This is a genomic window from Plesiomonas sp. ISS29 (assembly GCF_056522795.1).
Genome location: NZ_JAWRZQ010000001.1, coordinates 1,153,432 through 1,211,102 on the forward strand (window position 1 = coordinate 1,153,432; position 57,671 = coordinate 1,211,102).

Annotated in this window: 52 protein-coding genes and 1 rRNA gene (1 of these 53 running past the window's edge); 41 read left to right on the top strand and 12 right to left on the bottom strand. The window is 47.2% G+C overall.

What is annotated here, in order from left to right; all coding sequences use genetic code 11:
* The 3 genes in view from AC1HDJ_RS05145 to dagF are tightly spaced (at most 3 nt apart) and all read left to right on the top strand, a layout consistent with a single transcriptional unit that may run on beyond the window.
* Positions 1-1,139, top strand: partial view of an amidohydrolase/deacetylase family metallohydrolase gene (locus AC1HDJ_RS05145; RefSeq protein ID WP_479533908.1) — the 3' portion only. It extends 7 nt beyond the left edge of the window; 1,139 of the gene's 1,146 nt are visible here — the last part of the coding sequence; its start codon lies off the left edge, out of view; the stop codon is at positions 1,137-1,139.
* Positions 1,123-2,244, top strand: a complete 1,122-nt coding sequence (locus AC1HDJ_RS05150; protein ID WP_479533910.1) for a DgaE family pyridoxal phosphate-dependent ammonia lyase — start codon at positions 1,123-1,125, stop codon at positions 2,242-2,244. Before AC1HDJ_RS05145 ends, AC1HDJ_RS05150 begins: the two co-directional genes overlap by 17 nt.
* 3 nt (positions 2,245-2,247) lie before the next feature.
* A complete protein-coding gene (gene dagF, locus AC1HDJ_RS05155; protein ID WP_479533912.1) occupies positions 2,248-2,988 on the top strand; it encodes a 2-dehydro-3-deoxy-phosphogluconate aldolase in 741 nt (246 codons plus the stop codon).
* A 137-nt stretch (positions 2,989-3,125) separates the two neighbouring features.
* On the opposite strand, the gene mltC is transcribed toward dagF, so the two are convergent.
* The 3 genes from mltC to mutY all read right to left on the bottom strand — a co-directional run bounded on the left by mltC (position 3,126) and on the right by mutY (position 5,656).
* On the bottom strand, positions 3,126-4,205 hold the full coding sequence (gene mltC / locus AC1HDJ_RS05160; RefSeq protein ID WP_479533914.1) for a membrane-bound lytic murein transglycosylase MltC: 1,080 nt from the start codon (positions 4,203-4,205) through the stop codon (positions 3,126-3,128).
* A gap of 61 nt (positions 4,206-4,266) precedes the next feature.
* The gene (locus AC1HDJ_RS05165; protein ID WP_438623626.1) at positions 4,267-4,539 is read right to left on the bottom strand and encodes an oxidative damage protection protein; all 273 of its coding nucleotides are present in this window, start codon (positions 4,537-4,539) and stop codon (positions 4,267-4,269) included.
* Between the two features lie 4 nt (positions 4,540-4,543).
* Complete coding sequence (mutY, locus tag AC1HDJ_RS05170) at positions 4,544-5,656, bottom strand: A/G-specific adenine glycosylase (protein ID WP_479533917.1); 1,113 nt, start codon at positions 5,654-5,656, stop codon at positions 4,544-4,546.
* Positions 5,657-5,834: 178 nt separating this feature from the next.
* Here mutY and trmB point away from each other — a divergent pair, with 178 nt between their 5' ends.
* The 3 genes from trmB to glsB all read left to right on the top strand — a co-directional run bounded on the left by trmB (position 5,835) and on the right by glsB (position 7,981).
* Positions 5,835-6,551 (top strand): tRNA (guanosine(46)-N7)-methyltransferase TrmB, encoded by a 717-nt coding sequence (trmB, locus tag AC1HDJ_RS05175; protein WP_479533919.1) that lies wholly within the window; start codon positions 5,835-5,837, stop codon positions 6,549-6,551.
* Positions 6,551-6,877 (top strand): YggL family protein, encoded by a 327-nt coding sequence (locus AC1HDJ_RS05180; protein ID WP_479533921.1) that lies wholly within the window; start codon positions 6,551-6,553, stop codon positions 6,875-6,877. The genes trmB and AC1HDJ_RS05180 overlap by 1 nt, the downstream gene beginning before the upstream one ends.
* 177 nt (positions 6,878-7,054) lie before the next feature.
* Complete coding sequence (gene glsB / locus AC1HDJ_RS05185) at positions 7,055-7,981, top strand: glutaminase B (protein ID WP_479537016.1); 927 nt, start codon at positions 7,055-7,057, stop codon at positions 7,979-7,981.
* 106 nt (positions 7,982-8,087) lie between these two features.
* Here glsB and AC1HDJ_RS05190 read toward each other — a convergent pair whose 3' ends face one another.
* Complete coding sequence (locus AC1HDJ_RS05190) at positions 8,088-8,690, bottom strand: peroxiredoxin C (protein ID WP_438623622.1); 603 nt, start codon at positions 8,688-8,690, stop codon at positions 8,088-8,090.
* A gap of 182 nt (positions 8,691-8,872) precedes the next feature.
* Here AC1HDJ_RS05190 and AC1HDJ_RS05195 point away from each other — a divergent pair, with 182 nt between their 5' ends.
* The 12 genes from AC1HDJ_RS05195 to secF all read left to right on the top strand — a co-directional run bounded on the left by AC1HDJ_RS05195 (position 8,873) and on the right by secF (position 24,458).
* Positions 8,873-9,778, top strand: coding sequence for a LysR substrate-binding domain-containing protein (locus tag AC1HDJ_RS05195; protein WP_479533923.1), 906 nt, complete (start codon positions 8,873-8,875; stop codon positions 9,776-9,778).
* Between the two features lie 538 nt (positions 9,779-10,316).
* Positions 10,317-11,924, top strand: coding sequence for a malate synthase A (gene aceB, locus AC1HDJ_RS05200; protein ID WP_479533925.1), 1,608 nt, complete (start codon positions 10,317-10,319; stop codon positions 11,922-11,924).
* A 203-nt stretch (positions 11,925-12,127) separates the two neighbouring features.
* A complete protein-coding gene (aceA, locus tag AC1HDJ_RS05205; protein ID WP_479533927.1) occupies positions 12,128-13,438 on the top strand; it encodes an isocitrate lyase in 1,311 nt (436 codons plus the stop codon).
* Between the two features lie 350 nt (positions 13,439-13,788).
* Positions 13,789-14,307 carry a fimbrial protein gene (locus AC1HDJ_RS05210; protein ID WP_479533929.1) on the top strand — a complete coding sequence of 173 codons (519 nt, stop codon included), beginning with the start codon at positions 13,789-13,791 and terminating at the stop codon, positions 14,305-14,307.
* A 134-nt stretch (positions 14,308-14,441) separates the two neighbouring features.
* A complete protein-coding gene (locus AC1HDJ_RS05215) occupies positions 14,442-15,143 on the top strand; it encodes a fimbrial biogenesis chaperone (protein WP_479533931.1) in 702 nt (233 codons plus the stop codon).
* Between the two features lie 15 nt (positions 15,144-15,158).
* Positions 15,159-17,705, top strand: coding sequence for a fimbria/pilus outer membrane usher protein (locus AC1HDJ_RS05220; RefSeq protein WP_479533933.1), 2,547 nt, complete (start codon positions 15,159-15,161; stop codon positions 17,703-17,705).
* 15 nt (positions 17,706-17,720) lie between these two features.
* Complete coding sequence (locus tag AC1HDJ_RS05225; RefSeq protein WP_479533935.1) at positions 17,721-18,752, top strand: fimbrial protein; 1,032 nt, start codon at positions 17,721-17,723, stop codon at positions 18,750-18,752.
* A 140-nt stretch (positions 18,753-18,892) separates the two neighbouring features.
* The gene (gene queA, locus AC1HDJ_RS05230; protein WP_479533937.1) at positions 18,893-19,939 is read left to right on the top strand and encodes a tRNA preQ1(34) S-adenosylmethionine ribosyltransferase-isomerase QueA; all 1,047 of its coding nucleotides are present in this window, start codon (positions 18,893-18,895) and stop codon (positions 19,937-19,939) included.
* Between the two features lie 148 nt (positions 19,940-20,087).
* Positions 20,088-21,212, top strand: coding sequence for a tRNA guanosine(34) transglycosylase Tgt (gene tgt / locus AC1HDJ_RS05235; RefSeq protein ID WP_479533939.1), 1,125 nt, complete (start codon positions 20,088-20,090; stop codon positions 21,210-21,212).
* A gap of 58 nt (positions 21,213-21,270) precedes the next feature.
* Positions 21,271-21,606, top strand: a complete 336-nt coding sequence (gene yajC / locus AC1HDJ_RS05240; protein ID WP_479533941.1) for a preprotein translocase subunit YajC — start codon at positions 21,271-21,273, stop codon at positions 21,604-21,606.
* A gap of 27 nt (positions 21,607-21,633) precedes the next feature.
* Positions 21,634-23,484 carry a protein translocase subunit SecD gene (secD, locus tag AC1HDJ_RS05245; RefSeq protein WP_479533943.1) on the top strand — a complete coding sequence of 617 codons (1,851 nt, stop codon included), beginning with the start codon at positions 21,634-21,636 and terminating at the stop codon, positions 23,482-23,484.
* 65 nt (positions 23,485-23,549) lie between these two features.
* Positions 23,550-24,458 carry a protein translocase subunit SecF gene (gene secF / locus AC1HDJ_RS05250; RefSeq protein ID WP_438623664.1) on the top strand — a complete coding sequence of 303 codons (909 nt, stop codon included), beginning with the start codon at positions 23,550-23,552 and terminating at the stop codon, positions 24,456-24,458.
* 101 nt (positions 24,459-24,559) lie between these two features.
* On the opposite strand, the gene suhB is transcribed toward secF, so the two are convergent.
* Entirely contained in the window at positions 24,560-25,363 is an 804-nt protein-coding gene (gene suhB, locus AC1HDJ_RS05255; protein WP_479533945.1) for an inositol-1-monophosphatase, read from the bottom strand.
* Positions 25,364-25,615: 252 nt separating this feature from the next.
* Between suhB and trmJ the strand changes: the two genes are divergently transcribed.
* The 19 genes from trmJ (at position 25,616) to der (ending at position 44,010) form a co-directional block, all read left to right on the top strand.
* Positions 25,616-26,365 (top strand): tRNA (cytosine(32)/uridine(32)-2'-O)-methyltransferase TrmJ, encoded by a 750-nt coding sequence (gene trmJ, locus AC1HDJ_RS05260; protein WP_479533948.1) that lies wholly within the window; start codon positions 25,616-25,618, stop codon positions 26,363-26,365.
* 78 nt (positions 26,366-26,443) lie between these two features.
* Positions 26,444-26,944 (top strand): Fe-S cluster assembly transcriptional regulator IscR, encoded by a 501-nt coding sequence (gene iscR / locus AC1HDJ_RS05265; RefSeq protein WP_479533950.1) that lies wholly within the window; start codon positions 26,444-26,446, stop codon positions 26,942-26,944.
* Between the two features lie 54 nt (positions 26,945-26,998).
* A complete protein-coding gene (locus tag AC1HDJ_RS05270) occupies positions 26,999-28,213 on the top strand; it encodes an IscS subfamily cysteine desulfurase (protein WP_479533952.1) in 1,215 nt (404 codons plus the stop codon).
* Positions 28,214-28,240: 27 nt separating this feature from the next.
* Entirely contained in the window at positions 28,241-28,630 is a 390-nt protein-coding gene (iscU, locus tag AC1HDJ_RS05275) for a Fe-S cluster assembly scaffold IscU (RefSeq protein WP_438623610.1), read from the top strand.
* Positions 28,631-28,662: 32 nt separating this feature from the next.
* Positions 28,663-28,986: an iron-sulfur cluster assembly protein IscA gene (gene iscA, locus AC1HDJ_RS05280; RefSeq protein ID WP_438623609.1), complete on the top strand. Its 324-nt coding sequence runs from the start codon at positions 28,663-28,665 to the stop codon at positions 28,984-28,986.
* A 49-nt stretch (positions 28,987-29,035) separates the two neighbouring features.
* Positions 29,036-29,557 (top strand): co-chaperone HscB, encoded by a 522-nt coding sequence (hscB, locus tag AC1HDJ_RS05285; protein ID WP_479533955.1) that lies wholly within the window; start codon positions 29,036-29,038, stop codon positions 29,555-29,557.
* Between the two features lie 14 nt (positions 29,558-29,571).
* A complete protein-coding gene (hscA, locus tag AC1HDJ_RS05290) occupies positions 29,572-31,482 on the top strand; it encodes a Fe-S protein assembly chaperone HscA (protein WP_479533957.1) in 1,911 nt (636 codons plus the stop codon).
* 1 nt (position 31,483) lies between these two features.
* Positions 31,484-31,822 carry an ISC system 2Fe-2S type ferredoxin gene (fdx, locus tag AC1HDJ_RS05295; protein ID WP_438623606.1) on the top strand — a complete coding sequence of 113 codons (339 nt, stop codon included), beginning with the start codon at positions 31,484-31,486 and terminating at the stop codon, positions 31,820-31,822.
* Positions 31,823-31,849: 27 nt separating this feature from the next.
* Positions 31,850-32,050 carry a Fe-S cluster assembly protein IscX gene (gene iscX, locus AC1HDJ_RS05300; protein WP_479533959.1) on the top strand — a complete coding sequence of 67 codons (201 nt, stop codon included), beginning with the start codon at positions 31,850-31,852 and terminating at the stop codon, positions 32,048-32,050.
* 392 nt (positions 32,051-32,442) lie between these two features.
* On the top strand, positions 32,443-33,759 hold the full coding sequence (pepB, locus tag AC1HDJ_RS05305) for an aminopeptidase PepB (protein WP_479533961.1): 1,317 nt from the start codon (positions 32,443-32,445) through the stop codon (positions 33,757-33,759).
* 334 nt (positions 33,760-34,093) lie between these two features.
* Entirely contained in the window at positions 34,094-34,519 is a 426-nt protein-coding gene (gene ndk, locus AC1HDJ_RS05310) for a nucleoside-diphosphate kinase (protein WP_479533963.1), read from the top strand.
* A 242-nt stretch (positions 34,520-34,761) separates the two neighbouring features.
* The gene (gene rlmN, locus AC1HDJ_RS05315; protein ID WP_438623602.1) at positions 34,762-35,883 is read left to right on the top strand and encodes a dual-specificity RNA methyltransferase RlmN; all 1,122 of its coding nucleotides are present in this window, start codon (positions 34,762-34,764) and stop codon (positions 35,881-35,883) included.
* A gap of 54 nt (positions 35,884-35,937) precedes the next feature.
* Entirely contained in the window at positions 35,938-36,693 is a 756-nt protein-coding gene (gene pilW / locus AC1HDJ_RS05320; RefSeq protein WP_479533965.1) for a type IV pilus biogenesis/stability protein PilW, read from the top strand.
* On the top strand, positions 36,683-37,735 hold the full coding sequence (gene rodZ / locus AC1HDJ_RS05325) for a cytoskeleton protein RodZ (RefSeq protein ID WP_479533967.1): 1,053 nt from the start codon (positions 36,683-36,685) through the stop codon (positions 37,733-37,735). The genes pilW and rodZ overlap by 11 nt, the downstream gene beginning before the upstream one ends.
* A gap of 9 nt (positions 37,736-37,744) precedes the next feature.
* The gene (ispG, locus tag AC1HDJ_RS05330; protein ID WP_479533969.1) at positions 37,745-38,863 is read left to right on the top strand and encodes a flavodoxin-dependent (E)-4-hydroxy-3-methylbut-2-enyl-diphosphate synthase; all 1,119 of its coding nucleotides are present in this window, start codon (positions 37,745-37,747) and stop codon (positions 38,861-38,863) included.
* 414 nt (positions 38,864-39,277) lie between these two features.
* Positions 39,278-40,549, top strand: a complete 1,272-nt coding sequence (gene hisS / locus AC1HDJ_RS05335) for a histidine--tRNA ligase (RefSeq protein ID WP_438623598.1) — start codon at positions 39,278-39,280, stop codon at positions 40,547-40,549.
* A 37-nt stretch (positions 40,550-40,586) separates the two neighbouring features.
* Entirely contained in the window at positions 40,587-41,210 is a 624-nt protein-coding gene (locus tag AC1HDJ_RS05340; RefSeq protein WP_479533971.1) for a YfgM family protein, read from the top strand.
* Positions 41,211-41,235: 25 nt separating this feature from the next.
* The gene (gene bamB, locus AC1HDJ_RS05345; RefSeq protein WP_479533973.1) at positions 41,236-42,420 is read left to right on the top strand and encodes an outer membrane protein assembly factor BamB; all 1,185 of its coding nucleotides are present in this window, start codon (positions 41,236-41,238) and stop codon (positions 42,418-42,420) included.
* Positions 42,421-42,504: 84 nt separating this feature from the next.
* Positions 42,505-44,010, top strand: coding sequence for a ribosome biogenesis GTPase Der (gene der / locus AC1HDJ_RS05350; protein WP_479533975.1), 1,506 nt, complete (start codon positions 42,505-42,507; stop codon positions 44,008-44,010).
* 231 nt (positions 44,011-44,241) lie between these two features.
* Here the strand turns inward: der and xseA are convergent, their stop codons facing one another.
* Positions 44,242-45,567 carry an exodeoxyribonuclease VII large subunit gene (gene xseA, locus AC1HDJ_RS05355; RefSeq protein WP_479533977.1) on the bottom strand — a complete coding sequence of 442 codons (1,326 nt, stop codon included), beginning with the start codon at positions 45,565-45,567 and terminating at the stop codon, positions 44,242-44,244.
* Between the two features lie 190 nt (positions 45,568-45,757).
* On the opposite strand from xseA, the gene guaB reads away from it, so the two are divergent.
* Both guaB and guaA read left to right on the top strand, forming a co-directional pair.
* Positions 45,758-47,221, top strand: coding sequence for an IMP dehydrogenase (guaB, locus tag AC1HDJ_RS05360; protein WP_479533979.1), 1,464 nt, complete (start codon positions 45,758-45,760; stop codon positions 47,219-47,221).
* 125 nt (positions 47,222-47,346) lie between these two features.
* Positions 47,347-48,924: a glutamine-hydrolyzing GMP synthase gene (gene guaA, locus AC1HDJ_RS05365; RefSeq protein WP_479533981.1), complete on the top strand. Its 1,578-nt coding sequence runs from the start codon at positions 47,347-47,349 to the stop codon at positions 48,922-48,924.
* A 248-nt stretch (positions 48,925-49,172) separates the two neighbouring features.
* On the opposite strand, the gene proS is transcribed toward guaA, so the two are convergent.
* From proS to metN, 6 genes are all read right to left on the bottom strand, one after another.
* Positions 49,173-50,891 (bottom strand): proline--tRNA ligase, encoded by a 1,719-nt coding sequence (gene proS, locus AC1HDJ_RS05370; RefSeq protein WP_479533983.1) that lies wholly within the window; start codon positions 50,889-50,891, stop codon positions 49,173-49,175.
* 89 nt (positions 50,892-50,980) lie between these two features.
* Positions 50,981-51,676, bottom strand: coding sequence for a tRNA (N6-threonylcarbamoyladenosine(37)-N6)-methyltransferase TrmO (gene tsaA / locus AC1HDJ_RS05375; RefSeq protein ID WP_479537018.1), 696 nt, complete (start codon positions 51,674-51,676; stop codon positions 50,981-50,983).
* A gap of 60 nt (positions 51,677-51,736) precedes the next feature.
* Positions 51,737-52,111 carry an Rcs stress response system protein RcsF gene (gene rcsF / locus AC1HDJ_RS05380; RefSeq protein ID WP_479533985.1) on the bottom strand — a complete coding sequence of 125 codons (375 nt, stop codon included), beginning with the start codon at positions 52,109-52,111 and terminating at the stop codon, positions 51,737-51,739.
* A gap of 189 nt (positions 52,112-52,300) precedes the next feature.
* Positions 52,301-53,107 carry a MetQ/NlpA family lipoprotein gene (locus AC1HDJ_RS05385; RefSeq protein ID WP_479533987.1) on the bottom strand — a complete coding sequence of 269 codons (807 nt, stop codon included), beginning with the start codon at positions 53,105-53,107 and terminating at the stop codon, positions 52,301-52,303.
* Positions 53,108-53,218: 111 nt separating this feature from the next.
* A complete protein-coding gene (locus AC1HDJ_RS05390; RefSeq protein ID WP_438623588.1) occupies positions 53,219-53,872 on the bottom strand; it encodes a methionine ABC transporter permease in 654 nt (217 codons plus the stop codon).
* Positions 53,853-54,896, bottom strand: a complete 1,044-nt coding sequence (gene metN, locus AC1HDJ_RS05395; RefSeq protein WP_479533989.1) for a methionine ABC transporter ATP-binding protein MetN — start codon at positions 54,894-54,896, stop codon at positions 53,853-53,855. The genes AC1HDJ_RS05390 and metN overlap by 20 nt, the downstream gene beginning before the upstream one ends.
* Positions 54,897-55,183: 287 nt before the next feature.
* Between metN and gmhB the strand changes: the two genes are divergently transcribed.
* On the top strand, positions 55,184-55,744 hold the full coding sequence (gene gmhB / locus AC1HDJ_RS05400) for a D-glycero-beta-D-manno-heptose 1,7-bisphosphate 7-phosphatase (protein ID WP_479533991.1): 561 nt from the start codon (positions 55,184-55,186) through the stop codon (positions 55,742-55,744).
* Positions 55,745-56,098: 354 nt separating this feature from the next.
* Positions 56,099-57,641, top strand: a 16S ribosomal RNA gene (locus AC1HDJ_RS05405).
* Positions 57,642-57,671: the final 30 nt, after the last annotated feature.

Here is a 57,671-nt window from a genome sequence, read left to right on the forward strand (position 1 = left end):
GCTATGATTTAATTCTTCGCCGTGGCCGCACAGTTGACGGGCAGTTAATTGATATTGCCGTTCAGGCAGGAAAAATAGCCCTTGTCGGTACAGTGCCGCCAACGGCCAGCGCGCAAGTTGAGCATGATCTACAGGGCCGTGTATACCTGAGTGCCGGCTGGATAGATCTGCATGTTCACTGCTATCCGCACTCCCCAATTTATAATGACGAGCCGGATAATGTGGGCATCGCCTGCGGCGTGACCACCGTTGTTGATGCAGGCAGTGCCGGAGCAGATGATATTGATAACTTCTATCGTCTTACTCGGCAGGTCAAGACCGAGGTTAAAGCTTTACTGAATGTCTCACGCATTGGCTTGCTGCGACAAAATGAGTTGGCACAGCTTGACGACATTAATGAACAGGCTGCGCATTCAGCCATTGCTAAATACCCTGATTTTATTGTGGGATTAAAAGCCCGCATGAGCAGCAGTGTAGTTGAACATAACGGCATTACACCGTTGTTAATGGCAAAAAAAATCCAACGGCAGCACCCGTGTTTACCGCTGATGGTGCATGTAGGCAATAACCCGCCTACGCTAGATGATATTGCTGACTTATTAGATAAAGGCGATATTATTACCCACTGTTATAACGGAAAGCCAAACCGTATTCTGAATGAACAAGGGCAACTGAAGCGCTCTGTACAGCAAGCGCTTGAGCGCGGCGTACACCTTGATGTTGGGCACGGCAGCGCCAGTTTTAGTTTTGCCGTTGCTGAGCAAGCTATCGCGCAGGGCATACTTCCCCACACAATCAGCTCTGATATTTACTGCCGCAACCGTATTCAGGGGCCGGTCTTTGGGCTGGCACATATCCTGTCAAAATTCTTAGCCATTGGGCTTACCCTGCCGCAGGTGATTGCTTGTGTCACCGAGCATGCAGCAGATGTGCTGCATTTTGACCAGAAAGGGGCACTGAAAGCGGGGTTTGATGCCGACCTAACTCTGTTTGAACTGCTCGAACAGCCCTCATTTTTTGTGGATGCAGAACAACAGCAGAAGCTTGGCGCAGTCCGCATTGCCCCTGTAGCCACTGTACGTGCAGGTGAACTCTTTATAACCGAAGAAGGAAAAGCACACGATGTCTTCTGTTTATAGCCAATATAACGTTAAACCGGTGATTAATGCTTCCGGCAGAATGACCGCACTCGGTGTATCAACCCCATCAGCCACGGTAGCCCAACGCGTTGATTTTGGTTTAAACCACTACTTTGAGATTAAAGATCTGGTGGATAAAACCGGTGCCTATATTGCGGATATGCTGAAAGTGGAAGATGCCGTAGTTGTATCGTGCGCCTCTGCCGGATTGGCACAATCTGTTGCTGCGATGATAGTTCGCGGAGATCGCTATCGGTTGGAAAACCTACATGCGCATAGCCATCCAGTGCCGAGTGATATCGTGCTGCCAAAAGGGCATAACGTCAATTTTGGCGCGCCGGTAGGGACGATGATTACTTTGGGGGGCGGGCGAATTGTTGAAGCGGGTTACGCCAACGAGTGCTCGGCAGAGCAGCTTGCTGCCGCTATTACGCCGAATACTGCTGCGATTGTGTACATCAAATCACACCATTGTGTGCAAAAAAGTATTTTGTCGGTCGAGCAGGCCGTCAGTGTTGCTCGTCAGCATAACCTTCCGTTGATTGTTGATGCGGCAGCAGAAGAAGATCTGCAACTGTACTACCAGTTGGGTGCTGATCTGGTCATTTACAGTGGCGCAAAAGCCATTGAAGGCCCAACCAGCGGTTTGGTACTAGGGAAAAAGCAGTATATCAACTGGGTTAAACAGCAGTCAGCCGGTATTGGCAGAGCCATGAAAGTGGGAAAAGAGGGCGTTCTTGGCCTGACTTTAGCGATTGAAGAGTATTTGCAGCACGAGAAAGAGAGCGGACAGCAGATGCTGGAAAAAATGGCAGATTTTATCACTCAGCTTAACACCCTGACGGGCGTGTACGCCAAACCGGTATGGGATAGCGCAGGGCGTGATATTGCCCGTACCGAGATTGGCTTTGATCCTGCCCTGACTGGCATCAGTACCCCTGAAATGGTCAGCCGTATGCAGCAACATACTCCGGCCATTTATTGCCGTGCATATCGGATGAACGAAAACAAAATTGAAATGGATGTGCGCAGCGTACAGCAAGCTGAACTTGCGCAAATTTTTGCTGTTATTCAGCAGATCCTCTTGTCAGTACAAGGAGCATAAATCATGCAACTCACCCCGAATTTTTACCGCAACCGTGTATGCCTGAATGTACTGGCCGGATCAAAGCAAAATGCCCAAGAGGTTTATCAGGCCGCGCAGGGGCACGTGCTGGTTGGTGTGCTTTCGAAAAACTATGCTGACCTTGATAGTGCCGTTGCCGACATGCGTGACTATGCCGGATTGATCAATAATGCGCTTTCAATTGGTTTAGGGGCAGGAGATCCGAAGCAATCGGCAATGGTGTCAGAGTTGGCCGGTATTTTACAGCCGCAGCATGTTAATCAGGTTTTCACCGGTGTGGCAACCAGCCGTGCGTTGTTGCGTCAATCACAAACGGTAGTAAATGGTTTAGTTTCACCCACTGGCAAAGTGGGTTGGGTCAATATCTCAACTGGCCCACGCAGCTGTGAATTTACTCCCGCACTAGTCCCGGTTGATACAGCTATTGCCATGTTGCAGGATATGGGGGGCAGCTCGATTAAATACTTCCCGATGGGCGGTTTAGCGCACCGTGAAGAGTACCAGTGTGTGGCAGAGGCCTGTGCACGCAACCAGTTTGCGCTAGAGCCAACCGGTGGGATTGATCTGGATAATTTTGAAGCGATTGTACAGATTGCACTTGATGCTGGAGTCGAAAAAATCATCCCGCATATTTACAGCTCTATCATTGATAAAGCCAGCGGTCAGACCCGACCGCAAGATGTTGCTACTTTGCTCAACATCACTCAGCGGATTGTCGGTTAATCATAATTAAGCATACGGATTACGCTGATCTTTGATTGCCTAATATACAAGGTATCCTCCCGCAGAATAAAAAGCCCCGCTAAGAAAATAGCAGGGCTTTTTGTTTGCTGGTTATATGCTATGACATACAACAGTAGTTAAACGATACGCCCACGGTAACCTTTTTGTGCCGTATTCACTTTGTACAGATAATTCCGCGCCTGTGCTGATGGGTGTCTGGTCGTCAGAATATTGTAAATTTCATCAGGGCTCAGGCTGTTTATCATATCAACGGCTTTTTGCTTATCTTGCGAGAACACCCGCAGTACCGCACCTGCACCACCGTTATAGGCCGAGATCATCGCATAGCGGCGTGATGCCGGATTACGAATTTGGCCCAAATAATTGGTCTGTAAAATATGCAGATATGCCGTACCGGTATCGATATTCTTTTCCGGATCAAATAGGTAATCGCGGCTCGGAGAGCCATCTTGGTTTTTCACCAGCCGGTAAACATCCCGCCCAGCAGTAGTTTGTACCACCTGCATGAGCCCCAGCGCATTGGCCGAGCTGACTGCATACGGGTTAAAACTTGACTCAATCTGCATGATAGCCAGAATCAGGCTCTCATCCACATTATAATTCTTCGATGCTTTTCGTACGATATGGATATATTTTTTTGCCCGATAATTCAGATGATTAGCAATCATCGGCACTTCCAAATACCACACCGTTTGGTTACCGATTGCGCGGCTTTTTAGCTGCGTGCGCAACAACACATCGGCAAAACGCTCGGCGCGCCAAGGCGTTGAAATCGGCTTTTTCTCATCATCGAGCACCTGTCCGGTTAAAAACGGGTGTTTGCTGATCGGTACATCACTGTCAGAGAACAGATCAATACCGGTCGGATCATCACCCATCAATAATGTGTGAACCAGTGCATTTTTTAGCTTATCTTGCGGATTACGGGTAGAGATAGTTTCAACAATCACCGAGCCTTTTTCAAAATCGATATGGCTGCGGGTTTGGTAATGGTCAGTGTATTTTACGTAATCTTTACGGGTTGCAACCAGCATCTCATTGAGTCCCCAAAGGTCTTCAATATTGGCTGCAAACTGCCCCATAAAAATATCAAAACCATTGGTATCTTTTACGTAAAGATCAGGGTTCTCTTTTGGTTTACTGGCACAAGACGCCAGCAACGGAATAATCAGACAAAGTGCGAGTTTTTTCTTCATAGTTCAGGCAGTTCCAAGAGAACCAACACCGCAAGCTGCTGGTTCATCTGTGGTTTTATTATTATTCACTCGGCGGAGTGTAACCATCAATCTGAACATCCTGCCCTTCAAACAGGAATTTTACCATCTCCTGCTCAAGGAACTGGCGGTGTTCAACATTCATCATGCTCAGTTTTTTTTCATTGATCAGCATGGTTTGTTTACTTTGCCATTCAGCCCATGCCGCTTTAGAAATAGAGTCATAAATGCGCTTACCCAATTCACCCGGATAGAGCTGAAACGCCAACCCTTCGGCATCTTGCTGTAAACGAGCACAAAAAATAGTCCGGCTCATGGTGTTACTCCTCGTCAGATAGTGCGTCAGGTAACTGGCGCAGTAAACGTTCGACCGGTGCGGCTAACCCGACCGTCTGTGGTTGCGCTAATTTATACCAGAGACCCGGCCCTGCATCCATGCACACCTGTGCTTGGTCAGCAAAAACCAGCAATGGAATGATATCCAGATGAAAATGGCTGAACGTATGGCGAAACGCCCCTAACTGGCGTTGTACCCGTAATCCACGCTGCGCTAGCCACTGCAGGGCTTCATCACGCGTAGAAAATTGCGGAAAACAGAACAATCCGCCCCATAATCCACTGGGCGGGCGCTGCTCAAGCCAGACCTGAGCCTGTTCGGTGCTAACCGTGGCCTCACCTGTCTGTGCCGTGCTCATACGATCGACCAGCAACAGCAAATAGCCCTCTTTTTCCGGTAATGTTTGTTTAGGCTTTTTCCCCGGATATGCCGCCCAGCTCTCTTGCGCATACGCGATACAACCTTTGGCCAGTGGGCAGAGGCTGCATTTAGGTTTTGAACGGGTGCACACCAGCGCGCCTAAATCCATCATCGCCTGATTAAATGATGCCACATCCTGTTGTGGTGTTACCTGTTCACTCAGTGCCCACAATTGATTCTCAACCGCCTTTTGCCCCGGCCAGCCATCAACTGCATAGCAACGCGCCAGTACCCGTTTAACGTTACCGTCTAAAATCGGGTAGTGCTGATTGAGTGCCAGCGATAACACCGCACCTGCGGTTGAGCGGCCAACACCGGGCAGCCCGACAACCTGCTCATACGCGGTAGGAAATATTCCCTGATACTCAGCGGCCACCTTTTGTGCTGCCTTGTGCAGGTTGCGCGCACGGGCGTAATAGCCTAAACCTGTCCATAAATGCAGCACATGATCAATCGGCGCTGCCGCTAAATCAGTCACGGTTGGAAATTGCTGCATAAAACGTTCAAAATAGGGGATAACCGTGGCAACCTGAGTCTGCTGTAGCATGACCTCAGACAGCCACACTTTATAAGGTGTTTTATGTTGCTGCCAGGGTAAAGTTTTGCGCCCAAAAGCGTGATACCACGCCAAAACGGCCTCAGAAAATGCAGTAGCATCAAGAAAATGGGTCGGCATAACAGACTCTGTTTAACGGCAAAGGCGGCGATTGCAGCATACCTGCAGCGTGCTGTAAACCCGATCATGATGCAGGGAATCAACATTCTACTGCGGCTTTACTTGCTAAGTTGAGCCATCTTTGCATAATGCGCCTTTCATAAATATTGATTAAAACTCTATTCAGCAGGATACAGCCATGGGTGAGGTCACCATTCCAGAATTTGATGACGAAGGTCGTTATCTGCGTAAAATTCGCAGTTTTGTACGTCGTCAGGGTCGTTTAACAAAAGGGCAAGAGCTGGCATTAGAAAGCTATTGGTCTGAGATGGGTGTTGATTTCCAAGAACAACCCCTTGATTTTACAGCTCTCTTTGGCCGCGATGCACCAGTGGTGTTAGAGATCGGCTTTGGAATGGGCGCTTCACTGGTTGAAATGGCAAAAAACGCACCAGAGAAGAACTTTTTTGGGATAGAAGTGCACACCCCTGGTGTCGGCGCATGCCTGTCACTGGCCCACGAAATGGGCGTGACCAATCTGCGGGTCATGTGCCACGATGCGATTGAAGTGCTGGAAAAAATGATCCCTGATGCCAGCCTCAGTGGCATGCAACTGTTTTTCCCTGATCCGTGGCACAAAGCGCGTCACCATAAGCGCCGTATCGTTCAACTGCCGTTTGCCGAGCAACTGCGGGTAAAATTGGCCATGGGTGGCGTGTTCCATATGGCCACCGATTGGGAAAATTACGCAGAACATATGCTGGAAATCATGCAAGCTGCGCCAGGATATCGTAATCTATCCACTACTGGGGATTTTATGCCACGACCAGAGCAGCGTCCGCTGACCAAATTTGAGCGGCGCGGCCACCGTTTGGGGCATGGAGTCTGGGATCTAATGTTCGAGAGGACAGAGTAATGTCTAAACATCGTAGCGCACGTCTGCGCAAAAAACTGCACGTTGATGAGTTCCAAGAGTTGGGCTTCACCGCCAGCTGGCAGTTTCCGGAAGGCACTAGCGCAGAACAGATTGATGCCGTACTAGACTCTTTCATTGCAGAAGTGATTGAGCCGCAAGGCTTATCTTATGACGGTAGCGGCTACCTGAACTGGGAAGGCCTGATCGTACTGCAAAAAATCGGTAAATGTACCGAAGAGCATCGTCAGCTGGTAAAAAGCTGGGCAGAAAAGCAAGGCCTGAACGATATCGACATCAGTGATCTGCTGGATGTCTGGTGGGATTAATCCCCCTGAGTTTGCTATAACAGCTCACAGCAACAACGGATACCGCAGGGTATCCGTTTTTTTTATCTTTTTTTCGCACAAAAATTGAATATACGGGATGTGGTAGGGCGGTTGCCGCGCCTTTCCCTGCAATATGCTATTCTTGCGCTCTGCAACAACGGCCATTAAGACAGGGGAATTCGAGTGATACTGAGTAATGCACTGCTGGATGATATTTTAACGCAGGTACGCCCGCTGATCGGGCAGGGAAAAGTGGCTGACTACATTCCGGCCTTGGCCAGCGTTCCGGCAGAGAGACTGGGTATTGCGGTGTGCCTGTCTGACGGTACTGTTTATCAGGCCGGTGACGCACAAGAGCGTTTCTCGATTCAGTCAATCTCAAAAGTGCTGGCGTTAACATTGGCGCTGACCCGTTATCCCGAAGCTGAAATCTGGTCGCGCGTGGGCAAAGAGCCTTCCGGTCAGCCGTTTAACTCGCTGGTACAAATTGAGTTGGAAAAAGGCAAACCGCGTAACCCGTTTATCAATGCGGGTGCATTAATTGTCTGTGACCTGCTGCAAAGCCGTTTAAGCGCCCCAAAACAGCGCATGTTAGATTTGGTACGCCAACTGGCCTGCCAGCCGGATATCGGTTACGACAGCGTCGTGGCCAAATCTGAATTTGAGCACTCAGCCCGTAATGCAGCGATTGCCTACCTGATGAAATCTTTCGGCAACTTTAATAATGATGTGCTTGAAGTGCTGCAAACCTATTTTCACTACTGTGCACTACAGATGAGCTGTGTTGAACTGGCAAAAACCTTCTCCTATCTTGCCAATCAGGGGCAATCACTGTGTACGCTTGAGCCGGTAATCTCAGGAAAACAGACCCGCCAGATTAACGCACTGTTGGCAACCTGTGGCCTGTATGATGGCGCGGGTGAATTTGCCTACCGTGTCGGCATGCCGGGAAAATCGGGTGTCGGCGGGGGTATTGTTGCCATTATTCCGGGTGAAATGAGTATTACTGTCTGGTCACCGGAACTTGATCTTAGTGGCAACTCTCTGGCTGGTATTGCGGCACTTGAACTGCTATCTCAACGCTTGGGGCGTTCGATCTTTTAACTGGTTTTGCGTTACTGATGGTGAGCTAGATAAAATAACAGGCAAAAAAAGGGCAGACAAAAAATTTGTCTGCCCCGATAAAAGCAATTTTGTACTCAGCTGTCAATTATAGATCAGCAGAGTTCTCAGACAGGAAGCGTGCTACGCCATCCGGAGAAGCTTGCATTGCTTTTTTGCCTTTTTCCCACTGTGCAGGGCAAACATCGCCGTGCTCTTCGTGGAATTGCAGCGCATCAACCATACGCAGCATTTCATCAATATTACGGCCTAGTGGCAGATCGTTCACCACTTGGTGACGAACAACACCGTGGGTATCGATCAGGAAAGAACCGCGCAGCGCAACGCCTGCAGCTTCCAGCTCAACACCGTATGCGCGGCAGATTTCGTGCTTAACATCAGCAACCAGAGGATAACGAACTTCGCCGATACCGCCCTTGTCTACTGGTGTCTTACGCCATGCGTTGTGGGTAAACTCAGAGTCGATAGAAATACCGATCACCTCAGTACCACGCTTCTGGAACTCTTCGATACGGTGATCGAAAGCAATCAGTTCAGAAGGACAAACGAAAGTAAAGTCCAGTGGATAGAAGAAGATCACCGCAGTTTTGCCTGCAATGTGCTGCTTCAGGTTGAAATTATCAACGATTTCACCGTTACCCATTACTGCTGCAGCAGTAAAGTCTGGGGCTTGATGTGCTACCAGAACCATTAGCAACTCCCGTGTATTTGATTGAAGAGGTGATGAGAAAATTCTCAGACAACGCGATTTAGTTTATGGAAGGTGTTACATTGAGGAAAGCGAAAAAAAACGATTGTTGTAATCGGTTTTTCCGATTAACAAAAATGAATACTTAATGAATATCTTAAATAAGGCATAACCCGTAAACCGCGATGACAAACAATTGGCCCTCGTTAAAACAACTACATTATCTGGTGACCTTGCATGATGTCCGGCATTTTAACCGCGCAGCCCGTGCCTGTTATGTCAGCCAGTCTACCTTAAGCAGCGGCATTCAAAACCTCGAAGAGCGTTTGGGGTGCACATTAATCGAGCGCGATCACAAAGCTTTTATTTTTACCCCCAGTGGTGAAGAAGTGGTGATCCGCGCGCGCGAACTGCTGGCTCGCAGCCTTGATTTAACCGATTTTGCCGCTAGCCAAACTGCTGAAATGGAAGGGCAGTTACGCGTGGGCTGTATTCCCACCATCGCCCCTTTTTTATTGTGTAATTTGGTCAGACAGGTGCAAGAGCGCTATCCGCGTCTTGAGTTAGTACTGCGTGAAGATACCACCCGTGTTCTGATTGATGCCCTAAAAGGCGGGCAGCTTGATGTGCTGCTACTGGCACTGCCGGTAGATATTCATGGGCTGCACAGTAAAATCATCGGGCGCGATCACTTCAAAATGGTGTTGCCCGCAGCACTGGCTGGGCGGTTGGTGATGCCATTAGATTTTAACCAACTGCCCGACAGTTCCGTTTACCTGTTAGAGCGCGAGCACTGCCTGACAGAGCATGCATTGAGCGCCTGTAATCTGGCTTACAGCAGTAAAATTAACCCCTTTACCGCCACCAGTTTGCATACTCTGGTACAAATGGTGGCCAATGGGCTGGGTACTACTTTTGTGCCGCAGATGGCATTAAAGCAGGGGCTGATACAGGGGTTAGATTTAGTGGTTATTGATCCGCCGCAAACACCCGCCTACCGCGATATTGGTCTGGTCTGGCGACCAAGCTCCAGCCGAATAAAAACTTTTGCCAAACTGGGTGAAATTGTTGCAGAACTGATAAACGAATGAATATTCTGCAATTCTAGCTGTTGACCTCTTTATTCTGCTGTATTACTAGGTTCAGGTTTTGTTGATCTAGGTACTACCACAGGTGCTGAATTTCAGTTAAGTGATAAACCCCTTTTTTATACCCTGAACCTATTAGCGTTTACCTTGTTGCTATTGTTTCTCTATAACCCCTCGTTTTATTGGCTTTTTCCTTTCATATCGCTAACTCTTTTTGTATGACTCTTGGCCCTGTGCATCTTGTTTGTAGGTACTGAGGCACTGTTTTTGTAATTAATTTACTGAAAGCCTTTCATTTTTTCAGGGATGAGAAGCCTGAATAGCACTGTTTACTTGTTCAGTTATCGGCAGGGTTTTCATGAGTTATTTAGCATTTTCAGTTATTTCAGGAACTTATGCTGAAACCTTTTTTCAGTACTTTTCAAACAACAGCTTAAAACGCCATGTTGATTTTTTGTTATCAATTAGTCATGTTGAAGGCAGAGAATGACACTCATCAGATCTTAAAAAATAGAGCGTTACTATGATTAAGGAGCAGGGAATGAACGGATATTCAGATACCTTAACGCACCCGATACTCACGTGCAGTGAACACCTGACGCGTGAGTATGCGTCGATTTTAACCCCTGATGCCGTTGAATTTTTGGCGCAGTTAGTGACCCGATTTACACCACAAGTTACCCAGTTACTGGCTGAGCGCGAAGTTCGGCAGGCCGATATTGATGCAGGTGGTTTGCCTGATTTCCTGCCAAATACGCAAAACATTCGAGAAAGCGAATGGCAAATTCGCGGTGTACCGGCCGACCTGCAAGATAGACGCGTTGAGATTACCGGCCCAGTAGAGCGCAAAATGATCATTAATGCCTTAAATGCCAACGTAAAGGTGTTCATGGCTGATTTTGAGGATTCGTTAGCACCGTCATGGGAAAAGGTGATGCAGGGGCAACTTAACCTGCGTGATGCCGTTGACGGTACTATTGAACACCGCGGTGAGAACGGTAAAAATTATCGTCTGAATGCCAAACATGCAGTATTGATTTGCCGTGTGCGTGGTTTTCATCTGCAAGAGAAACATATCCAGTATCAGCGCGCACCTATCCCCGGCAACTTGTTTGATTTTGCTCTGTATTTTCACCACAACTATCAGCGGTTGCTGGCAAAAGGCAGCGGCCCTTATTTCTATCTTCCTAAAATGCAGTCTTATAAAGAAGCGGCATGGTGGAGTGAGGTTTTTAGCTTTACTGAAGCGCGTTACGGGCTACCGCTCGGCACGATTAAAGCCACGGTATTAATAGAGACACTGCCTGCCGTGTTCCAGATGGATGAGATCTTATATCACCTTAAAGATCATATTGTCGGGCTAAATTGTGGCCGCTGGGATTACATTTTCAGCTATATCAAAACACTGAAAAATCATCCAGAAAGAGTGCTGCCAGATCGTCAAGTTGTCACCATGAATCAGCCTTTTTTAAGCGCATACTCACGCCTGCTGGTACGGACATGTCACCGCCGTGGCGCGTTTGCCATGGGGGGAATGGCGGCATTTATTCCCAGCAAAGATCCGGCGCGTAATGAGTGGGTGCTCAATAAAGTGCGTGCGGATAAAGAGCTGGAGGCGAGTAACGGCCACGACGGTACATGGGTTGCCCACCCAGGTCTGGCGGATGTTGCCATGGCAGTATTTGATCGCGTACTCGATGGCAAGCCTAATCAACTCGATGTGCGCCGTGAGCACGATGAACCGATTACTGCCGAAACACTGCTGACGCCATGTGAAGGCGAGCGTACCGAAGAGGGCATGCGCGCTAACATTCGCGTGGCCGTGCAGTACATTGAAGCGTGGATCTCGGGCAACGGTTGTGTGCCGATTTATGGCCTGATGGAAGATGCGGCTACCGCCGAAATTTCCCGTACGTCTATCTGGCAGTGGATCCGCCACCAAAAACGGCTGAATAACGGCAAGTTGGTCACTAATGCATTGTTTAGTGAAATGCTACGTGAAGAGTTGGCTACATTGCGCGATGAGCTGGGTGCGAACGTGTATGACGATGGACGTTTTAGCGAAGCTGCCGGATTAATGGAGCAGATTACGGTCTCTGATGATCTGGTCAATTTTCTGACCCTGTCGGGCTACCGTTACCTTGATTAAACCTGGGTTTGTGGCAAAGCGCAGACCGGAGAGTCGCCGTTTTGCACATGATCCGTATATGTGTTTTATATCTATGTGATCCATACATACGTGATCCATACATATATGACGCACCTAAATTGAAATCGGCATAGCAGAAGGTTGTGCCGGCAACACTCAATGATGACTGTTCCGATAAAGACGAAAGAAGAGGGAGTTTTACGATGACCATGACACGTGAACAACAAATTGCAGCGTTAGAAAAAGAGTGGAAAGAGAATCCTCGCTGGCAGGGAGTGCGTCGTCCTTATACTGCGGCTGAAGTTGTGCGTCTGCGTGGATCTTTTGTACCTGAGCACTCACTGGCACAGCGCGGTGCAGAAAAACTGTGGCGTCTGATTAACGGTGAAGCTAAAAAAGGCTATGTAAACAGCCTTGGCGCACTGACCGGCGGCCAAGCGGTACAGCAGGCAAAAGCAGGTATCGAAGCGGTCTATCTGTCGGGTTGGCAGGTGGCGGCCGATGCTAACTTGGCATCGTCTATGTATCCTGATCAATCACTCTATCCGGCCAACTCAGTACCAGCCGTGGTGGAAAAAATTAACAACGCTTTTTTGCGAGCGGATCAAATTCAGTGGGCCAACGGTATCGGTCCACAAGATGAAGGCTTTATTGATTATTTTCTGCCAGTCGTTGCCGATGCAGAGGCCGGATTTGGTGGGGTGCTTAACGCTTTTGAACTGATGAAATCGATGATTGAAGCCGGTGCAGGTGCAGTGCATTTTGAAGACCAGTTAGCGTCGGTCAAAAAATGCGGGCACATGGGTGGAAAAGTGCTGGTGCCAACGCAAGAAGCAATACAAAAGCTGGTAGCTGCTCGTTTAGCGGCAGATACGTGTGGTGTGCCTACCGTATTGGTTGCACGTACTGACGCTGATGCCGCCGATTTACTGACATCAGATTGTGATCCGTACGATGCTGATTTTGTGACAGGCGAGCGCACCAGTGAAGGCTTTTATCGCACGCGTGCAGGTATTGATCAGGCTATCAGCCGTGCACTGGCTTACTGCCCGTATGCTGATATGGTGTGGTGTGAAACATCCAAACCGGATCTTGATCAAGCGCGCCAATTTGCAGAAGCGGTTCATGCCAAATTCCCAGGAAAATTGCTCGCTTATAACTGTTCTCCTTCCTTTAACTGGAAGAAAAATCTTGATGACGCGACAATTGCCCGTTTTCAGCAGGCGTTATCAGACATGGGCTATAAATACCAATTTATTACCTTAGCCGGTATTCATAGCATGTGGTTCAACATGTTTGAATTGGCTCACTCTTATGCACAGGGTGAGGGAATGAAACATTACGTTGAAAAAGTGCAGCAACCTGAATTTGCTGCCGCAGAGAAAGGTTATACCTTTGTTGCGCATCAGCAAGAGGTCGGCACCGGTTATTTTGATAAAGTCACCAATGTAATTCAGGGCGGAGTATCATCGGTAACGGCATTAACAGGGTCAACAGAAGAAGAACAGTTTTAATATAACAGTGAGTTGTTTAATCTGAGATGTAATTAATACTGATATATTAATTATAATAAACAAAGAGATGAGTATTGGTAACGATACTCATCTCTTTTTTTTTTACTAAAATAATGACAATAAACATGTGAATTTTTATTACTAAATGTAAGTATATGTATCTTACTTTTCATTTGTATATATAATCCGCTAAACCTCATAGGCATTTATGTTAGATTTTCATTTTTTAGATGACGATGAGTTAAGTTTAATAAAATAACATTTTTATTGGTTATTTTAATTTTACAGTTAAGGGTTTTTCCTTTGCATGACTATTGATTTCATTAAAAATATTAAGTGATGGGTTTAAGATGAAACGTAAAGTTATTTTTTCTACACTGCTTTTTAGTGCTTTATTCTCTAATGTGGTTAATGCCTCCGGTACAATTAATTTCACAGGAAACATCATTGAGCAAACATGCGAGGTTACTCCAGGAGATGAAAATCAAATAGTTAACTTAGGAGATGTAGCTAGATCAGATCTAGATGGCTCTGTCGGTAAAGTTTCTGCAGCGAAGCGATTTAGCATTGGTTTAGTCAATTGTCCTGAATCTATGAGTATGGTAGCGGTACGTTTTGCGGGTACTCCCCACTCTGAAGATGCGAATATTCTAGCTCTAAGTACAGGAAGTACACCTGCTACTGGTGTGGGTGTTGCTCTTTATGAAGTAAATGATACCTTCATCCCATTAAACTCAGACTCTGTAAAACAAAACATTGTGAATAATGCGGCACAATTAGACTTTGTGGCAAAGTATCGCTCTACATCAGCAGATGTTACTGCAGGAAGTGCAAATGCAGTAACTAATTTTACGTTGGTTTATAACTGATCGTTTCTTTTTATTTGGTGGTGAGTGTTAATTATTACTCATCACTGACTATTCATTCTGTACTACAATTACGTAATGGATATTGGCCTTCTTACTCTTATTTTTATTTTGCCTAGAGCGCGTAGGAAGTAAACATGCATCTTACATGGCGGCTGTATAATACGTTGATATATATTTGTTTGTTACTTATGGCGACGCCGGTAGTTAATGCTGGGATTGTTATTGGTAATACACGTCTTGTTTATCATGCTCAAAGTAAGGAATCATCACTGTCTGTTGTTAATAAAGATAAATCAAAACCCTATCTTATTCAGTCTTGGATTGATTATGATATTGGAAATGTTACACATAAAGCTCCTTTTGTTATCACTCCACCTCTGTTCAGATTAGAAGGCGAAAAAGAGAATATTTTACGGATTATGCATGTTAAATCTGCTTCAGATTTACCTAAAGATAGGGAGTCTTTGTTTTGGATTAATATAAAGTCGATTGCAGCAAGTGAGAAAAAAAATTCAAATCAATTGCATATATCTGTCAAGTCACGATTGAAACTATTTTATCGTCCAGACAAATTGTTGGGTGATCCATTAACGGCTTATCAAAAGTTAAAATTAAATAAAAATGGTAAGGCGTTAGGGTTATATAACCCAACACCATATTACATTTCTATTTTTAGTTTAAAGGTAGGCAGTTATGAAGTAAAAGACTCAGTCATGATTGCGCCTTTTGATAGTGAAAGTATCGAGCTTCCATATAATATAGGCACTGTATTAGTACGCTGGTCGGCGATTAATGATTTTGGCACAGTAACAAAAGAGTCCAGCATTAAACTTTGAAGCATATAATTGAGTATGAATAAAGCAATTAAAGATAAATTATCAACTGTGTTTCTGTGGGCAGTAGTTTTTATCTCGATGACTCATCTTTTTCTTTTGAATATTGTACATTCAGATGAGTACTTTAATCTTGATGCACTTGAAGTTCATCACTCTTCGAAAAATAGTGCTGATCTCGTAAAGATTTTAAACTCTGGCGGGCAACCACCTGGGAAATATATGGTTGAGCTTTTCCTTAATGGATCATTGGTTGATAAAAGAGAAGTTACATTCTCTGATATAGATGGCCAGTTATCACCTGTTTTAACATTGACGCAACTTCGCAATCTAGGAGTCAAAACTGATGAAATAGCGCAGTTTAATGGCATGGATGATGATACGGAAATTCAATCTATTGCCCGCTATATTCCTAATGCAAAGGCTCAATTTGACTTTAATCGACAGCAACTTCTATTGAGTATACCACAAGCATTGTTGCGTTCTAATCCACGAGACTATGTAAATCCGGAACAGTGGGATGATGGTATACCTGCTATTTTGGTTAATTATAATCTTACTGGAGATAGAAGTGAATTCAGTGATGATTTTGGTGGGAGCGAAAAAACAAACAGTCAATTTTTAAATCTAAATATAGGCGCTAATTTGGGGCCGTGGCGATTACGCAATCATGTTATTTATAGTTCTGAGTCAACTGAAAATAATTGGGATGTCATCAGTACCTATCTTCAGCGAGATATTCACTCTTTGCATTCTCAACTTACATTTGGTGATAGCTATACTGATAGTGCTATTTTTGACAGTATCTCATTTCGAGGTATACAGTTAGCAACAGATGATTCTATGCTACCTGATAGTTTACGCGGGTTTGCTCCTATAGTTCGTGGTATTGCCCGCACGAATGCACAAGTAACAATTAGTCAGCAAGGTAATATTATTTATCAAAGTTACGTGTCTCCTGGTGCATTTGAAATTACCGATTTGTATCCTCTATCGAGTGCTGGTGAACTTGATATCACAGTGAAAGAAGCAGATGGTAGTTCACAAAACTTCATTCAACCTTTTTCCTCTTTGCCGATAATGCAAAGAGAAGGGCAAATGAAATATAGTATAACTACTGGACGCTATAGCCATACCTCAAATATTGCCAATTCTCCTGTTTTTACTCAAGCGACCTTGCGTTATGGTTTACCGTATGATTCTACCATTTACGGTGGTGTACAATTATCAAAAACCTATACAGCATTAAGTTTTGGGCTAGGCCATGGATTTGGACATTGGGGGACTGTATCTGTTGATGCAACAGCGGCCAAAAATCAGCGCACAGAAAAAGAACCTACATCCGTGGGAATGTCTTATCGTATTCAATATGGCAAAACATTTACCGGAACGGGCACATATTTCTCTCTGGCAAGCTATAGGTATACTACCGAAGAGTTTTATGACTTTCGCGAAGCGCATGATGTAAAATCTTCCGATGAAATTAAATGGAATACACAAAACAGAAAGCAAAATCGGTTTCAGGCAGTGATCAATCAGTCACTTAATGGCTATGGTAGTTTGTCTTTTTCAATGTATGAGCAGAATTATTGGAAAACAGATGATGTCGATCGTACATTAAATCTAAGTTATAATGGTAATTTTGGCAATGTAAATTACAATATTGCCTATAATTTTAACCGTTCTGCGTACGATAACTATCGTCGAGATAATGCATTATCATTTAATGTTTCTATGCCTTTTTCTATTTTAACATCAAATTCAAGAGCTAATGCTATATATAACACCGGAAGTAATGGTGAAACCTTGTACCAAGTTGGTATTAGTGGTTCAGCGCTTGAAGATAATAGCCTTAATTATAGTTTAAGAAAAAACCATACAACAAATAATATACGTAGTGAGGATGGTGGAGGAGTATCTGTAAGTTATAATGCATCAAGTGCTAATGCAAATATATCTTATAGTTATACTGATATGTATAAGCAAGTTAACTATGGCGTACAAGGCGGGATCATCGCTCATTCATATGGGATTACACTTTCACAACCACTAAATGAAACTGTTGTATTACTTCATGCGCCAGGTGCGGAAAATATAAAAATAAAAAGTAGTTCTGGTATTGCAACAGATAAATATGGTAGTGCAATTATTCCTTATGGTAGTGCATACCGAAAAAATAGGGTTGCTCTTGATACAACAACATTGTCTCACCATGTTGATATTGAACAATCAGTGCAAACTGTAGTTCCTACACGCGGCGCTGTTGTATTAGCAAGGTTTAATACTAATATCGGTGCTCGTGTGTTGATGAGATTAAAACACGGTAATCACTATGTTCCTTTTGGTGCAATGGTTTCGCTAAGAAATAAAGAGAGTGAATCAATCTTAACTACTGGCATTGTGGGTGATGAAGGTGCGGTATATTTAAGTGGCGTAGCTGAACAAGGCCATCTTCATATTATATGGGGCGATAGGGGTGATCAGCAATGTCATACTGATTTTACATTGCCGAAAAATACTCTGAAAAATGCTGAGGTGTTTGATTTTCACGCGCAGTGTCATTGATTTTTAAGGTGTATTATGTACGAAAATAACGCAGAACTCTCTAGGGAAATATTCTTGAGCAGGAAATGGCATAAATATTTCCTTTATGGATTAACTGTATTGTTTTTTTTCCCTACGTCTGTATATGCGGGATGCACTGCTGTATGGGGAGAATCATTATGGCCTAAAAATCCGTTAGTTATTCAAACGGGAACACCTAATGGCACTGTAATAGAAACATTGACGATTACTAGAACCATCAATTGTGACTCATCTGGTGCAGATCCTGATGGATCTCCTTGGTTGATATCCACTGATGCTAGAGAGAATCGCCCCAGTGAGCCCACTTCAATACCTGATGTGCGAAAACTCTCTCTTGAGGGATTGGGCGTACGTATTACCAGTACCAGTAGTGGAATTTATGGTAAAACAATAGTGTGGTCAGAGCAGCCGTTTAATTCCCACTACTTTTGGCATGCGGTTGACTCAACACAACCTACCCGTATCACTATCAAAGATACCTATGAATACGTTAAAGTCGGTGATGTTAAATCAGGTGCAGTAGATAATTTTGTTTTCTATTATGATTACGCAAAAAATGACACATCAAATGCAATGTCTTTTTTTAATAATTATATCCAAGGGACACGAGTAGAAACAGCACCAGGGTGTAATGTGATTCAACCTGATATAAATGTTTTTTTGGGCGATTTTAATAAAAGTGATTTTACCGGTGTTGGCTCAAAAAGCCCACGAGTACCTGTACCAATTCAGCTAGATTGTGATCCTGGTGTAAGAGCAAGCATTACGGTTTCCGGCGTGATTGCTGAAGGTGGCAGAAACCATGTGCTAGCGCTTACTGATTTAGAAGGGAGTGCTAAAAATATTGGCGTAGAACTTATCTATTGGGATACTCCATTACAGTTAAATATAGCCCGAGCTTTAGGGCTTAGTACTGATGGTGGGTTATATACGTTACCGATTGAAGCAAACTATCGGCAAATAGGCTCACCGGTTACGGCAGGAAGTGCCAATGCAATGGCTACCTTTGTCATCACTTACCAGTAAACAGCTTTACTTGTCACCGCTCAAACCGAAAAATATTCCACAGATATCACGGCTGATAACACAAGAAAACCCTGAGAACAACTTGAAGGCAGCTGCAGGCGGCTCTAGACTACCCGCCTGTTTATTTACCGGTATTGGTTATGCGTGTAGCTGATTTTTCGTTTTCCCTGCCTGAAGAGCTGATTGCGCGTTATCCGCAACCTGAACGCACGGCAAGCCGCCTGTTGTCGCTTAATGGCTCAACCGGGGCGCTCACTCACGGCTCATTTTCTGATGTGCTTGATAACATTCAGGCCGGTGATCTGGTGGTGTTCAATAACACCCGCGTGATCCCCGCGCGCATGTTTGGTCGTAAAACCTCTGGCGGCAAAATAGAAGTTTTGGTTGAGCGTGTGCTCGATGATCAGCGCATTCTGGCCCATGTTCGCTCATCTAAATCCCCCAAACCCAACACAGAGCTACTGTTGGGGGATGACGAAAGCGTTCGTGCGACTATGTTGGCTCGGCACGATGCCCTGTTTGAAATCCGCTTTGATGATCCGCGCAGCGTATTTGATATCTTAGAGGCAATCGGCCACATGCCACTGCCACCTTATATTGATCGCCCAGATGAAGAGAGTGATAAAGAGCGTTATCAAACCGTTTACAACACCACCCCGGGCGCTGTTGCCGCACCCACTGCGGGGCTGCATTTTGATGATGCCATGCTCGAAAAACTCAAAGCCAAAGGCGTTGAGCTGGCATTTGTTACTCTGCATGTAGGCGCAGGCACTTTCCAGCCAGTTCGGGTAGATACTCTCGAAGAGCATCATATGCACTCAGAGTATGCTGACGTATCACAAGAGGTTGTTGATGCCGTACTGGCTTGTAAAGCGCGTGGAAATCGCGTCATCGCCGTAGGCACAACCTCAGTACGTTCACTGGAAAGTGCGGCGAAAGCGGCAGGTGATGAGGCTCTTATCGCACCATTCCAACGTGATACCGATATTTTTATCTATCCGGGTATTCAATTTAAAGTGGTAGATGCGCTGATTACCAACTTCCATCTGCCAGAATCAACCTTAATCATGCTGGTCTCCGCCTTCGCAGGATACGAGCATACCATGCACGCTTATCAGCAGGCGGTTGAGCATAAATACCGTTTTTTCAGCTACGGTGATGCGATGTTCATCACGCGCCAAGCGTAAAAAGCAAACTCAAACCTTAACAAAGAGTCGGTTAGTACAATAACTGACGTGTTAAGTGCAGATTATCGGTATAATTACCGCTCCACACTGTGGTGGAGTAGCGTTAGCAATAAAACATCAGACTGTTTCTCTGATGTTGGGAGGATAAGTGAAGTACGAACTGATTGGCACCGAAGGAAACGCGCGTCGTGGACGCCTTATTTTTGACCGTGGCGTAGTCGAGACCCCCGCATTTATGCCGGTCGGTACTTACGGCACCGTAAAAGGGATGACCCCAGAAGAAGTGCAGCAAACTGGCGCACAAATTCTGCTCGGTAATACCTTTCACCTGTGGTTACGTCCGGGGCAAGACATCATGCGTAAACATGGTGATCTGCACGACTTTATGAAATGGCCAGGCCCGATTCTGACCGATTCCGGTGGTTTTCAGGTTTTCAGTTTAGGCGATATCCGTAAGATCACCGAAGAGGGCGTACATTTTCGTAGCCCGGTTAATGGTGACAAAATCTTTCTAAGCCCTGAAAAATCCATGGAAATTCAGTACGATCTGGGTTCTGACATCGTCATGATCTTTGACGAATGCACTCCTTATCCGGCAGACTGGGATTATGCAAAGCGCTCAATGGAGATGTCACTGCGTTGGGCTGATCGTTGCCGTGTGCATTTTGACCAATTAGGGAACAAAAATGCCCTGTTTGGTATCGTACAGGGTAGCGTATATGAAGATCTGCGCGATATCTCGGTAAAAGGCCTCACTGATATCGGTTTTGACGGCTATGCTGTTGGCGGATTAGCCGTCGGCGAGCCGAAAGAAGACATGCACCGTATTTTGGAGCACACCTGTCCGCAACTGCCACAAGACAAACCACGTTACCTGATGGGCGTGGGTAAGCCAGAAGACCTAGTCGAAGGCGTGCGTCGTGGTATCGATATGTTCGACTGTGTGATGCCGACCCGAAATGCGCGTAATGGCCACTTGTTTGTTACCGATGGCGTGGTAAAAATTCGTAATGCCAAGTATCGTGATGACTTAGCGCCGCTAGATGCTGAGTGTGATTGCTACACATGCCGCAATTATACACGCGCCTACTTGTACCATTTAGACCGTTGTAACGAAATTCTGGGTGCCCGTTTGAACACCATTCATAACCTGCGTTACTACCAGCGTTTGATGGCCGGTATCCGCCAATCGATTGAAGAGGGTAAGTTTGCCGAATTTGTGACAGCGTTCTACACCCGTATTGGAAAACCGGTACCACCACTGAATCAGTAATAACGTTGAGATTTGTGTAATTTAAATCGCCAATAATATAGATGAGGAATATTCACCGATGGATTTGTTAATTTCTAAGGCTCATGCGGCCGCCGGAGCTCCGGCACAAGGAAGTAGCCTGCAACTGATTTTCATGCTGGTTATTTTTGGTCTGATTTTCTATTTCATGATTTACCGCCCGCAAGCTAAGCGTACTAAAGAGCATAAAAACCTGATGGACTCCATCAGCAAAGGCGATGAAGTATTGACCAACGGTGGTCTGATTGGTCGTGTTGCTAAGGTGAATGCTGAAACCGGTTATCTGGCGATTGCGCTGAATGACACAACAGAAGTTACCATTAAGAAAGATTTTGTGACTGCCGTTCTGCCAAAAGGCACGATGAAGTCTCTGTAATTTAAATACTTCCCTAAGGGGATCGTCGTGTTAAACCGTTATCCTTTATGGAAGTATCTGATGGTGGCCTTCGTGGTCACCATTGGTGCGTTGTACGCACTTCCAAACATCTATGGCGAAGACCCGGCAATTCAGATTTCGGGTGTTCGAGGTGCATCTACCGATGTACAAACGCTGGATAAAGTCAAAGAACTTCTGGCGAGTAAAAATCTTCCGGTAAAAGCGATTGCACTGGAAGATGGCACTATTTTAGTGCGCTTTAAAGATACCGATGAGCAGTTGACTGCGCGTGATATTGTTGCCGAAACACTGGGTGATAAATATACCGTAGCACTTAACCTTGCTGCCGCAACCCCGCGTTGGTTGGAAAGCATCGGGGCTAACCCGATGAAACTCGGTCTTGATCTGCGTGGTGGCGTACACTTCCTGATGGAAGTGGATATGGATGCCGCGTTGGGCAAACTGCAAGAGCAAACGGCAGACAGCTTCCGTTCAGAACTGCGTGAGCAGCGTATTCGTTACAGCGCTGTCCGTAAAGTGGACTCGGGTGCCGTTGAAGTACGTTTTCGTGATGCAGCAGACTTAAAAGCCGCCTTAGCTTACCTTGAACCACTGCACCGTGATCTGGTATTTACCAGCCTTGATGGTCAACACGCCTTTACCGCGAAACTCAGCGAAGCTCGCCTTAAAGAGGCCCGTGAATACGCAGTACAGCAAAATATTACTATTTTGCGTAACCGCGTAAACGAGCTTGGCGTAGCCGAACCGATTGTACAGCGTCAGGGTGCTAACCGTATCGTTGTTGAATTGCCGGGGATCCAAGATACCGCGCGTGCCAAAGAGATTTTAGGCGCAACAGCCACACTTGAGTTCCGTTTGGTGAATAACCAAGCTGATCTGCAGGCAGCTGTAAATGGCCGTGTACCGGGTGACTCTGAAATTCAACTGATGCGCGATGGCAGCCCAGTAATGCTGTATAAAAAAGTGGTGCTGACCGGTGATCACATCACCGATTCAAGTGCCAGCGCTGATGAGTATAACCGTGCACAAGTGAACATCTCTCTTGATGGGGAAGGTGGCACTAAGATGGCTAACTTTACCAAAGATAACATCGGCAAACCGATGGCTACCCTGTTTAGTGAATACAAAGACAGCGGCAAGCGCGATGCTAACGGTAAAGTCATTTTGCAAAAGCACGATGAAGTTATCAACGTTGCGACTATCCAGTCACGTTTAGGCCGTAGCTTCCGGATCACCGGAATCGACAGTCAGGCTGAAGCTCACAACCTCTCTTTGCTGCTGCGTGCCGGTGCTCTGATTGCACCTATTCAGATAGTGGAAGAGCGTACTATCGGTCCATCACTGGGTGCACAAAACATTCAGCAAGGTCTTGATGCCTGTATGTGGGGCTTGGCTGCCGTTGTTATCTTCATGGCGATTTACTACCGTAAATTTGGCCTGATTGCGATCAGCGCACTGCTGGCGAATCTGGTGATGATTATCGGGATCATGTCGATGTTGCCGGGGGCAACCCTGACCATGCCGGGTATTGCCGGTATTGTCTTGACGGTGGGGATGGCCGTTGATGCCAACGTACTGATCTTTGAGCGGATACGTGAAGAGATGCGCAATGGCCGTTCTATTCAGCAAGCCATTCACGAAGGTTACAGCAATGCGTTCTCAAGTATTGCCGATGCCAACGTCACTACGCTAATCACCGCGTTGATCCTGTATGCAGTGGGTACTGGCCCGGTTAAAGGCTTTGCCATCACCCTCAGCATCGGTATTGCGACATCAATGTTTACCGCCATTATCGGTACCCGCGCTATCGTAAACTTCCTTTACGGTGGCAAGCGCATTGATAAGCTATCAATCTAAGGAGTGCCGACGTGGTAGCTGAAAAAAGTAACATTCCCGAAAATAAGCCAAAGATCATTGATTTTATGCGTCTTGGCCCAGCAGCGTTTGTATTCTCGCTGGCGCTGATGGTGATTTCATTCGGGATTATCTTTACCAAGGGCTTTAACTGGGGTCTTGATTTCACCGGCGGTACGCTGATTGAAGTCAACTTCTCACGGCCTGCGGATTTAAGTTTAGTTCGTGATGAACTGCAAAAGGCTGGCTTTGATAATGCCATCGTACAAAACTTTGGTACTTCACGTGATGTTATGGTGCGTATGCCACCAAAAGATAACATCAAAGGTGAAGAGCTGGGGCAGCGTGTATTGGCAGCGGTACAGAGCGGTGTCGATACACAAGCACAGGTTCACCGTATCGAGTTCGTTGGCCCGAATGTGGGCGGTGAGCTCGCTCAAGCCGGTGGCATGGCCATTCTGGTATCACTGCTGAGTATCTTGCTGTATGTCGGTGTGCGTTTTGAATGGCGTCTGGCAATGGGTGCTGTGCTCTCATTGGCACATGACATCATCATCACACTCGGTGTATTGTCTTTGTTCCAGATAGAGCTGGATCTGACTATTGTAGCATCACTGCTATCCGTGGTTGGTTATTCACTGAACGATACCATCGTTGTATTTGACCGGATCCGTGAAAACTTCCGTAAAGTACGCCGTGGTACACCGGCAGAGATCCTGAATCTATCACTGACACAAACCCTTAGCCGTACGCTGATGACATCCGGCACTACGCTGGTGGTTGTGCTATCACTGTTTGTTTTTGGTGGTGCATTGATCCACGGTTTTGCGACCGTAATGCTCATTGGTGTGGGTATCGGTACTTACTCATCCATCTATGTAGCATCTGCGCTGGCACTGAAACTGGGTGTGAAGCGTGAGCATATGCTGCCGCCAGTGGTAGAAAAAGAGGGCGCTGATCTCGAGCGTTTGCCGTAATTAATGGTCAGTGTCTGATCGCACCTAATAAAAAACCGCATCAGCATTGGCCGATGCGGTTTTTTTTATCTATTTACCGACCGATTTTGGTCGGTTATCGCTTAACGCTTCAGCGCTTCGCTTAGATCATCACGCATAGTGGCCAGCATAGCTCGAACTACACGTGGATTACCGGCTACGGTATTACCGCTGTGCAGGTGGTTATGTCCACCCACGAAATCACACACAATACCGCCCGCTTCACGAACCATTAGCTCACCGGCTGCGGTATCCCACGGCTTTAGGCCTAGCTCAAAGAAACCGTCTACACGGCCAGCAGCCACATAGGCCAAATCCAGCGCAGCAGAACCGGTACGGCGGAAATCAGCACACTGTGTGAACAGTGTTGATAAAATCGCCATGTACGGGGTTGCGTGTTGCTTGGCTTTGAATGGGAAGCCTGTTGCCAGAATAGTGCCGTTAAGATCTTTAGCATCGCCACAACGCAAACGGTAGCCGTTCAGTTGTGCGCCGCTGCCGCGTGTTGCGGTAAACAGCTCGTTACGGATAGGATCGTATACCACAGCCACTTCGGTGCGGCCTTTGATGCGCACAGCGATAGAGACTGAGAAATGAGGAATACGTTTGATGAAGTTGGTTGTACCATCCAGCGGATCGATAACCCATTGTACGTCAGCATCTTCACCAATCTGTTCGCCACACTCTTCACTGATGATAGAGTGATTTGGGTATGATTTTTGGATGGTGTTGATGATTGATTTTTCAGCGGCTTTGTCGATATTGGTGACAAAGTCGTTTACACCCTTCTGGGTTGCCTCAACAGAATCTGGTTGTTCATAAGCTTTGGCAATAACGTTACCAGCCTTGCGCGCAGCACGCACGGCAATGTTCAGCATCGGATGCATAGGTCTCTTCCGGTGGATGTTGTTAAAGAACAGGAAAACGGTGGCGGAGTATAGCAAGTTAACCGGTAAAAAAGCAAAGAGTGTTTTTTTATTGGTCTAAACAGGTGATCATCGCTTCGGTTCTGAATCACTGCGCAACCTGTCGGAAATATGCTAATATAATCCCCTTTTTTGAGCGTGTTGATCTTGGGTGGTAGTCACTATCACATCCGTCAACTCACCCATTGTCTGATTAACCACGTTAGAGCGATCATGTTAGAGAATGTGCGAATTGTCTTGGTAGAAACCTCCCACACCGGCAACATGGGGTCTACTGCGCGAGCAATGAAAACCATGGGGTTGACCAACCTGTATCTGGTTAACCCAAAAGTTGAACCCGACTCACAGGCGATTGCTCTGGCAGCAGGGGCGAGCGATGTTATCGGCCAAGCTAAAATTGTGTCATCACTCGATGAAGCTATCGGTGATTGCGGTTTGGTTATCGGCACCAGTGCGCGTTCACGCACTTTACAGTGGCCGCTGATTGAACCCCGTGAGTGCGGCCAGCGTATTGCTAGTGAATCACGTCACCATCCGGTCGCGCTGGTATTTGGCCGTGAGCGGGTTGGGCTGACCAATGAAGAGCTGCAAAAGTGCAACTACCATGTCACCATTCCTGCTAACCCTGAGTATAGCTCACTGAATCTGGCCATGGCGGTGCAACTGCTGGCCTATGAAATTCGCATGAACTTTCTTGAGCAGACACGCGCTTCGGAAACTGATTACACCGAACAGGCAAGCTCCTATCCGCTGAGTGATGATCTTGAGCGCTTTTATCAGCATCTTGAACAGGTGCTGACAGATGTGAACTTTATTCGTACCGAAACGCCGAGTGCGGTGATGAGTAAATTGCGCCGCATGTATACCCGTGCGCGTCCGGAAGCGGCAGAGTTAAACATCTTGCGTGGCATGCTAACAGCAGTACAAAAAACCAAGTGTAAATCAGAGAGTAATCCTGAGTAAAATGGTCGGGCTTATACTTGACTGTTTTAGTCGGGAATGGCACAATATCCCTACATTTATTAGAGGATGAAGTGCCGCATGAGACTGACATCAAAAGGACGTTACGCAGTGACCGCTATGTTAGATGTGGCACTGCATTCAGAGCAAGGGCCTGTAACACTTGCTGAGATCTCCGAGCGTCAAGGGATCTCTCTTTCATACCTCGAACAGCTTTTTGCTCGGCTGCGGAAACATGGTTTAGTCAACAGTGTACGTGGGCCTGGCGGAGGTTATTTACTGGGTAAATCGTCTGATAGTATCGCCGTAGGCATGGTGATCTCAGCGGTAGATGAATCGGTTGATGCCACTAAGTGTTTAGGTAAGGGTGACTGTCAGGGCGGTGTTCGCTGCCTGACGCATACATTATGGCGTGATCTTAGCGATAGGATCAGTGGGTTTTTAAACAACATTACGTTAGCGGAATTAATGGCGAATCAAGATGTTTTGCATGTGGCCGATCGCCAAGAGAATGCGCTTCGCCATACCGTGCAGAAAGCATCATTGAACACAGATGTGCAAAATATAAAGCTAAGCATCTGATTTTAAAATTGATTTAAAATAATAAAACCTAACGAAATGTTTTGGAGCAATGACATGAAATTGCCTATTTATCTTGATTATTCTGCAACCTGTCCAATGGACCCGCGTGTTGCCGAAAAAATGATGCAGTTTATGACGATGGATGGCACGTTTGGTAATCCAGCGTCGCGTTCGCATCGTTTCGGTTGGCAGGCAGAAGAGGCCGTTGATATTGCGCGTAATCAGATTGCCGAGCTGGTCAACGCTGATCCGCGTGAGATAGTCTTCACCTCGGGTGCAACTGAAGCAGATAACCTGGCAATTAAAGGCGTTGCTAATTTTTACGGTAAAAAAGGTAAACATATCATTACCTGTAAAACCGAGCATAAAGCCGTGCTAGATACCTGCCGCCAGATGGAGCGTGAAGGTTTTGAAGTCACCTATCTTGATCCTGAACCAAGCGGTTTGGTTGATCTTGATAAACTGGCTGCTGCTATGCGCGATGACACCATTTTAGTCTCTATCATGCATGTGAATAATGAGATTGGTGTGATTCAAGATATCGCCACTATCGGTGAGATGTGCCGTAGCCGCGGAATTTTATTCCATGTTGATGCAACCCAAAGTGTGGGTAAAATCCCCGTTGATCTCTCAACACTGAAAGTTGACCTTATGGCCTTCTCGGCGCACAAAGTGTATGGCCCGAAAGGTATTGGTGCACTGTATGTTCGCCGTAAGCCACGTGTTCGTTTGGAAGCCCAAATGCACGGCGGTGGGCATGAGCGCGGTATGCGTTCCGGTACATTACCAGTACATCAAATTGTTGGCATGGGTGAAGCTTACCGTATCGCCAAAGAAGAGATGGACGTTGAAATGGCACGTATCCGCACACTGCGTGATCGCCTGCTTAACGGTCTCAAAGATATGGAAGCTGTCTATGTGAACGGCGATCTTGAGCAGCGTATGGCCGGAAACCTCAACATCAGCTTTGCCTATGTTGAAGGTGAATCACTGATCATGGCGTTAAAAGATCTGGCTGTCTCTTCAGGCTCAGCTTGTACCTCAGCCAGCCTTGAGCCGTCTTATGTTTTGCGCGCGCTCGGCCTGAATGATGAGCTTGCACACAGCTCTATTCGTTTCTCAATTGGCCGCTATACCACGGAAGAACAGGTCGATTATGCCATTGAACTGTGCCGTACAGCCGTAACTCGGCTGCGTGAACTTTCACCTCTGTGGGATATGTACCAAGAGGGCGTAGATTTAAGCACCGTTGAATGGGCGCACCATTAATTTCTTACAGGATTGAGGATAGAGATCATGGCATACAGCGAAAAGGTCATCGACCACTACGAAAACCCACGTAACGTCGGTGCGTTTGATAAAAATGATGCGCAAGTTGGCAGCGGTATGGTCGGTGCTCCGGCGTGCGGCGATGTAATGAAACTGCAAATTAAAGTCAGTGAAAACGGCATCATTGAAGATGCACGCTTTAAAACTTACGGGTGCGGTTCAGCCATTGCATCAAGCTCACTGGTGACTGAGTGGGTAAAAGGCAAAAGCCTTGATGAAGCAGCGGCCATTAAAAATACCGATATCGCAGAAGAGCTGGCTCTGCCACCGGTAAAAATTCACTGCTCTATTTTGGCAGAAGATGCAATTAAAGCCGCTATTGCTGATTATAAAAGCAAACATAACAGCGCAGAATAACCACAAAAACGAGTCAAAGAGGTTGTAGAGTAATGGCGATCACCATGAGCGAAAGCGCAGAAAACCGAGTTCGCACGTTTTTAACTAATCGTGGAAAAGGGCTGGGATTACGTTTAGGTGTGAAAACATCTGGCTGTTCCGGTATGGCGTATGTGCTTGAGTTTGTTGATGTATTGAACGACGACGATGTCGTGTTTGAGACCAACGGCGTGAAGGTGATTGTCGATCAAAAAAGCCTGCAATTCCTTGATGGCACTGAGTTGGATTTTGCGCGTGAAGGGTTAAATGAAGGCTTCAAATTCAATAACCCGAATGTGACGGGTGAGTGTGGTTGCGGTGAAAGCTTCAATGTGTAAGCCGCCGCTTACCCGTATCATTTTGTAGTCAACGCTGGGTTGTATCCGCATGAACTACTTTGAATTATTTGGGCTGCCAGTCTGCTTTAAGGTCGACGGCAGCCTTTTAACATCTCACTATCGTGAGCTGCAAAAACAGAATCATCCTGATAAATTTGCCACAGCATCAGAGCGTGATCGTCTTTTGGCAGTACAAAATGCCGCCAATATCAATGAAGGTTACCAAACACTGCGTGATCCTCTGCTGCGAGCAGAATATTTGCTGGCCCAAAACGGGGTATCACTGCATGCAGAGCAGCAGACATTGCGTGATCCTGAGTTTCTGATGCAGCAAATGATGCTGCGTGAAGAGCTTGAAGATATTGAGCAGGCGAACTCCGCAGACATTGAAGCACTGCTCGGCGAATTTGAGCAGCGGCTGACGGCGATGAACCGCATACGTATGCAGCAGTTACAAGATGATCTGGAAAATGCGCAGTGGGATCAGGCCGCTGATCATGTGCGTAAACTTAAATTTTTAGCCAAACTCCGGCAGGAAATTGAGCGGTTAGAAGATAACCTGTTGGGGTAATAACGGAAAATAATATGGCGTTATTACAAATTGCTGAACCCGGGCAAATGGCTGCGCCGCACCAGCATCGTCTGGCGGTGGGTATTGATTTAGGCACCACAAACTCACTGGTTGCATCGGTACGCAGTGGTCAGGCACAAACACTACCTGATGATCAAGAGCGTCATTTGCTGCCTTCTGCCGTGTATTACGGCACATCGATGGTGTCTGATGTTGCAGTCGGCCAAGAGGCTAATTCCTCTGTTGCCGTATCATCAATGAGCAGCCCCCAGGTGGGGTGGCATGCCCGTGCGCAAGCAGCACAAGATCCTGCAAATACCTTAATCTCGGTTAAACGTTTTATGGGGCGTTCATTGGCTGATATCCAGCAGCGTTACCCGCGTTTACCGTACCGTTTTACCGCCAGTGAAAATGGTTTACCGCAAATAGAAACTGCGCAGGGTTTGGTTAATCCGGTACAAGTTTCTGCTGAGATATTAAAAGCACTGGCAGCCCGCGCTGAACAAACCCTTGGCGGTGAATTGAGCGGTGTTGTGATTACCGTTCCGGCTTACTTTGATGATGCACAGCGTCAGGGCACTAAAGATGCGGCGCGCCTTGCTGGTTTGCATGTGCTGCGTTTACTCAACGAACCGACTGCGGCAGCTATTGCTTACGGGCTAGACTCGGGTCAAGAGGGTGTTATTGCCGTCTACGATCTGGGTGGTGGTACGTTTGATATCTCTATTTTACGTTTATCGCGCGGGGTGTTTGAAGTTCTGGCAACCGGTGGTGACTCTGCCCTTGGCGGTGATGACTTTGATCATCTGTTGGCCGACTGGCTGCGTGAACAAGCTGGATTAACCAGTGCAGATGCCAGCTTGCAGCGGCAACTGCTCGATGAGGCTATTCGCGCGAAAATCGCCCTGAGCGATGCCGATAACGTTAAGGTTGCGATTGCAGACTGGCAAGGTGAGCTAACGCGCGAGCAGTTGGACATCTTAATCCTGCCACTGGTCAAAAAAACCCTGTTAGCCTGCCGCAGAGCGCTGAAAGATGCCGATGTCAGCAGCGATGATGTTCAGGCCGTGGTGATGGTCGGTGGTTCAACCCGTGTGCCACTGGTACGTGAGCAGGTGGGCTACTTTTTCGGTCAAACCCCATTAACCGCGATTGACCCAGATAAAGTGGTGGCCATTGGTGCCGGTATTCAGGCCGATATTTTGGCCGGTAATAAACCTGATGCTGAAATGCTGCTGCTGGATGTGATCCCGCTTTCACTGGGCATTGAGACTATGGGCGGGCTGGTGGAAAAAATCATCCCACGCAATACCACCATTCCAGTAGCCAGAGCACAAGAGTTTACTACCTTCAAAGATGGCCAAACGGCCATGATGGTGCATGTGGTGCAGGGCGAGCGTGAGTTAGTGGCAGATTGCCGCTCACTGGCACGCTTTACCTTGCGCGGCATTCCAGCTATGCCGGCCGGTGGTGCGCATATTCGCGTGACATATCAGGTTGATGCCGACGGGCTGCTCAGTGTCACGGCGATGGAAAAGTCGTCGGCAGTACAAGCCTCCATTCAGGTGAAGCCATCGTACGGGCTGAGTGATGATGAGATCGTAGCGATGCTGCGAGATTCGATGACACATGCCGAGAATGATGTGCAGGCCCGTATGCTGGCCGAGCAGCAGGTGGATGCCGATCGTGTGATTGAGAGCGTGGTTGCGGCTCTGGAAAAAGATGCCAACCTGCTCTCTGCCGATGAGCTTGCTACTATCACTCAAGCACTCACCGAATTACGTGCTGTACGGTATGGCTTGCAGAGTAGTGCGATTGAGCAGGCAATTAAAAACGTTGATGCGGCAACCCAAGATTTTGCCGCCCGCCGTATGGATGAATCTATCCGTCATGCATTGATGGGTCACTCTGTGGACGACATGTAGTATGCCAAAAATTGTATTTTTACCTAACCAGTCACTCTGCCCAGATGGCATGGTGGTTGATGCCGCAGCCGGCGAAACCATTCTTGACGTTGCACTGCGCAACGGCATTGAGATTGAACATGCCTGTGAAAAATCCTGCGCCTGTACTACTTGTCATTGTGTGGTGCGCGAAGGGTTTGATTCACTGGCTGAAAGTGATGAGTTAGAAGATGACATGCTGGATAAAGCATGGGGTCTTGAACCAGAAAGCCGCTTAAGCTGTCAGGCTCGGGTGGCCGATGAAGATTTGGTGGTAGATATTCCACGCTATACCGTTAACCATGCGCGCGAGCATAACTGAGTCACCGTACAGAACAGGGAGTGTTAAATGCAACTAACATGGAGTGACAGCAGAGAGATCGCACTGGCATTGCTTGATATCTATCCAGATACCGATCCAAAAACGGTGCGTTTTACTGACTTACACCGCTGGATCTGCGAGATCGATAGTTTCAATGATGATCCGCAGCGATCAAACGAGGCTATCCTCGAAGCCATCTTGCTATGTTGGATGGATGAAGCCGATTGAGCCTTCGTTTTGCTTTATCAGCCGCTCGGTTTTCCGAGCGGTTTTTTTTATCCCTCAAATCTATTTTTTGCTTGTATATGGCCGAGTATGCGGTGTTTTTGAGAGTGAAAAATAACGTCATGTTGTAAATGTACTGCTGTGTATCCTAACAATAGCGTTTTTTTGGTTATGTCAGGTTGCAAAAGAGTGCCGCATTGATTAGCGAATTATGCTAACAATAAACAGTATGTCATAGGCTCTGTGTTGTGAATAACTGCCGTATCATACCGCACGTATTATCACTTAAGATCGGGTAATACGGTTTCTACACAGAGGCTGATAACCAATTATGCTGTGCTGATTTCTTAACGTATCAGTATGAATGTAAACATGTATCTAGCTAAGGATGACCCATGTCTGATGTAATGTCTGTCTTTTTATCGTATGAGCCGGCTGCCCGTTGCTGGGGTGATAAAGCCCTGATCAGCATGAGTGATCATGGGGTAAACATTCACTTAAACGGTGATCAGCAACATGATACGGTACAGCGCGCCGCCCGTAAATTAGACGCTCAGGGTATTCGCAACGTTGCCTTGCAGGGGGATAACTGGTCGAGTGAGTATTGCTGGGCGTTTCATCAGGGTTTTCGTGCCAGTAAAGGCGAGCGCAAGGTCACATTTCCCGATTTACCGGCCGAACAACTGCATGAGCTGAGCGCACGAATTACCTGTGCAGATTGGGTACGCGATACCATTAATTTGTCAGCCGAAGAGTTAGGCCCTCAGCAACTGGCATCACGTGCGGGCAGTTTTTTGAAAAGCTTGGGTGGTGAGCATGTCACTTTTAAAGTGATTACCGGCTCAGATTTGCGTGAGCAAGGCTACAGTGGGATCTACACGGTTGGCCGCGGCTCTGATCGCATTCCTGCCATGCTACAGCTTGATTTTAACCCAACAGGGCTGGCTGATGCGCCGGTGATGGCCTGTTTGGTGGGCAAGGGGATCACCTTTGACTCTGGTGGTTACAGCTTAAAACAAAGCAGTTTTATGGATTCAATGAAATCTGACATGGGCGGTGCGGCATTGGCTGCCGGCGCATTAGGTCTGGCGATTACCCGTGGCCTGAAGCAGCGGGTGAAACTGTATTTGTGTTGTGCCGAGAATATGGTCAGCGGCAATGCTTACAAGCTGGGCGATATTATTCGCTACCGTAATGGAAAAACTGTTGAGATTTTAAATACTGATGCAGAAGGACGCTTGGTGCTGGCCGACGGCCTGCTTGATGCGGATAAGCAAAACGCCGGGCTGATTATTGACTGTGCAACATTAACCGGTGCGGCAAAAGCGGCATTGGGTAATGAGTACCATGCGCTATTCAGCTTTGATGATGCCCTTAGCCAGCAGATGTTGGTTTCTGCCGAAGAAGAGAATGAGGCATTCTGGCGATTGCCATTGGCTGAGTTTCACCGCCAGCAATTGCCATCTAACTTTGCTGATTTGTGCAATATTTCAACGGCTGCTTATACCGCTGGCGCAAGTACCGCAGCAGGCTTTTTATCGCATTTTCTGACCGACTATAAGCATAACTGGCTGCACCTTGACTGTTCGGCAACCTACCGCAAATCAGCCAATGATCTTTGGTCGGTTGGTGCAACCGGTATTGGTGTGCGATCTCTGGCAAATTTGCTGTTAAAACGAGCTGCACAGACAAGCGCGGCAGCAACAGAGTAAGCAATATAAACAGCAATTGTAGAAGGTAAAAGCATACCATAGCGCGAAGCCTCTCTTCTTTGCTGAGCTGACTTCTTTAGCAATGACAAATAGCGTCTGCGGTAAATACGTAGACTCTATTTATTTGATTGTTTGTCATGAAATTGATTGTTTGAGTTAAATTAATGTTTGTATAATGTAGCGCGCTAGGGGTTAATGCTGGCAAGAGCAGTGCTGCCTGAAATTGAGATAAACCTAATTATCAGATTACTCTGCTTGTTTCAGTACATTATGCTGCGTATTGTATATATTCCGATAATAACGATGATCGATTTTAAGATAGGACATCACACTCATGGCACGCGAACAGACTTTCTCTATTATTAAACCCGATGCTGTAGCTAAGAACCTGATTGGCGCTATTTATGCCCGTTTTGAAGCTGCGGGCTTAAAAATTGTGGCAGCAAAAATGGTGCATTTAACATCACAACAAGCGGCCGGTTTTTATGCAGAGCATGAAGGAAAGCCGTTTTACGATGATCTGGTTGCCTTTATGACTTCAGGCCCTATCATGGTGCAGGTGCTAGAAGGCGAAGATGCTGTGCGCCGTCACCGTGAAATTATGGGGGCAACCAACCCAGAACAGGCACAAGCTGGTACATTGCGTGCAAATTATGCCGAAAGCATGAGCCGTAATGCCGTACACGGTTCTGATGCCACAGCATCAGCGGCCCGTGAAATTGCTTATTTCTTTGCGGAAAGTGAAGTTTTCACCCGTTAAGATTATTACCAGTGATTATTGGAAAACCAGTAATTATTAGAAAATAAGAGCAGATCAGCACAATTCGCTGATATTAGAAACAAAACTGAGGGAGCGTGATAACGTTCCCTTTTTTGTTTTAACACTTTTTAGCATCTCAGTGGAAAGCCTACCCTAAACTTTGTACAATGCCGCGCCTTTGCTGCTTGCAAAGCGTCGTTGTTTTTCCTTTCAACGCCATAACGTGTAATAACGAGGCTACCATGTCCAACACCAAAATTAACCTTCTTGATCTGAACCGCGAAGCCATGCGTGCTTTTTTTGCTGAAATGGGCGAAAAACCGTTCCGTGCTGATCAGGTCATGAAATGGATCTACCACTTTGGCTGCGATGATTTCGACGCCATGACCAATATCAATAAGGTGTTGCGCGGTAAGCTGAAAGAGAAAGCAGAGATTCGTGCGCCAGAAATTGTTGAAGAGCAGCGCTCTTCTGATGGTACGATCAAATGGGCACTGTTAGTCGGTGATCAGCGTGTTGAAACGGTCTATATTCCTGAAAATGATCGTGCAACCTTGTGTGTTTCATCACAGGTAGGTTGTGCACTTGAGTGTACATTCTGTTCAACGGCTCAGCAGGGGTTTAACCGTAACCTGAAAGTGTCCGAGATTATCGGTCAAGTATGGCGTGCGGCAAAAACAGTGGGGCCTGTGGCTCATCACAGTGGTCAGCGCCCAATCACCAACGTGGTGATGATGGGAATGGGTGAGCCTTTATTGAACTTTAATAACGTGATTCCTGCGATGGAGATCATGTTAGATGATTTCGGATTTGGTCTGTCAAAGCGTCGTGTTACCCTGTCAACATCGGGTGTGGTTCCGGCATTAGACAAGTTGGGTGATGTGATTGATGTGGCACTGGCCATTTCACTGCACGCCCCGACTGATGATGTGCGTGATGAAATTGTACCTATCAACCGTAAGTACAATATTGAAACATTCTTAGCCTCTGTGCGCGGTTACTTGGCAAAATCCAATGCTAATCAAGGTCGAGTCACCGTTGAATATGTGATGCTTGATCATGTCAACGACAGCACCGATCAGGCGCATCAACTTGCAGAGTGCTTGAAAGACACACCGTGTAAGATTAACCTCATCCCATGGAATCCGTTCCCGGGTGCGCCATATGGCCGAAGCTCTAATAGCCGTATCGACCGTTTTTCTAAGGTCCTGATGGAGTATGGTTTGACGGTTATTGTACGTAAAACGCGGGGCGATGATATTGATGCCGCGTGTGGTCAGTTAGCGGGTGAGGTCATTGACCGTACTAAACGAGTGTTGAAAAAACAATCGCTTGGTGAACCTATTGCAGTGAAATCTGTCTGATTGTCAGACGCTGTATTTTCTGTTTGTATAGTAGCAAGGTAGCGATAATAAAGCATGAAGCTGAAGCCTATATTACATGCAGCGCTTTTTTCTGTTTTTCTGTCGGGGTGTGTTAGCTCAGTTGCTGATAAAGATCCCATTAATGCCACTGATGCGGCGCAAGCGCGCATCAATTTAGGTTTAGGGTATTTGAATCAGGGTGAGATGGTACTGGCCCGACAGAATTTAGAGCGTGCGCTGAGTTTTTCGCCCGATGATTATCGGGTACATATGGCAATGGCTTACTATCACCAGCGCGTGGGTGAAGTCAAAAATGCCGAACTTGATTACGTCAAAGCTCTGCGCCTATCCCCAAAAAATGGCGATATACTGAATAATTACGGTGCTTTTTTGTGTACGCAAGGGAAGTATTCGCAAGCGGAAGAGCAGTTTAATGCAGCACTGAGCGTACCGAATTACTACCGAACGGCAGACAGCCTAGAGAATTTAGGCTTGTGTGCCATGCGTGCCGGTAATCAGCAAAAAGCCGAAGATTATCTTGTTCGTGCACTCAAACATGAGCCAGTAAAAGGCACTCGCCTGATGTTATTAGCAGAAAATGAGCTAAAATCAGGTAGACGTGCACAAGCTGAGTTTATGCTTGCTACCTATGATCGCGTATTGCCAGTTACCGCTGATAGCTTATGGATGCATATCCGTGTAGCGAAAGCACAAGGTTCGTTTAATCTTGTGAATCAGTACGGTCAGCAATTGGCTCGCGAGTTCCCTCAATCTCAACGCTACCAGCAGTTTTTAGCCAATGAATACTGAAGTCCAACATGATGAAACTGCGCTGACACCCGGTCAGCGTTTACGCCAGGCGCGTGAACAACTCGGTTATTCTCAGGCACAAGTGGCAGAGCGTTTATGTTTGAAACACTCGGTTGTGCGTGCACTGGAAGAGGATAATTTAACCTCTGATTTAGCCCCGACATTTATTCGTGGCTATGTGCGCTCGTATGCGCGCTTGGTCAACTTGCCCGAAAAAGAGATGGTTGCAGCGATTAATGCTGTCTTACCGGCAGAGCCAACGCCACATGTTTCGATGCAGAGTTTTTCCAGTAAGAAAGAGCGTCGTAGCCATGATAATCGGTTAATGCTGTTTACATGGGTTCTGTTGTTTGTGGTGATCAGCCTGACCGGTTTGTGGTGGTGGCAAAATTATCAGGTACAACAAGCCGATGTTGATAAAATGACCAGCACCTTACCGATTGAAACGCAGCTTTCCGGTAATACAGAGAGCAGTGCGGATAATAGCAGTACGGGCAGTGACAGCACGGCTAACTCTGCGGTAACCACCGAACCCGCCGTCTCTGCAGACTCGGCAACAACAGCAGCGGGAACAACTGTAGGTTCATCTGCCGTTGGTACAGTCGTTGAGACAACTGGTACAACTGCATCGGTCACGAATACGGCAGGTGTCGCCACAAATACCACTATCGCAGTTGCAGCGGCACAACCGGTGCGTTTAGATATTAATGGCCAGCCGGTTTCACTGCCAGCAGCCACTGATGGCACAGCCTCCGCGCTGACTGAAACAGCGCCTACTGCAACAGAAACGGCAGTAACGGGGTTACAACTTCGTTTTACCGGTGATTGCTGGTTAGAGATTAAAGATGCAACCGGTAAGAAACTGACCAGTGGTCTACAAAAGCAGGGTGCAACGCTAACCTTGTCAGGAACAGAGCCTTATCGTCTCACGATTGGTGCTCCAGCATCGGTTAGCCTTGATTATAACGGCAAGCCTGTTGATCTGCGCCGTTATGCCGTCAGTGGTCGTGTTGCTCGTTTTAGCTTGCCCTTAACGGAGTGATAGCGCGTTATGCATAAGGAATCACCAATTAAGCGTCGCCACTCCCGACAAATTTTCGTCGGGAATGTGCCTGTAGGCGGTAATGCACCTATCACTGTGCAGTCGATGACCAATACTCGTACTACTGATGTTGATGCAACAGTGGCACAGATTCAGGCGCTCGAGCGGGTGGGGGCTGATATTGTTCGCGTCTCAGTGCCTACGATGGATGCAGCCGAAGCCTTTAAGCTTATCAAGCAGCAAGTCAGCGTTCCGCTGGTGGCAGATATTCACTTTGATTACCGTATCGCCCTGAAAGTGGCCGAGTACGGTGTTGATTGTTTGCGTATTAATCCGGGCAATATCGGGCGCGAAGATCGTATTCGTGCCGTTGTTGACTGCGCTCGGGATAAAAACATCCCCATTCGTATCGGTGTGAATGCGGGCTCTTTAGAAAAAGATATACAGGAAAAATACGGTGAGCCGACACCGGCAGCACTGGTTGAGTCAGCGTTGCGTCATGTTGAAATTCTTGACCGCCTCAATTTTGATGCTTTCAAAGTCAGTGTAAAAGCCTCTGATGTTTTCCTCGCCGTACAGGCTTATCGCTTGCTGGCTGCGCAAATTGAACAGCCGCTACATTTGGGGATCACCGAAGCCGGTGGTGCTCGCAGTGGCTCAGTAAAATCGGCTATCGGGTTAGGCATGTTACTGGCTGAAGGTATTGGTGATACCCTGCGCGTATCATTGGCTGCCGATCCGATTGAAGAGATCAAGGTGGGCTTTGATATCCTCAAATCGTTGCGGATACGTTCCCGTGGCATCAATTTTATTGCCTGTCCAACCTGTTCGCGCCAAGAGTTTGATGTTATCAGTACCGTTAATGCGTTGGAACAACGCCTAGAAGATCTGATTACACCTATAGATGTTTCAATTATTGGCTGTGTGGTCAATGGCCCCGGCGAAGCCTTGGTGTCTGATATTGGCGTTACTGGTGGCAGCAATAAAAGTGGGTTTTATGAAGGCGGTATCCGCCAGAAGTTCCGGTTTGATAATGATAACTTAGTCGATGAACTGGAAGCGAAAATTCGCGCCAAAGCCGCAATGATTGATGAGCGTAACCGTATTGATATTAATCAGATTGATTAATCTGCCCAGCGCTTGATAACACACCGTACATACTGCCTTATCATCAAGATTTAGCGGTATGTGCTTTCAGCGATAAAGAGAATAAGCGGCACAAAAAATCAGTAAGATAGATAACCCCTGATTTTATAAGGTTAAAGAGCTGCATAGCTCAGTTGCCGTGTGATATTGAGTTCACTTGTAACACTTGTGAAGGTCATGATGATTGAATCAATTCAGGTAAACTTACTATAATTCTTGCGACGTATAATTTTAACAATTTCACGCGCTTGGTCGCAGGCAACCGTGGTGGAAAATTTTCACCAGTAAAGAACACCAGTAGCACACTTAGCAACGTAAAATTGCTGATAGCCAAAGCCTTACACTGGTGGGATACGATCGCAAGCCAAGCGCGGGAACACGAAGAAGAGAACTAACGTGGCCAAGCAAATTCAAGCCATCCGTGGGATGAACGACTGTTTACCAACTGACACTCCGGTATGGCAAAAAATTGAAACAACCGTCAAAAGTGTGCTGTCGAGTTATGGCTATAGCGAAATTCGCATGCCGATTGTCGAGATGACCCCACTTTTTTGCCGCGCAATTGGTGAAGTTACCGATGTGGTTGAAAAAGAGATGTACACATTTGAAGATCGCAATGGTGATAGCCTAACTCTGCGCCCTGAGGGCACCGCAAGCTGTGTTCGTGCCGGTATTGAGCATGGCCTGCTGTACAATCAGGAACAGCGCTTGTGGTATATCGGGCCTATGTTCCGCCATGAGCGTCCGCAAAAAGGGCGTTACCGTCAGTTCCATCAGGTAGGTGTGGAAGTGTTTGGTCTGCAAGGGCCTGATATTGATGCCGAGCTGATCATGCTCACCGCCCGCTTGTGGCGTGAGCTGGGTATTGCCGATCACGTGCGTTTAGAGCTGAACTCTATCGGCTCACTGGAGTCGCGTGCCGAATATCGTACAGCACTGATAGCTTTCCTTGAACAGCACACCGAAGTGCTTGATGAAGACTGTAAGCGCCGCATGTATACCAACCCACTGCGGGTGCTTGATACCAAAAATCCGGATATTCAGGCATTACTGGAAGATGCTCCTAAGCTTGCTGATTACCTTGATAGCGAATCCCGTGCGCATTTTGATGGTTTATGTGCGCTGCTTGATGCCGCTGGTATTGCTTATACCTTAAATAACCGTTTGGTACGTGGTCTTGACTACTACAACCGCACCGTATTTGAGTGGATTACCGAAAGCTTAGGTTCACAAGGTACAGTTTGCGGTGGTGGCCGTTACGATGGTCTTGTTGAGCAACTGGGCGGCCATGCAACACCTTCTGTCGGCTTTGCGATGGGATTAGAGCGCTTAGTATTACTGGTTCAGACCGTAAATCAGAATATTGAGGTGCAAAATCCGGTTGATGTCTATGTTGTTTGTGCCGGAGAGGGTACACTCACCGCAGGTATGTGTTTGGCCGAAAATCTGCGTGATTTGCTGCCTGAGCTGCGCATCATGACTCATTGCGGCGGTGGTAACTTCAAAAAGCAATTTAAGCGTGCAGATAAAGTCGGTGCCAAATTTGCCCTCGTACTGGGCGAGAGCGAAGTCGCAAATCAACAGGTTGTGTTAAAGAATTTACACACCTCTGATCAGGAAACTCTGACACAAGATGCTGCGGTAGCGCGTTTAGCGACGCTGTTCTAAGTAACGGCGCTGTTTTAATCAATAAAGGATGGAATCCGTGGACATCTATACCACAGAAGAACAACAACTTGACACATTTCGTCAGTGGTGGAAAGACAATGGCCGAGCTGTGATTATCGGTGCGGTGCTGGGGTTAGGTGGCTTGTATGGCTGGCGTTACTGGCAAAGCCATCAACATGGCAATTTTACCACTATGTCAGCCGAGTATGAGCAGGTTCAGAATGAATTAAACACGGATAACGCTAAAGCGCTGCAAGAAGCACAGACGTTTATCAGTGCTAATCCAGAGACTTCATACGGTGTTTTTGCTGCACTTGATTTGAGTAAAACGCTGATTGAAAAAGGGGATTTTGCCGCGGCTGAAAAGCAACTGTTGTGGGCACAAGCCAATACAAAAGATCAAACCTTGTTGCCAATGGTGACATTGCGTTTAGCCCGTGTACAGTTGCAACTGGGCCAAGCCGATCAGGCATTACAAAGCGTAGATAAAGTCACCGAAGCGGCATGGAAAGGTAAAGCACTTGAGATCCGTGGTGATATTTTACTGAGCAAAGGGGATGTCGCTGGTGCAAAAACAGCGTATACCCAAGCACTGACAGCAGATGCAAACCCGACACTGCAAACCATGTTGCAGATGAAACTTAATGATTTATCCAACTAGTTTGGCAGCTAAAAGAGAGGTTGGCATGGCGAAGCGTTGTCGTCTGCTTGCAGTGAGTCTATTGACTGCAACACTGTTGAGCGGCTGCTCATTATTCAGCGGTGAAGAGGATGTGGTAAAAGTATCACCACTTCCGGTAGTAGAAAATCAGTTTACCGTTCAGAAAGTGTGGGATGCCTCAGTAGGCAGTGGTGTTGGTGATTTCTTCTCGCGCCTGCGCCCGGCCTACCTTGATGGTAAAGTCTACGCAGCATCACGCAGCGGTATTATTGAGGCATTAAATGCCGAAACCGGTAAGCGTGAATGGCGTACCAATGTGGCTGAGAAATCGGGCTTTTTCTCTAGCAGCCCATCAGCAATGTTAGCTGGTGGTGTTACTGCTGCCGATGGCGTTGTGTATGTTGCCAGCGAAAAAGCAGAAGTGTACGCACTCAATGCCGATGACGGTGCTATCAAGTGGGTAGCGAAAGTTGCCGGTGAAGTTCTGTCTAGCCCGGCAGTGGATAACAATGCTGTATTGGTGCACACCACCAACGGTATGTTACAGGCGCTGGATGCTGCAGATGGACACATCCGCTGGACAGCGAATCTGGATATTCCAACGCTCTCTATCCGCGGTGAGTCTAGCCCAGTCACCGCATACGGTGCTGTGCTCGTCGGTGGTGACAGTGGCCGCGTGACCGCTATCATGCTTGAGCAGGGTCAATTGATTTGGCAGCAGCGGATAGCGAAAGCGGGTGGCGCAACGGAAATTGATCGTCTTTCAGACGTTGATGCTACGCCGATTGTCGTAGACAATGTGGTCTATGCATTAGCGTATAATGGTGATCTTTCCGCACTCGATTTACGCTCAGGACAGCAGATCTGGCGTCGTAATTTTGGCTCAGTGAATGATTTCGTGATTGATGGAAACACCTTGTATCTTGTTGATAATACAGGCCGTATTGTCTCTGTAGATATTCGTGGTGGAACCGAGTTGTGGAGTCAAACTGGGTTGCTGCATCGTGGTGTTACTGCGCCGGTTATCTATGAAGGGTATCTGGTTGTCGGTGATAGCGAAGGTTATTTGCACTGGTTAGATTTAGGTGATGGCCGTTTTGTCGCGCAAAATAAAGTAAACAGCAGCGGTCTGTATGCACAGCCTGTTGTTGCTGATAATACTTTGTTAATTCAGACGCGTAATGGCGATGTCGTCGCACTGAAAAAATAAGTGCAGTATTGATATTTGGTTGCTTTACGGCTCCTGATCATCTGGTCAGGAGCCGTTTTATCTGTAAGAAATAAAGAGGTCTCTATGGTTCCTGTCGTCGCTCTAGTAGGACGTCCGAATGTGGGTAAGTCCACTCTGTTCAATCGTCTTACCCGCACGCGGGATGCGTTGGTTGCTGATTTTCCAGGCCTGACCCGAGATCGCAAATATGGACGTGCGGTTTTATCCGGCCATGAGTTTATCGTGATTGATACCGGTGGTATTGATGGAACAGAAGATGGTGTAGAAACCAAAATGGCCGAACAATCGCTGTTGGCGATTGAAGAGGCGGATGTTGTTCTGTTTTTGGTTGATGCCCGTGCAGGGATGACCAGTGCTGATCAAGGGATCGCCCAGCACTTGCGTATGCGTGAAAAACCCACATTCGTGGTGGCGAACAAAGTTGATGGCCTTGATGGTGATGCCCACAGTGCGGAGTTTTATGCACTGGGTTTAGGCAATGTTTACCAAATTGCCGCGGCACATGGCCGTGGAGTGTCAGCTTTGATTGATCAGGCGCTTGCCCCGTTAGCCGATGAGCTAGAAGAGGAGCAAGATACCGATCTGCGTGATGAAGAGAACGAGGGTTGGGCTGAACCAGAAGGTTTAGAGTTTGATGAAAACGGCGATCTGATTGAAACCGATGAGCCGGAAGAAGAGATCAAGCCTGATGATCGCCCAATCAAAATTGCGCTGGTTGGCCGCCCGAATGTCGGTAAATCAACGCTGACTAACCGCATTTTAGGTGAAGACCGTGTGGTGGTGTATGACATGCCGGGGACTACCCGTGACAGTATCTACATCCCGATGGAGCGTGATGGCCGTGAATATGTGGTTATTGATACTGCCGGTGTTCGTCGCCGCGGTAAAGTGACTGAAACGGTTGAAAAATTCTCGGTTATCAAAACACTGCAAGCGATTGAAGATGCGAACGTTGTGCTGTTAGTGCTTGATGCGCGCATGGGTATTTCCGATCAGGATTTGTCTCTGCTCGGTTTTGTGCTGAATGCTGGCCGTTCACTGGTTGTCGTGGTGAATAAGTGGGATGGTCTTGATCAGTCGGTTAAAGATCGTGTCAAAGAAGAGCTTGATCGCCGGATGGATTTCGTTGATTTCGCCCGTATTCACTTTATCTCTGCGTTGCATGGCAGTGGTGTGGGTAATCTGTTTGACTCTATCCAAGAGGCGTATACGTCAGCAACTAAGCGTGTTACAACCTCTTTGCTGACCCGTATCATGCAGATGGCGGTACAAGATCATCAGCCACCAATGGTTAATGGCCGCCGTATTAAGCTGAAATATGCGCATACCGGTGGGCATAATCCGCCAATTATCGTTATCCACGGTAATCAGCTTAAAGATTTGTCTGATTCCTACAAACGTTATTTGATGAACTACTACCGCCGTTCACTGAAGATCATGGGTACGCCAATTCGTATTCAGTTCCAAGAGAGTGAGAACCCGTTTAGTCAGAAACGTAACTTGCTGAGTGTGACTCAGATGCAAAAACGCAAGCGTCTGATGAAATTCATCAAGCAAGGTAAAAAGTAAGATAAATCAAAACGATGCATAGCAGGGTTTGAGCAGATAAGTACAGCGGTACGGCTTGTCATTATCCAGCGTAACTTAAACTCTGTGTGATAACAAAAAAGGCCTTACATTTATGTAATGGCCTTTTTTTATGGGTACTCGATGAGTAAAAATAGGTTTAGTAACAGGTAAGATAAAAATTAAATCTAAATTAGCTTAATCGAACAATACATGAATACATTGATAGAGGGTTTATTCGACCCGACTGTAAATTGTACCGTCAGCCACCTGAATACGCAGTTGTTCACCGGATTTGACCTGTGAGGGCGAGGTGATCATCTGTTGCTGATCATTTTGTACTACCGCATAGCCGCGCGAGAGTGTTGCCAGCGGGCTAATTGCATGCAAACGTGCACCCAATGAGCCAAGTTTTTGTTGCCGATTTTGCAACGCAACCTGCACTTGCTGTTGCAGGCGCTGTAACAGGTAATCAGTTTGCTGCTGATAACGGGCAACACGGTGCAACGGAGTATGTTGCTGCAAACGGTGCTGTAAATTATCCAACACACTGGTATGCTTTTGCTGTTGTGCTGTGATCAGCTGTTGTAAACGGTGCTCTGCATCATCTAGCCGATTTTGCTGGCGTTGCAGGCGGATTTGCGGATGCTGTTGTTGTAAGCGGTGTTGTAGGCGCTCTAAGCGCTGTAATTGCCGATTGTGCTGATGCAGTAATGCACGCTGAAGTCGTTGCTGTTGATCATCAAGTCGGCGGCATTGTATTTGCCGATCAGCACTGATTAACTCTGCGGCCGCCGATGGCGTAGGGGCTCGAATATCGGCCACAAAATCAGCAATGGTGACATCAGTTTCATGGCCTACCGCGCTGACCAGTGGCAGGGCGCTTTCAAAAATCGCACGGGCTACCGCTTCGCTGTTAAATGCCTGCAAATCTTCCAGTGAACCGCCGCCGCGCGCAAGAATTAACAGATCGCACTCCGCCCGTTGATTGGCCCGTACAATGGCGTGTGTAATTTGGTCTACGGCATCTTGCCCCTGTACAGCCACCGGATAGATTACCACCGATAGCAGCGGATCACGGCGGCGTAAGATCTGCAAAATATCGTGCAGAACCGCACCGCTCGATGAGGTAATTATCCCGATTTGTTTGGGGTGTGCAGGTAGCGCTTGTTTACTTTGCTGGGAAAACAGCCCTTCAGCGGCGAGCTGCATTTTAAGTTGTTCAAACTGCTGTTGCAGTATCCCATCACCGGCAGCTTGCATCCCTTCAATGACTATCTGGAAGTCGCCACGCGGTTCATACAGAGTGATATTTGCGCGAACTAAGATTTGCTGGCCATTCTGCGGGCGGAAGGTGACTTTACGGTTGCTGTTGCGGAACATCGCGCACCGCACCTGTGACTGAGAATCTTTGAGTGTAAAGTACCAGTGGCCAGAAACAGGGATCGATAAATTAGAGATTTCACCGCTAATCCAGACTTGACCCAATTGGGTTTCTAGCAGTTGTCGTACGGTTTGATTTAAACGCGTAACCGTAAAAATAGCGCGGTTTTCCAGCAAAATAGCACCCTTATCTCTGGCAAGAAGGGCCTGATAAAGGCACGGTAGTTATCAGGCAATAATACGTAAATCAGCTCAAACTACAAGCAAGAATACTGAAAAAACGTTTGGCTAATCGTTTTCGTTCTGTATAATGCCACGGCAATATTTTATCTAATTTTAAACCTCCTTGCCTTGGTGAGATATTGCGATGTTAAGAATAGCGAAAGAAGCTCTGACTTTTGATGATGTACTACTAGTACCTGCCCATTCTACTGTCTTACCGAATACAGCCAACCTTGGAACTCAGTTAACAAAAACCATCCACCTGAATATTCCTATGCTCTCTGCTGCGATGGATACCGTAACTGAAGCGGATCTTGCCATTGCCTTAGCACAAGAAGGCGGGCTAGGTTTTATCCACAAAAATATGTCTATCGAGCGTCAAGCCGATGAAGTTCGTAAGGTTAAAAAATACGAAAGTGGTGTGGTCAGTGATCCGGTTACGGTTCGCCCTGATACTACGATTCGTCAGGTTCTTGCGCTGACTGAAAAGAACGGTTTTGCCGGTTACCCGGTAGTGACTGACGAAAAAGAGCTGGTCGGTATTATCACTGGCCGTGATGTCCGCTTTGTGACTGACTTAGATCAGCCCGTTACCAAGGTGATGACACCAAAACCACGTATGGTGACGGTTCTCGAAGGTGCGCCGCGTACTGATGTGCTGGCACTGATGCATGAGCGTCGAGTTGAGAAAGTGCTGGTTGTTGACCGCAGTTTTCGCTTGAAAGGCATGATCACCGTTAAAGACTTCCAAAAAGCAGAACGTAAGCCGAATGCCTGTAAAGATGAGCTAGGCCGCTTGCGCGTAGGCGCAGCAGTTGGTGCCGGTGCGGGCAATGAAGAGCGTGTTGATGCATTGGTTGAGGCCGGTGTGGATGTGCTGCTGATTGACTCTTCCCATGGCCACTCTGAAGGCGTATTGCAACGTATTCGTGAAACTCGCGCGAAATACCCTGAACTGCAAATCATTGGCGGCAACGTAGCGACAGCAGCCGGTGCGCTGGCACTGGCAGAAGCGGGTTGCAGCGCGGTGAAAGTGGGTATCGGCCCAGGTTCAATTTGTACAACGCGGATTGTAACGGGTGTGGGTGTACCACAAATTACAGCAGTATCTGATGCAGCAACGGCGCTGATGCCACTGGGCATTCCGGTCATTGCTGATGGCGGTATTCGTTTCTCTGGTGATATTGCCAAGGCGATTGCGGCGGGAGCATCGTGCGTAATGGTCGGTTCAATGCTGGCCGGTACAGAAGAGTCGCCGGGTGAAATAGAGCTATATCAGGGCCGTTCATTTAAATCTTACCGCGGTATGGGCTCACTGGGCGCGATGTCAAAAGGCTCATCAGACCGCTATTTCCAAAGCGATAATGCAGCCGATAAGCTGGTGCCAGAAGGTATTGAAGGGCGTATTGCCTATAAAGGTAAGCTCAAAGAGATTGTTCATCAGCAGATGGGTGGATTGCGCTCTTGTATGGGGCTAACCGGCTGCGGCACGATTGAAGAGCTGCGCACTAAAGCTGAGTTTGTTCGTATTACTGGTGCGGGGATCCAAGAGAGCCACGTGCATGATGTGACCATCACCAAAGAGTCACCGAACTATCGTATGGGTTGATATTTCACCCTGCTTTGCATCCCCAGAAAGCGTTTGCTCTCTGTGCGCCTAGTGAAGCTAGGCGCGATGCAGTATCACCCGATTTTATTTTGACTGCCCGTTAAACTACGTAGATAGAGTAACCGATGAGCAAAGACATTCACGACCACCGTATTCTTATCCTTGATTTTGGTTCCCAGTACACGCAGCTGATTGCACGCCGTATCCGAGAGATTGGTGTGTATTGCGAATTATGGGCATGGGATGTGACCGAAGAGCAGATTCGTGAATTTAACCCACAGGGTATTATTCTGTCTGGCGGCCCGGAAAGCACCACAGAGCAAGGCAGCCCGCGCGCGCCTGAGTATGTATTTACCGCCGGCGTTCCAGTATTGGGTGTGTGCTATGGCATGCAAACCATGGCGATGCAGCTGGGCGGTATGGTGCAGTCATCTACCGAGCGTGAGTTTGGGTATGCCAGTGTTGATGTGCTGACTGACAGCCGTTTATTTGCGGGAATTCAAGATACGCTCTCTGCCACTGGTCAGCCACAGCTCGATGTCTGGATGAGTCACGGCGATAAAGTTACCGCGATTCCGGCTGATTTTACCACTGTAGCAATGACCGAAACTTGCCCATTTGCGGCAATGGCACAAGAAGAGAAGCGCTTTTACGGCGTACAGTTCCACCCAGAGGTTACGCACACCCGCCAAGGGCAGCGTATGCTGGAAAACTTTGTCCGTGATATTTGCGGTTGTGATGCACTGTGGACTCCGGCAACCATCATTGAAGATGCCGTGGTTCGTATGCGTGAGCAGGTGGGTAATGATCATGTGATCTTGGGCCTGTCTGGTGGTGTTGATTCTTCGGTAACAGCGCTGTTGCTGCATCGCGCGATTGGTGAACGCCTAACGTGTGTATTTGTTGATAATGGCCTGCTGCGTTTGAATGAAGCTGATCAGGTAATGGAGATGTTCGGTGATCAGTTTGGTCTGAACATTATTCGTGTTGATGCCGAACAACGTTTTCTTGATGCCTTGAGCGGCATTGCTGATCCGGAGCTGAAGCGTAAAGCGATTGGCCATGAGTTTATCAAGGTGTTCGATGAAGAGTCGGGCAAGCTTAAAAATGTAAAATGGCTGGCACAAGGCACTATCTATCCGGATGTGATTGAGTCTGCGGCCTCGAAAACTGGCAAGGCACATGTGATTAAATCGCACCACAATGTGGGTGGCCTGCCGGATGATATGGAGCTAGGTCTGGTTGAGCCGCTCAAAGAGCTGTTTAAAGATGAAGTACGCCGTATCGGTTTAGAACTGGGTTTACCATATAACATGTTGTATCGCCATCCGTTCCCGGGGCCGGGTTTGGGGGTTCGTGTTCTTGGTGAAGTGAAAAAAGAGTATTGCGATATTCTGCGCCGTGCTGATGCTATCTTCATTGAAGAGCTGCATAAAGCTGACTGGTACAATAAAGTGAGTCAGGCTTTTGTGGTCTTCCTGCCAGTGCGCTCTGTGGGTGTGATGGGAGATGGCCGTAAATATGATTGGGTTGTTTCACTACGTGCAGTAGAAACGATCGATTTTATGACGGCACACTGGGCACATCTGCCTTATGATTTGCTGGGTAAAGTTTCTAACCGGATCATCAATGAAATCAGCGGCATTTCACGCGTAGTCTACGATGTTTCAGGCAAACCGCCAGCAACCATTGAGTGGGAATAATCGCTTAATCTCAATATGCTGAATAAACAAAACGCATTGATATTTCTTTAAAGCATTTTCTTTTTTAAAGCCCTGTGTATACAGGGCTTTTTTGTATTTGGTCGAACGCGTTATAAACAGTGTAAAATAACAGTATAAAATATAGGAAATATCTATAAAAACGCGTAAAAAAACCCGCTAAAAAAGCGGGTTTAATCAGGATGAAATCCGGTAATTGAAAACCGTAGGATACGATTAACCGTGTGCGATTAACGTTTCACGTTTTCCAGCAAATAGCTGAGGATGCCATCAATTTTAATCAGCTGCTTTTCACCGCCACGACGGTGTTTGTACTCGATTTCACCAGCATCAAGGTTGCGATCACCAATCACCACCATGTGCGGAACACCCATCAGCTCCATATCTGCAAACATCACACCCGGACGCTCTTTGCGGTCATCCATAATGACATCAATGCCAGCAGCTTGAAGTTCGCTGTACAGTTTTTCAGCCGCTTCCTGAACACGATAAGATTTATGCATGTTCATTGGCAAAATTGCCACATGGAATGGGGCAATTGCATCTGGCCAGATAATCCCGCGATCATCATGATTTTGCTCAATAGCGGCGGCAACCACACGGGAAACACCAATACCGTAACAGCCCATGATCATGGTTTGATTGCGGCCATCTTCACCCTGCACAGCCGCTTTCATTGCTTCTGAGTATTTGCTGCCCAGTTGGAAGATATGGCCAACTTCAATACCGCGTTTGATTTGGATAGAGCCCAAACCATCAGGTGATGGGTCACCTTCAACCACATTACGAATATCAGCAACAGCCGCTAAAGGCAGATCGCGCTCCCAGTTGATGCCGAAATAGTGCTTACCGTCTTGGTTAGCGCCTGCACCAAAATCACTCAGCATGATCACACTGCGATCGGCAATGATTGGAATGCTCAAACCGACCGGGCCAAGTGAACCTGGGCCTGCACCGATAGCCGCACGGATCTCAGCTTCTTCAGCCATGATCAGCGGGTCTGCAACCAAGGGTAGTTTTTGCGCTTTGATTTCGTTCAGCTCATGATCGCCGCGAACCAATAGAGCAACCAGCGCATGGCCAGACTCTTCGGCAGCTTTAACGATCAGTGTTTTAACTGTTTTCTCAATTGGCAACTGATGCTGCTCTACCAGTTCAGCGATAGTTTTTGCATGTGGCGTGTCGACAAGACGCATCTCTTCGCTTGGTGCTGCACGCTCACCGGCAGGCATCAAGGCTTCAGCCATTTCAACGTTAGCGGCATAATCTGAGGTGTTAGAGAAGGCAATATCATCTTCACCGCTTTTTGCCAGCACGTGGAATTCGTGTGATGAGCTACCGCCGATAGAGCCGGTGTCGGCCAATACTGGGCGGAAGTCGAGATCCATACGACTAAAAATGGCGCTATAAGCGGCATACATTTTTTCGTACGTGATCTGTAAAGACTCTTGTGAGGTATGGAAAGAGTAGGCATCTTTCATCAGGAACTCACGGGCGCGCATAACACCAAAACGCGGGCGAATTTCATCACGGAATTTTGTTTGAATTTGGAATAAATTCAGCGGAAGCTGTTTGTAAGAGAACACTTCATTACGAATGAGATCAGTGATGACCTCTTCATGTGTCGGGCCTAAAACAAACGGGCGATCATTACGATCAGCAATGCGCAATAACTCTGGGCCATACTGCTCCCAGCGACCAGTCTCTACCCACAAATCCGCAGGTTGTACTACCGGCATCGAAACTTCAATTGCACCCGCTTTGTTCATTTCATCACGAACAATGTTTTCAACTTTTTTCAGTACGCGCAAACCGGTCGGCAGCCATGTGTACAAGCCTGATGCCAATTTACGGATCATACCGGCGCGTAGCATCAGCTGGTGGCTGATCACTTCCGCGTCAGACGGAGTTTCCTTTAAAGTAGAGAGCAGATAATTACTGGTACGCATGGATAAAATTCCGTGAATAATTCAAACAAAATCACAAGGGTATTAGTGTAGCAGCGTGATAGGTCGCTCAAAAGCTTCTTTGGTTAAATTCAGCTGCGCTTTTCAATCGCAATGACTTCGGCTTCTGACTCATGCACCACCCAGCGCACATTGAAATCAAGCAAATGTACCGCATAGTGGCGATCATCAGCTTGCTGTTTTCGATAGGCTGGGCGTGGGTCTTGTGCAAGCACGTCACTAATAAAGCGGCGCAGTGTGGGTAACTTTTTCTGCTCAGCGTGTAAAACTGACTCTGCCGCCGCACTAAAACGGATCGGCATTTGCGGTTCAGGGGCTTGTTGTGCAAATCCGGCGCTGGCATCAGGTTGGCTGTCAACATACGGCAGATAGGGTTTGATATCGAGAATCGGGGTGCCATCAACCAGATCAAGGCTGCCCAGCTTCAAAAAAATCTCACCATTGCGGCATACCGTGCCGTGGTAAGCCACTTTTGATAAACCAATCGGGTTTGGCCGAAAAGTAGAGCGGGTTGCAAAGACCCCAATCCGCTCATTACCGCCTAAGCGTGGCGGGCGAACGGTAGGTCGCCAGCCCTGACCTTGGGTTTGATGAAAGACAAAAATCAACCATAAGTGGCTAAATTGTTCTAAACCGCGTACGGCATCGAGTTGATTAAAAGGTGGCAACAGTTGTAGCTCACCAATACCATCCTCAACCAAACCGGGCTGGCGTGGAACGGCAAACTTCTCTTTATAAGGTGAATGAATCACACCAACGGGCGTCATCGCCACAGTTTCTCGCGGGGTATCCAACGGCATCACCTTCTTTTATTTAGCGAGTGGGTATTAAGGGGCAACAATGATAGCTGACCCTTGGCAAAGTGCCACCTGCTTACAACCGGGTACATCATCCAAAATCAGACATTGATTCAGTAACAGTGCATTACCGCCCATCTCCTGCACATGGCGCTGTGCTGCATTACGAGCCTCCTGAATACTGGCCGGTTTCTCATTACTGTTGGCCTGACAAACCTCACCCTGAACACGGCCAATATTCTGATAATCAACATTATTCAATTGATCAGTTTTCTCATACACCGTAACGGTGCTTGGCGCGAAGTAAGTTTTTACATTTTGGGGATTAAGATTACTGTCCACACTGTAGTGGGTTGCACATCCGCCCAATAATAACGCGGCTGAAACCAGAATGATCTTTTGCATTGCACTGTATCCATACATTAAAAATAAATGGCTGATATCCAGACACACACACCGGCTGAGTTTAGGTATTGCCAGAGGCACTGCCAGAAGCGTTTTATCTCTCGCTGATAGTAAAACAAAAGAGCACCCCTAGGGTGCTCTTGAAGAAAAAATAATCATCTAAGGGAAGAGGAGAGAAAAGGGGGAGTATTACCAGCCTTTCACTACACCGCCTTTAAATACCTGATTGGCAGCCTGATACACCTCTTCGGTCTGGAAGGCTTTGACGAAGTTCTTCACTTTCTCTTCATCTTTATTATTGTCGCGTGCCACAATCAGGTTTACATACGGAGACGCTTTATCCTCAACAAACAAACCATCTTTCGGCGGTGTCAGCCCAATCTGGCTGGCATAAGTGGTGTTGATAATCGCCAAATCAACATCATCAAGCGAGCGCGGTAACTGCGGGGCTTCCAGTTCGATTAATTTTAATTTTTTCGGGTTAGCAACAATATCCAGTACCGTTGCATTCAGGCCGCTACCCTCTTTGAGCGTCAGCAAACCCTGCGCTTGTAACAGCAATAAAGAGCGGCCAAGGTTGGTTGGATCATTGGGTAGTGATACCGCAGCACCCTCTTTCAATTCAGACAATGCCTTGATTTTTTTTGAATAACCGGCAATTGGGTAGACAAATGAATTGCCAACAATGGTCAGCTTATACCCACGATCAGCAATTTGCTGATCAAGATACGGCTTGTGCTGGAACGCATTCAGATCTAATGAGCCATCTGCCAGCGCTGCATTTGGCGTGATATAATCACTAAAACTTACCAACTCCACATCCAAACCGTACTGCTCTTTGGCAACTTTTTTCGCCACCTCAGCCACTTGCTCTTCCGCACCGGAAATCACGCCCACTTTAATCTTATTTTGCGCGTCATCCTGACCACAACCGGTCAGCAATAAAGAGCTCGCCAATGCACTTACCAGAGCCAGTGTTTTAAATTGTAATGCCATCGTATTTACCATCCTTGTTTATTGCGGTGCCTGAACACCAATCACAAATCATATTGTTGTAAAACAGCGGCTCCATGAAACCGCTTAAACTTGTACATGAGTGGAAACCTGTTACTTATGGTCGGTTGCCTTTACCCAGCGCTCACCCACACTTTGAATCAACTGTACTAATACCACTAAAATAGCAATAACAACCAGCATTACCGTACCGTCAAAACGTTGATAACCATAGCGAATACCCACATCACCCAAACCACCGCCGCCAACTGCACCGGCCATCGCCGAATAGCTGACCAAGGTCACTAAGGTAATAGTAATACTGTTGATGATCCCCGGTAGCGCCTCGGGCAGCATCACTTTGGTGATAATCTGCATCGGGGTTGCGCCCATTGCTCTTGCTGCCTCAATCAAACCAGCAGGCACTTCCATTAATGCCCCTTCAATTAAACGGGCAATAAACGGTGTTGCGCCAATGGCCAATGGCACTACCGCCGCCGCCGTACCAATAGACGTTCCAACCAGCAAACGGGTTAACGGAATAATAGACACAATCAAAATAATAAAAGGGATAGAGCGCCCGATATTAATCACCGCACCTAACACTTTATTTAGCGGCGCATTCGCCTTAATTTGTCCAGGTTTGGTAATAAATAGGATCACTCCCAGTGGGATGCCCAGTGCAAAACCAATCACCCCTGAAGCCAGCACCATCATCAGTGTTTCGCCCAATGCCTTAAACAGCAGCTCAATCATTGCTTGCGACATAGCCTAATACCTCCACCTTGACATGCTGCTCATGCAGATAATCCATTGCCTGCGCACAGCGCGCTTCATCACCAAATAACTCCGCCAGCATCACCCCAAATTTAATTCCGCCGGCATAATCCATCTGCGCGCTTAAAATATTGCAATCAATATCAAACTCACGTGCCACTTTTGATAGCAGCGGTGCATCCACTGATTGCCCAGTAAACTCCAAACGGATCAGTGGGAAATGCAACGGCTGCGGTGTCGCCACCAACCTTGCGGCATAATCTTCAGGAATACTTAAATCAAGCGTTGAACGAATAAACTGCTGTGCTAGCGGTGTTTTCGGGTGCGCAAACACCTCACCCACAGAGCCTTGCTCAATCAGCTGACCAGCACTGATAACCGCAACCTGATCACAAATCCGCTTCACCACATCCATCTCATGGGTGATCAGTAAAATTGTCAGCCCTAAACGGCGGTTAATATCCTTCAGCAGTGTCAAAATAGACCGCGTTGTGGCCGGATCAAGCGCGCTGGTGGCCTCATCACACAACAATACCTTCGGATTACACGCCAGAGCACGGGCAATCGCCACCCGCTGTTTTTGCCCGCCGGAAAGATTTGCCGGAAACACCGTCTTCTTATCCGTTAGACCAACTAGCGCCAGCAACTCATCCACCCGCGTGGCAATCGCTTCTTTATTTAAGCCTTGTAACTCCAGAGCAAAAGCCACATTACCAAATACAGTACGTGAAGATAGCAGATTAAAGTGTTGGAAAATCATGCCAATATTACGTCTAGCACGCTCAAGTGCTGACTCATCCAGCACCATCATATCTTGCCCATCTACAAACACCTCACCTGAAGAGGGGCGCTCAAGCAGATTAACACAGCGAATCAGCGTACTTTTTCCAGCCCCTGATGCACCTATCACGCCAAAAATCTGGCCAGCCGGAACATGCAAACTCACCTCTGAAAGCGCACTGATACTTCGTCCTTCCGTGTGAAATATTTTACTGATGTGATTAAGCCTAATCATGGTACGTCATGCTCTCCATGCTGAAACATATGCTTACTTCTATCGCACAAAAACAGATCCTAAACAATATATAGGGATAGACAGCAGAGCGAATACACAGATGCTAAGATGTCTGGATGGCTATAGTCAACATTTTTTACGTCTAGACGGCTAAAAGAAAGAGAAATAAAACCTTATATCCCTACATTTCTCCTCAAAAACGCCTCTCGTCTTACATTATAAGAATAGGCAGGCGATAATCAGCACATACCCGATACCGTAAACCCAGACCCGCCGGAGATCTTCACATGGCAACCTCAGCACTATTTATTGATCGTGACGGTACACTGAACATTGATCATGGCTACGTACATGAAAGTGACAACTTTGAATTCATCAAAGGCGCGATTGACGCTTGCCGCCAAATTAAAGAGATGGGGCTTGCACTGGTCTTAGTTACCAACCAATCCGGCATTGCCCGAGGTTTGTTTACCGAAGCCCAGTTTACCCACTTAACTGAGTGGATGGATTGGTCATTGGCCGACAGAGGTGTTGACCTTGATGGCATCTACTACTGCCCGCACCACGCAGAGCACGGTAAAGGTGAATACAAAATTGAGTGTGAATGTCGTAAACCGAAGCCGGGTATGTTTTTTGAAGCACAAGCCGAGCTTGACCTCGATATGGCCTCCTCTTATATGGTTGGTGATAAACTTGAAGACATGCAGGCGGCGCATGCAGCCGGCATTGGCACCAAAATTTTGGTTCGCAGCGGAAAACCTCTCACCGCAGAAGCCGAAGCACTGGCAGATTACGTACTCGATAGCCTTGCTGATGTACCTACACTGCTTAAAAAACGCATAAAATAAACAAAAAGAGTGAAAAGTGAGCAGGCAAAATATTTATTACTTTTTTTGCTTGCCTCTTTGTAAATACTCCCTATAATGCGACCCCACTGACACGGCAACAGCGGCGCAAGCTACTGAAAGCCAAGCAGTAAAGAATAAAACGCTTTTAAGGAATGTGAAAAACAGACCTTGACAGCCAAAGGGAAATGCGAAATAATGCGCGCCCTGTCAACGTGAAAGCGCTGACACTGCTCTTTAAAAAATTAATCAGACAATCTGTGTGGGCACTCGTTGAAGACGCTGACTATCCAAAAGATACTTAGTTAAACGAGTGACTGACAATTTATTTGCTAGTTATTTCGAGCGACAAACTTTAAATTGAAGAGTTTGATCATGGCTCAGATTGAACGCTGGCGGCAGGCCTAACACATGCAAGTCGAGCGGTAGCACAAAGAAGCTTGCTTCTTGGGTGACGAGCGGCGGACGGGTGAGTAATGCCTGGGGATCTGCCCGATAGAGGGGGATAACTACGGGAAACTGTAGCTAATACCGCATAATGTCTACGGACCAAAGTGGGGGCTCTTCGGACCTCATGCTATCGGATGAACCCAGGTGGGATTAGCTAGTTGGTGGGGTAATGGCTCACCAAGGCGACGATCTCTAACTGGTTTGAGAGAATGACCAGTCACACTGGAACTGAGACACGGTCCAGACTCCTACGGGAGGCAGCAGTGGGGAATATTGCACAATGGGGGAAACCCTGATGCAGCCATGCCGCGTGTGTGAAGAAGGCCTTCGGGTTGTAAAGCACTTTCAGCGAGGAGGAAAGGGAGCAGCTTAATACGCTGTTGCTATGACGTTACTCGCAGAAGAAGCACCGGCTAACTCCGTGCCAGCAGCCGCGGTAATACGGAGGGTGCAAGCGTTAATCGGAATTACTGGGCGTAAAGCGCACGCAGGCGGTTTGTTAAGTCAGATGTGAAATCCCCGCGCTCAACGTGGGAACTGCATTTGAAACTGGCAAGCTAGAGTCTTGTAGAGGGGGGTAGAATTCCAGGTGTAGCGGTGAAATGCGTAGAGATCTGGAGGAATACCGGTGGCGAAGGCGGCCCCCTGGACAAAGACTGACGCTCAGGTGCGAAAGCGTGGGGAGCAAACAGGATTAGATACCCTGGTAGTCCACGCTGTAAACGATGTCGATTTGGAGGTTGTGCCCTTGAGGCGTGGCTTCCGGAGCTAACGCGTTAAATCGACCGCCTGGGGAGTACGGCCGCAAGGTTAAAACTCAAATGAATTGACGGGGGCCCGCACAAGCGGTGGAGCATGTGGTTTAATTCGATGCAACGCGAAGAACCTTACCTACTCTTGACATCCAGAGAATCCTGTAGAGATACGGGAGTGCCTTCGGGAGCTCTGAGACAGGTGCTGCATGGCTGTCGTCAGCTCGTGTTGTGAAATGTTGGGTTAAGTCCCGCAACGAGCGCAACCCTTATCCTTTGTTGCCAGCGCGTAATGGCGGGAACTCAAAGGAGACTGCCGGTGATAAACCGGAGGAAGGTGGGGATGACGTCAAGTCATCATGGCCCTTACGAGTAGGGCTACACACGTGCTACAATGGCATATACAAAGGGCGGCAAGCTAGCGATAGTGAGCGAATCCCATAAAGTATGTCGTAGTCCGGATTGGAGTCTGCAACTCGACTCCATGAAGTCGGAATCGCTAGTAATCGTAGATCAGAATGCTACGGTGAATACGTTCCCGGGCCTTGTACACACCGCCCGTCACACCATGGGAGTGGGTTGCAAAAGAAGTAGGTAGCTTAACCTTCGGGGGGGCGCTTACCACTTTGTGATTCATGACTGGGGTGAAGTCGTAACAAGGTAACCGTAGGGGAACCTGCGGTTGGATCACCTCCTTACCTGCGATACCAGCCTTTGGCTGAGTGCTC

Excerpts from the sequence above, each read along its gene's own strand:
- bamB (WP_479533973.1), top strand. The coding sequence starts at position 41,236 with ATGGCGAAGCGTTGTCGTCTGCTTGCAGTGAGTCTATTGACTGCAACA.
- dagF (WP_479533912.1), top strand. The coding sequence starts at position 2,248 with ATGCAACTCACCCCGAATTTTTACCGCAACCGTGTATGCCTGAATGTA.
- proS (WP_479533983.1), bottom strand. The coding sequence starts at position 50,891 with ATGCGTACCAGTAATTATCTGCTCTCTACTTTAAAGGAAACTCCGTCT.
- AC1HDJ_RS05220 (WP_479533933.1), top strand. The coding sequence starts at position 15,159 with ATGAATAAAGCAATTAAAGATAAATTATCAACTGTGTTTCTGTGGGCA.
- guaA (WP_479533981.1), top strand. The coding sequence starts at position 47,347 with ATGAGCAAAGACATTCACGACCACCGTATTCTTATCCTTGATTTTGGT.
- AC1HDJ_RS05165 (WP_438623626.1), bottom strand. The coding sequence starts at position 4,539 with ATGAGCCGGACTATTTTTTGTGCTCGTTTACAGCAAGATGCCGAAGGG.
- mltC (WP_479533914.1), bottom strand. The coding sequence starts at position 4,205 with ATGAAGAAAAAACTCGCACTTTGTCTGATTATTCCGTTGCTGGCGTCT.
- AC1HDJ_RS05385 (WP_479533987.1), bottom strand. The coding sequence starts at position 53,107 with ATGGCATTACAATTTAAAACACTGGCTCTGGTAAGTGCATTGGCGAGC.
- fdx (WP_438623606.1), top strand. The coding sequence starts at position 31,484 with ATGCCAAAAATTGTATTTTTACCTAACCAGTCACTCTGCCCAGATGGC.
- der (WP_479533975.1), top strand. The coding sequence starts at position 42,505 with ATGGTTCCTGTCGTCGCTCTAGTAGGACGTCCGAATGTGGGTAAGTCC.
- iscA (WP_438623609.1), top strand. The coding sequence starts at position 28,663 with ATGGCGATCACCATGAGCGAAAGCGCAGAAAACCGAGTTCGCACGTTT.
- trmJ (WP_479533948.1), top strand. The coding sequence starts at position 25,616 with ATGTTAGAGAATGTGCGAATTGTCTTGGTAGAAACCTCCCACACCGGC.
- pepB (WP_479533961.1), top strand. The coding sequence starts at position 32,443 with ATGTCTGATGTAATGTCTGTCTTTTTATCGTATGAGCCGGCTGCCCGT.
- AC1HDJ_RS05180 (WP_479533921.1), top strand. The coding sequence starts at position 6,551 with ATGTCTAAACATCGTAGCGCACGTCTGCGCAAAAAACTGCACGTTGAT.
- AC1HDJ_RS05190 (WP_438623622.1), bottom strand. The coding sequence starts at position 8,690 with ATGGTTCTGGTAGCACATCAAGCCCCAGACTTTACTGCTGCAGCAGTA.
- ispG (WP_479533969.1), top strand. The coding sequence starts at position 37,745 with ATGCATAAGGAATCACCAATTAAGCGTCGCCACTCCCGACAAATTTTC.
- AC1HDJ_RS05225 (WP_479533935.1), top strand. The coding sequence starts at position 17,721 with ATGTACGAAAATAACGCAGAACTCTCTAGGGAAATATTCTTGAGCAGG.
- queA (WP_479533937.1), top strand. The coding sequence starts at position 18,893 with ATGCGTGTAGCTGATTTTTCGTTTTCCCTGCCTGAAGAGCTGATTGCG.
- iscR (WP_479533950.1), top strand. The coding sequence starts at position 26,444 with ATGAGACTGACATCAAAAGGACGTTACGCAGTGACCGCTATGTTAGAT.
- AC1HDJ_RS05270 (WP_479533952.1), top strand. The coding sequence starts at position 26,999 with ATGAAATTGCCTATTTATCTTGATTATTCTGCAACCTGTCCAATGGAC.
- trmB (WP_479533919.1), top strand. The coding sequence starts at position 5,835 with ATGGGTGAGGTCACCATTCCAGAATTTGATGACGAAGGTCGTTATCTG.
- secF (WP_438623664.1), top strand. The coding sequence starts at position 23,550 with ATGCGTCTTGGCCCAGCAGCGTTTGTATTCTCGCTGGCGCTGATGGTG.
- pilW (WP_479533965.1), top strand. The coding sequence starts at position 35,938 with ATGAAGCTGAAGCCTATATTACATGCAGCGCTTTTTTCTGTTTTTCTG.
- AC1HDJ_RS05215 (WP_479533931.1), top strand. The coding sequence starts at position 14,442 with ATGCATCTTACATGGCGGCTGTATAATACGTTGATATATATTTGTTTG.
- iscU (WP_438623610.1), top strand. The coding sequence starts at position 28,241 with ATGGCATACAGCGAAAAGGTCATCGACCACTACGAAAACCCACGTAAC.
- iscX (WP_479533959.1), top strand. The coding sequence starts at position 31,850 with ATGCAACTAACATGGAGTGACAGCAGAGAGATCGCACTGGCATTGCTT.
- aceB (WP_479533925.1), top strand. The coding sequence starts at position 10,317 with ATGAACGGATATTCAGATACCTTAACGCACCCGATACTCACGTGCAGT.
- tsaA (WP_479537018.1), bottom strand. The coding sequence starts at position 51,676 with ATGACGCCCGTTGGTGTGATTCATTCACCTTATAAAGAGAAGTTTGCC.
- AC1HDJ_RS05390 (WP_438623588.1), bottom strand. The coding sequence starts at position 53,872 with ATGTCGCAAGCAATGATTGAGCTGCTGTTTAAGGCATTGGGCGAAACA.
- rcsF (WP_479533985.1), bottom strand. The coding sequence starts at position 52,111 with ATGCAAAAGATCATTCTGGTTTCAGCCGCGTTATTATTGGGCGGATGT.
- rodZ (WP_479533967.1), top strand. The coding sequence starts at position 36,683 with ATGAATACTGAAGTCCAACATGATGAAACTGCGCTGACACCCGGTCAG.
- AC1HDJ_RS05195 (WP_479533923.1), top strand. The coding sequence starts at position 8,873 with ATGACAAACAATTGGCCCTCGTTAAAACAACTACATTATCTGGTGACC.
- rlmN (WP_438623602.1), top strand. The coding sequence starts at position 34,762 with ATGTCCAACACCAAAATTAACCTTCTTGATCTGAACCGCGAAGCCATG.
- hscA (WP_479533957.1), top strand. The coding sequence starts at position 29,572 with ATGGCGTTATTACAAATTGCTGAACCCGGGCAAATGGCTGCGCCGCAC.
- suhB (WP_479533945.1), bottom strand. The coding sequence starts at position 25,363 with ATGCATCCGATGCTGAACATTGCCGTGCGTGCTGCGCGCAAGGCTGGT.
- yajC (WP_479533941.1), top strand. The coding sequence starts at position 21,271 with ATGGATTTGTTAATTTCTAAGGCTCATGCGGCCGCCGGAGCTCCGGCA.
- guaB (WP_479533979.1), top strand. The coding sequence starts at position 45,758 with ATGTTAAGAATAGCGAAAGAAGCTCTGACTTTTGATGATGTACTACTA.
- hscB (WP_479533955.1), top strand. The coding sequence starts at position 29,036 with ATGAACTACTTTGAATTATTTGGGCTGCCAGTCTGCTTTAAGGTCGAC.
- mutY (WP_479533917.1), bottom strand. The coding sequence starts at position 5,656 with ATGCCGACCCATTTTCTTGATGCTACTGCATTTTCTGAGGCCGTTTTG.
- metN (WP_479533989.1), bottom strand. The coding sequence starts at position 54,896 with ATGATTAGGCTTAATCACATCAGTAAAATATTTCACACGGAAGGACGA.
- AC1HDJ_RS05150 (WP_479533910.1), top strand. The coding sequence starts at position 1,123 with ATGTCTTCTGTTTATAGCCAATATAACGTTAAACCGGTGATTAATGCT.
- gmhB (WP_479533991.1), top strand. The coding sequence starts at position 55,184 with ATGGCAACCTCAGCACTATTTATTGATCGTGACGGTACACTGAACATT.
- ndk (WP_479533963.1), top strand. The coding sequence starts at position 34,094 with ATGGCACGCGAACAGACTTTCTCTATTATTAAACCCGATGCTGTAGCT.
- aceA (WP_479533927.1), top strand. The coding sequence starts at position 12,128 with ATGACCATGACACGTGAACAACAAATTGCAGCGTTAGAAAAAGAGTGG.
- AC1HDJ_RS05210 (WP_479533929.1), top strand. The coding sequence starts at position 13,789 with ATGAAACGTAAAGTTATTTTTTCTACACTGCTTTTTAGTGCTTTATTC.